Genomic DNA, 55,261 nt, shown 5'->3' on the forward strand with positions numbered 1-55,261 from the left:
AACGGGGAGATTGTAGGCACGGGTTTGGAGGGCGGGGATGAGAGGGGAGCTAAGTGTTTGATGCGGCTGACGGGGAGGTGTCGAATATGCCCGGATAGGCCGGCGCTTGGGGCATGGATCCTCGGGTCAAGCCCGAGGATGACGACCTTGGATGTCAGATGACGACCTTGGATGTTGTACCCTCTCCTCCGTCATCCGCCGCCTCTCCGTCATCCTCGGGCTTGACCCGAGGATCCAGTCGCCGTGCGTCTGCGCGGCGACACCCCTTTTATCAGGCGTCGTGTCCGGGAGAGTCTCCGCGCCGCCGACGCGGCGCCGCTGGATCCTCGGGTCACCCTCGGGTTTAACCCGAGGGCGAGGATGACGGAGGAGAGAGCGGGGCGCCCCCCGCGTAAAAACCCGCCCCTACTGCCCCAGCAGGTCCCGAAGGCTCCAGGGCTCGTCGCCGGACTGGTCGGCGATGTCGTCCACCTTCCAGCCGCCATTCTCGCGCACCAGCGTGTAGAAGAGCGTCGCCGAGCGCTTGCCGTTGCGGAAGGACACTTCCAGTTCCGCCGTGTCGCCGAAAACGATCGGCGGGGAAAGCTGGATATTGCTGGCGACGCCATCCTGTCCGGCAAGGATCGGATCGAAATCCACCGCCTCGCCATTCGCCGTCAGGCTCTCGTTGAGCGCGTCGGAAAAATAGGCGGAATAGGGCGAGGGCGCTTCGTCCTGGGCCGGGTCGATCGTGTCGGCATAGAGCGATTTGATCAGCGCCTGCGGCGACTTGTAGACCCGCGCCTCGGCGCCGGCCGCGGCCAGCAGGGAAAACAGCAGTCCGAAGACGATGGCCGGCATGCGCATGGGTGAGTCGTCTCCGTTTGGATGTGAGGAGATGTTTAGGCGAGGGAGGGGTGGAAGGATAGTGGGGTGGAGATTTGGGAGATAGCTAAAGCCAACCACAGCTCTCCCTGTCGCTAAATAAGGATCATCTGCCACTAACCCTGAATGAGGATTCGTTTTTCAGCCGGCGTGGGTCCGCCTTCCCAGTGTATTCTCGTCAGCAAGAGGGTTCTAATTTCTCCAACTTGCCGACAAAACGTTTCTGTCGGCTTGGATGAAACACATTTGGGTTTGGATAATGACCCTAGCGGCGTCCTTGATGCAGTTCAGGTTAAAGATTGCGTAAATATCATGTTCGCGTCAAACTAGTGAAAATCGATTCCAGGTAGGTTGAAACATGGCGATTGCAACTCGCAAAAGTAAATCCGTAGAAAATGTCGCTGATGTTCCAATTGATATCCCGAACGACGAATTCGTAAGCCTCGAAAAGCGCCGAACGCAAGAACTTGTATTCGCAATGGTCGCTCCCATCGGATCCGGGGCATCGACCGTAGCTGATATAATTAAATCCCGGATAGAAGAAAATTTTGGATATGAAACTAATGTCATCAAGATTAGCTCGTTAATAAACGATCGCGCCGAGAGCTTTGGTGAGGAAAAAGTCGAAGATAACGACCCTGAACGCGTCGAGCGCCTTCAAAGCCTTGGAAACAAGCTTAGGGGCCGCCATTCAAACGATGTGCTTGCGATTTTGAGTATCGACAAAATAAATAGTTCGAGGAAGGACACGGCGAACGGTGAAGATAGGCGATTTTGTACGATAATTGACTCGCTAAAAAATCCAGAGGAAGTGGCCGTTCTGCGTAAGGTTTATGGAGATTTGTTTTGGCTAGTTGGCGTATTTTCGCCCGAGGAGAAGCGAATTTCGCGCCTAGAGAGCAATATTTCAAACTCTACATATCTGACAAAAATAAAGGACGCCGACTACGACGAAGGGCTGGACTTCGGGCAGTCTGTTCGGAAGACGATGAACTACGCTGATGTATTTTTTCGAAATGATGGTGATAATACAGATGGAATAGGAAGATCGGTAGACCGTCTATTAAATCTAGTATTTGGAATTAGTGTTCAGACGCCTACTCGTGATGAGTATGCAATGCAGGCAGCTTCTGGGGTTTCTCTGAATTCAGCATGCCTTTCGAGACAAGTTGGTGCGGTTATTGTTTCGAAAGCGGGAGAGATAATTGGGCAAGGCGCAAACGATGTTCCGAAATACGGCGGGGGAACTTATAACGTAGACGATGGATCAGGAGATAACCGCTGCTATAAATGGAAAGCCTGCCAGTGTTGGAATGACCATCATAAGGAGCGATTGCTGGATCAGATTGGGGCAAAGGTCGGTAATGTAATTAGCCGCGAGGATTTGCGGACTGGACTTCGAAAGACCGATGTAAAGAACCTGATTGAATTTTCGCGTGCCGTACATGCGGAAATGGAGGCGATTATTTCAGTCGCTCGCCAAGGAAAAAACGGAATTGTCGGCGCGAAATTATTTACCACAACCTTTCCCTGTCACAGTTGCGCTCGCCATATTGTAGCGAGCGGAATCGAGACGGTTGTCTATATCGAACCGTATCCGAAAAGTTTGGCATTGACCCTTCACTCTGATGCTATAACTACCAACCCAAGCGAAGCTGGAAAGGTTGCCTTCCTTCAATATGAGGGTGTATCGCCTTCTAGTTTTTCTCGCGTATTTGGAGCCAAGCTTGAGCGTAAAGAATCGGGTAAGGTAAAAAATGGTACACCAAAACAAGCGAAACCTTTGGCATCACCGCCACTCGATTCGCTAGTAAGTCGTGAGCAGCTTGTGTTGGCTCCGGTCTTGGAGAAGGAGGGGATGTAGTGGCTAAAACCGAAAAACAGCTAAATTTCCTGTTGCCGATCAATAATGCTCGTATTCAAAGGGCAGAATTGAAAGTATCGAAAGGAGCGGCTGTACCTTACTCCGCGAATTCCGAAAAGCGCTACGTTCAGATTAAAGAGTCTCTTAAAAGTAAGGGATTGATAAAGTCGCGATAAGCGTCTTCAAATTTGCTTAAATCTTATCGGCGGTGGGACCGTCGCTACTGTTGCATGTAGTAGTCAATAACGTCGTTTCCGAACAGGTGCAGCATATCGACGAGCGGTTAGACCGAGGGCGCCTCTCCCGCGATATCCTGCACTCATAGAGGCAGGAGCGCCGCCACCTGCGCCTACCGCCCCGGCCGCCCGGTTTTCCCCTTCGTCCGGCTTTTCCGTTTCTGCTCCCCGCCATCCTCATAACTCCCCGCGCCAATCTTGCCGCGCACGAGAGGGCGGGGGTCGTCGGTGGATCCTCGGGTCGGGTCCGCGGATGACGACGGAGAGGTTGAGGATGATGGCGCCGGCTTCGGTGGAATCTTGCCGATGACCGGCTTTTCGGTGCGGCCGACGGTCATTTCGTCGAGGTCGTTCTTGCGGAACAGCGATGGCTTGACGGGGTCTATGTCGCGGCCCATGTCGGAAAGGTCCGGCTTACGGAAGAGCGGCGTCGCGGTGTCGGTGCCCGGGCCCATGTCGTCGAGGCCGGGTTTGGCGAAGAGGGAGGTCGAGGGTGTGGCTTCCCCCTCATCCGCCCTGCGGGCACCTTCTCCCCGCTGGGTAGAAGGAGACTCGCGGCGGGCTTTGGCTCCGCCTTTGCCGTTTCCACCCTTGCCGCCACCGCCTTCGATGGCGCGGGCCTCGTCGCGGGCGATCGGGTCGTCCATGACGGCGAGTTCGGCGGCCTTGAGGCGCTTGATTTCGTCGCGCAGGCGGGCGGCCTTTTCGAAGTCGAGGTCGGCGGCGGCGTCGCGCATCGATTTTTCGAGCGCGTTGAGATGGGCCTGCAGATTGTTGCCGACCAGGTGGCCGCCATCCGCAAAACCCTTGCCGGAGACGCCGGAAATGTCGGCGCGGACGTGGTCGCGCTCGTAGACCGAGTCGAGGATGTCGGAGATCCTGGCCTTCACCGATTCCGGCGTGATGCCGTTGGCGGTGTTGTATTCCATCTGCTTTTCGCGGCGGCGGGCGGTTTCGTCCATGGCGCGCTGCATCGAGCCGGTGATCTTGTCGGCATAGAGGATGACCTTGCCGTCGACGTTTCTCGCCGCACGCCCGATGGTCTGGATCAGCGACGTCTCCGAGCGCAAAAAGCCTTCCTTGTCGGCGTCGAGGATGGCGACGAAGGCGCATTCGGGAATGTCGAGGCCTTCGCGCAGAAGGTTGATGCCGACCAGCACGTCGAAGGCGCCCAGCCTGAGGTCGCGGATGATCTCGATGCGCTCCAGCGTGTCGATGTCCGAGTGCATGTAGCGCACGCGCACGCCCTGTTCGTGCAGGTATTCGGTGAGGTCCTCGGCCATGCGCTTGGTGAGCACGGTGCAGAGCGTGCGGTACCCCTTGGCGGCGGTCTCGCGGATTTCGCCGAGCACGTCGTCGACCTGGGAGCGGGCGGAACGGACTTCCACCGGCGGGTCGATCAGGCCGGTCGGGCGGATCACCTGTTCGGCGAAGACGCCGCCGGACTGTTCCATCTCCCAGTTGCCGGGGGTGGCCGAGACGGCGACGGTGAGGGGGCGCATCGCATCCCATTCCTCGAAGCGCAGCGGCCGGTTGTCCATGCAGGAGGGCAGGCGGAAACCGTATTCGGCGAGCGTCGCTTTTCGTCGGAAGTCGCCCCGGTACATGCCGCCGATCTGGCTGACCGAGACATGGCTTTCGTCGATGAAGAGGAGCGCGTTGTCGGGGATGTATTCGAACAGGGTCGGCGGCGGCTCGCCGGGATTGCGGCCGGTCAGGTAACGCGAATAGTTCTCGATGCCGGCGCAGGAGCCGGTCGCCTCCAGCATCTCGATATCGTAGCGGGTGCGCTGCTCCAGCCGCTGGGCTTCGAGCAGGCGGCCGCCCTTTTCGAGCTCGGCGAGCCGCAGCTTCAGCTCTTCCTTGATCGCCTTGATGGCGCCGTTCAGCGTCGGGCGCGGGGTGACGTAATGCGAGTTGGCGTAGATTTTTACCGATTTCAGGTCGCCGACCTTGTGGCCGGTCAGCGGATCGAATTCGGTGATCGCATCGATCTCGTCGCCGAACATCGAGATGCGCCAGGCGGCATCCTCAAGGTGGGCCGGGAAGATCTCGATCGTGTCGCCGCGGACGCGAAACGAGCCGCGCACGAAATTCAGGTCCTGGCGCTTGTATTGCTGGGCCACCAAGTCTGCCAACAATTGACGTTGATCCAATCGGTCGCCGACCGACATCTGGAAGGTCATCGCCGTATAGGTCTCGACCGAGCCGATACCGTAGATGCAGGAGACCGAGGCGACGATGATGCAGTCGTCGCGCTCCAAGAGCGAGCGGGTGGCGGAGTGGCGCATCCGGTCGATCTGCTCGTTGATCGAGGATTCCTTCTCGATGAACGTGTCGGAGCGCGGCACATAGGCTTCCGGCTGGTAATAGTCGTAATAGGAGACGAAATATTCGACCGCGTTGTCCGGGAAGAAGTTCTTGAACTCGGAATAGAGCTGCGCCGCCAGCGTCTTGTTGGGGGCGAGGATCACGGCCGGGCGCTGCGTCGCCTCGATCACCTTGGCCATGGTGAAGGTTTTGCCGGAGCCGGTAACGCCGAGCAGGACCTGGGAACGCTCGCCGGAATTGATGCCCTCGACGAGGTCGCGGATGGCGGTCGGCTGGTCGCCGGCGGGCTCGTAGTCGGACGCCATGCGGATGGTCACGCCGCCCTCGGACTTTTCCGGCCGGGCCGGGCGGTGCGGCGTCCACAGCTTGCCGTCCTTGAACAGCGGATTGCCGCTCTCGATCAGCGCCGACAGGGCTTCGACCGTTGCGGTGACCGCGCCGGCGGCGAGGTTCTCGGCATCCTCCAGCGACGTATCCATGCCGGCGACCGGGTTGAGGCCGGCGCGGGCGCGCGTCTTGGGATCCGACGAGGCGCCGATCGACACCCCGCGGGCGGTCTTCGAGGCAGTGGTGTTCTTGGCCGTGGTCGGGGCCGTCTTGGCGGCCTTGATGGCTTCCTCGCGCGCGGCGATCTCTATTCTCTTGCGGTGCTTGCCGGCCTTCGAAGCGATCTCGCGCTGCGTCTCGACGCCGGAGGCCTCCGCCTCGGCTTCCAGCTGCTTCACCCAGTCGGAGACGCTGCCTTGCAGAGGCGCGCCCTCGAACGACGATTGCGGGGCTTCCTCGAAACCGTTGTGATTGTCCGGGTTCGAGGCGGGCGATTTTTTCGGTGATCTGGCCATGCCGCGAATATGGAGAGACTCATCGCGAAAGTGAAGAGGGGCAGGTCACAAAACGAGTACAAAAGGGAAACGGATTTTGGGGGCACGGAGGAGGTGGAAGGTTTACGCCACCTGGCGCTGGGTGGCGGCGCGGCGGCATTCGATCCAGCCGGGGATGCGTTCGGCCGGCATCGGGCGGCCGAAGAAATAGCCCTGGGCGAATTCGCAGCCGAGCGCTTCGAGCGCCTTGGCCTCTTCCTCGCTCTCGACGCCTTCGACCACCACTTCCATCGACAGCGCCCGGCCGAGCCCGACGATGGCGCCGACGATTTCCTGGTTCTGGCGGCTGAGATGCACGCCCGTGATGAAGCGCCGGTCGAGCTTCAGCCGGTCGACCTTGAGCGCCACGAGATAGGCGAGCGAGGAATGTCCGGCGCCGAAATCGTCGACGGCGAGCTTGTAGCCGGACCGTTCGATGCGCTTCAGCTGCTCGCCGGCGACCAGCGTATCGAGGATCGCCTCCTCGGTGATCTCGATCTCGAACAGCGCCGGATCGATGCGATGGGCGGTGGTGATGCGGTCGAGCACGTCGGTGACCGAATAGAGGTCGAACTCGCGCGGCGAGACGTTGATCGCGACGGTCGCCCGCGGCAGGCCGAGCGCGGGCAGGCGGCTCAGCAGGCCGCACGCGGCCTCGGCAATGGTCGCGGTCAGCCGGTCGGCGAGATTGGCCGCCTGGGCGGCGGCGACGATTTCCGGCGGCGCGATCGGCCCGAGATAGGGATGGTGCCAGCGCACCAGCGCCTCGAAGCCGGTGATCTCCTGGGAGGCGAGGTCGACCTGCGGCTGGAACCAGGCTTCGACGTCACCGGCATCCAGCGCGTCGGCAAGTTCGTGCTCGATCTGGTTCTGGCGGTCGGCCTTTGAGCGGAAGGCGGGCTCGAATTCGCGCCACTGGCGCCGGCCGCCGTCCTTGGCCCGATAGAGCGCCATGTCGGCGCTGATGAACAGGTCTTCGGCCGTATCCGCATGCTGCGGAAAAAACGCAAGTCCGATCGAGGTGCCGACCACGGTCGGCTGGCCCTCGAGCATGACCGACTGCCGGCTGCGATCGAGGATGCGTGCCGCCAGCTCGCGAGCGAGGTGCCCCGCATCGGCGCCGCCGAGAATGATCGCGAACTCGTCGCCGCCGAGCCGGGCGATGGTGCCCCTGCCGTCGACCGCCAAGCGCAACCGGTCGCTGACCTCGACGAGAAGGGCGTCGCCGGCGCTGTGACCGAGCGTATCGTTGACCGTCTTGAAACGGTCGAGATCGAGGATGAGGAGGGCCAGTTGCTCCTCCGCGGCGCGGGCGGCGGAAATCCCCGCATCGAGGGCGGTATTGAAGGCGGCCCGGTTTGCGAGCCCGGTCAGCGGATCGCAATTGGCCAGCACTTCCAGCCGGTAGTTGGCGCGCAGGATATCCGAATTGGCGCAGGAGAGGGAATCGGCAAGCGCCGTCGCCTTCAGTTTGCCGAGCACGTTGCCGACGAAGGTCGCCTCGCTGGTGCGGCTGCTGCGGATCAGCACCAGCGTCAGCGCCACGACGTCGATGGTGAGCAGCCAGCCGCCGGCGCCGCCGCTGACGGCAAGCGACACCATCACCGAGATGTTGGGCGGTATCGCGAAGGCGAGGGAAACCGGGTTGTGTCCGACGCCCATGAGGACCGCGCCGGTCGCCATGCCGCACATGATCAGATAGAGGCCGCTATCTCCGCCCAGCGCATGGAAATCGGGCACGGTCAGCGGAAGAGCCGCCCAGGCGAGGCCGCTGACGAGCGCTCCGAAGGTCAGCACATTCAGTGCCTGTTGCGGAGCGTGTTCGACGGTTTCCCAACGCGTCAGGATCGAGGCCAGGACGACGCGCAGGACCAGGCTTGCGATCACCGCCGTGAACCAGAGGCCGGCCGAAACGGTCAGGCCACGGTCGATCGTGGTGACGAAAAGCGCCGAAGCGGATATCGCGGCATTGGTGGCGAGCGTCGAGGTCAGGCGTTCGAGCATGGTCGAAGCCTGTGCTCGCTTCACGTCCAGTGCGAGGGCCGGGTCGATTTGAGCTGTTCTGAGTTCGGCTTCCATCGATCTGCTTGGGCTGGAGTTCCTGATCAACGCCGACACTATCGAACGGCGGCGATAAGAAAGTCTTGCTTTCGGGAGATCTTCGTGAGGCCGACCGTTTTATCCTAAATGAATAGGTAATCGTCCGCTGTCTGCGCCTCGATATTGAGCGAATGCCTTCGAGTTGTTCCAAGGCCGGGGTCAGATCCTGCAGGAAATCCGATTTTTCGCGCGTCGCTGGAACTTCCCGGGCCGTCATGAATTACAAATTGTCCATGTCACGAAATGGCCGCAATTCCTGTTGGTTTCCACCACATTTTTCGGGACTCTAAGGGGGTCCAACGAGGAGTGATTCAATGGCTCTTCCCACCCCGACCCTGGCCGCCATCCGGTACGGTTATGGTCTTCGTCCCGGCGAAGAGCCGCCCCGTGATGTCGAGGCGCTGCTGGGACAGATCGAGGAAGGGGCTTCCGAAAAGCCCCGTTTTCCGCGCGAGGGTATAGCCGGCCGGCTAGACACGGCAACCCGCGTCGTTTCGCTCCTCGCCGCCGAGGCGAAAGCCCGCAAGGCCGGCAATCCGAACGAAGACGTCCGCAAGGCGACCCAGAGCGAGGCGCGGCGCATCTACCGGCAGGATGCAATGGCGCGGCTTGCCCAAGCGATCCATTCGCCGCTTGGCTTCTATGAGCGCCTTGCGAGTTTCTGGGTCGACCATTTCTCGACCAGCGTGATGAAGTCGCTGCCGATGCGGATGATCGTGCCGCTCTACGAAGCGCAGGCGATCCGCCCCAATCTCGGCGGTTCCTTCACCAAGCTGCTGTCCGCCGCCATCCTGCATCCCGCCATGCTGATCTATCTCGACCAGGACCAGAGCGTCGGGCCCGACTCCGTTGCCGCCCGCAAGAACGGCCGCGGGCTCAATGAAAACCTCGGTCGCGAGCTGCTCGAACTCCACACCCTGGGCGCCGGCAGCGGCTATACCCAGCAGGACGTGCGTGCCGCGGCGCTGATCCTGACGGGACTTTCCGTCGACAATCGCGCCATGCAGGTCGTCTATCAGCCGCGGTTCGCCGAGGCGGGACCTGTCAATCTGCTCGGGCGGACCTATCGGGACGACGAGGGCGACGGTCAGGATCATGTGCTGATGCTCGAAGATCTGGCCGCCAACCCGAAGACCGCGCAGCATATCTGCGGCAAGCTCGTCCGCCATTTCATCGCCGACGACGCGCCCGAGGAGATGGTCGCGGCGATGGTCGCCGCCTGGACGAAGAGCCGCGGCGATCTTACCGAGGTTTATCGTGCCATGCTCGCACATCCGCGTGCCTGGTCGGATCCCGGCCGGAAGATCAAGCAGCCGTTCGAATTCGTGGTCTCCGGTTTCCGCGCGCTCGATCTGCCGGAGAGGAATTTCGGCAATCTGCTGCGCGACATGGACGACGGCGACGAAGACGAGAGCCCGGTCCAGAAGGCCATGGACCTGACCGGCATGGCGGCGAGGGAAGACACCAAGAAGAAGGCGGGGCGGGCCAATGCTCTGACGCTCGGCGCCCTGCAGCGCATGGGCCAGCCGATCTGGCAGCCGCCGAGCCCCGCGGGTTTCGCGGACGAAACGAGCGTATGGCTGACCCCGAGCCAGCTGAGCGAGCGGATTTCGTGGTCGCGAATGGTCGCACGCATCTTCGGGCAGAAGATGGAGCCTTCCGTCTTCCTTCAGGCAGCACTTGCCGATGCTGCCCATCCGGAGACCAGCAGGATTATCGCCCAGGCGCCCAACAAGGTTCACGGCATCACGATGGTGCTGGCGTCCCCTGAATTCAACAGGAGATAGGAAATGAGCTTTCAACACGGCTTTCCTTTGTCTCGCCGCGGGTTTCTGGCCGGCGCCTGCTGCGCGGCGGGGGCCTCCATCCTGACGCCGGTCAGTTTTGCCGCGATGCCTGGCGACAACCGGTTCGTGACGATCATCCTGCGCGGCGCCATGGACGGGCTCGATTTCGTCCAGCCCTACGGCGATCCGGCCTATGCGGCGCTGAGGCCGAAGCTGGGCTTGAGGCCCGATACCGGCCTCATCGATCTCGACGGTTTCTTCGGGCTCAATCCGGCCGCCTCCGCGCTGATGCCGTTGTGGCAGGCGGGCGAGCTCTCGTTCGTGCACGCGGTCTCGACGCCCTATCGGGACCAGCGCAGCCATTTCGATGGCCAGGACATGCTGGAGACCGGCGGCAACGGCAAGGGCGAACGCACCGGCTGGCTCAACCGCACGCTCGCGGTCATCCCGCGCTCGAACGCCCGCAAGGCGATCGACATCAACACCTCGATGGAACTGATCCTCAGTGGTCCCAACGAGGCGGATTCCTGGTCGTCCCAGAGCAATTTCGCGCTGGCCGAAGACGAGATCGCCTTTCTCGACCGCCTCTATGCCGGCGACCCGGCTTTCGCGAAGGCCATGGAGGAGGCGAAGAAGACCGATATATCGGCGGACTCCCTTTACGCCGACGGCAAGCGTGGCGCGGGCATTGCCGACATGGCGCGGCTTGCCGGCGGCATGCTGCGCGAGGACTACCGGATCGCCAGCTTCTCGATCAACGGCTGGGACACCCATGTGGGCCAGCAGGGGCAGTTCAGGAAAGCCGTCGGCGATCTTTCGACCGCGATCCTCACGCTGAAGGCGGCACTCGGCGAAGACGCCTGGAAAAAGACCGCCGTTCTGGCGATGACCGAATTCGGCCGCACGGCGCGCGAGAACGGCACCAACGGCACCGACCACGGAACCGGCGGACTTGCGGTGCTCGCCGGCGGAGCGATCCCTGGCGGCAAGGTCCTGGGCAAATGGCCGGGCCTTTCCGAAGACAAGCTGCTCGACCGCCGCGACCTGATGCCGACAGGCGACGTGCGCGAAGTGGCCGCCGCCATGCTCTACCGTCAGTTCGGCATCGAGCCCGACACTCTTACCGCAAAGGTCTTTCCCGGCCTGAGTTTCGATACGTCCTCGGCCTATCTGAGGGGATGATCGGGCGGGGTTGCGCTATGTCAGGATGTCGTAGACGCGAAAGATCCAATAAAGCTGGTAGGCCAGCGCGAAGATGACGAAACCGGCGTGATAGCGCCGGTTGGTGGTCGTCGCGGCGATCAGGCTCAGGACGACATAGATCGCGGTGCGCACCGGATATTCCCAGCCGAGCGAGGCAAAGTATTCCTCGCCCTTCAGCGCCGTATCGACGATGTCGGTGACGAGCAGGCCGGCGAGGAAACCGAAGAACCATTTCCGGCGCGACAGGAAATAATGTTCGTAGCTGTCGTAATCCTGCATCGAGGTCGGAAAGAGCAGGGCGCAGAGGAAGAAGAACAGCGCGCAGAAGGCGATCAGGAAGAGATAGGCCGCAAAACCGATGACCGGCAGGGCGTGCAGCCGGTATTCCCACCACCAGAAATGCACCAGAAACAGGAACAGGAACGCCACCCAGCCGAGATGGACGGGGTAGATGCGGGCGGCGCGCGGATGCTGGACGATGCCGGCGAGGCCGTTCAGCAGCCGCGCCAGGCTGAGGCTCACCACCATGCCCATGACCACGCGGATATGCGTGAAGGTTTCGGCGGCGGTCGCGGCGTCCATCGCTGTTCCTCGCTTATGCCTCGGCCGGCACCGGCACCGGGCGGCCCTCCTCGTCGAGGGCCACCATGATGAAGGTGCCCGCGGTGACTTTCTCGATCATCCGGTGGCGCGCGCGTTGCGCCCAGGCTTCCACCATGAGCGTGATCGACGAGCGGCCGACGCGGGTGATTTCCGTGTAGATGTTCAGCGTGTCGCCGATCTTGACCGGCAGTTCGAACGCCATTTCCTTGACCGCTGCGGTGACCACGCGGCCACGGGCGCGCTCGGCGGCGCGGATGCCGCTCGCCAAGTCCATTTGCGCCATCACCCAGCCGCCGAAAATATCGCCGGCGGCGTTGGCATCTGCCGGCATTGCCAGGGTGCGGAGCGTCAGTTCACCGGTCGGTTTGGCATTTTCGGTCATCGTCATCTCTCTTTCGAAGCGGTTTCCAGGGCGACTCCTCCCGCCGCGAGACTAACCGGACGCGAGGAGGAAGGAAACTCCAAGAAAAAATGCTTCTACATCAATAATTTAGACCGCACTAACTCGCGTTCGCCGCGATTTGTGACAGCTTCACCACCTGGTAACCAACGCCCATTAGAATTTAAGGCGAATTGCACATAAGGGGGACCCCATGCAACGTCTCGCCATTTCCTGGCGCCTTTATAGTCTCGTGCTCCTGTCGCTCGTCATTCTTGGCGGCGCCATGACCTTCAGTCTGTTCCAGAGCTACGCCTCGTCGGAACGGGAACGAAAGGCGGGCCTTGCCCAGATGAACGATGTGGCGCTGACCGTGCTCAAGAAATACCAGGCTCTGGAGGCTTCGGGTGCCATGACCCGCGAGCAGGCCCAGAGCGGGGCCAAGGCCGTCATCTCGGTGATGCGCTACGGCGAGGGCAGCGGCTATTTCTGGATCAACGACATGCTGCCGCGGATGATCATGCATCCGATCAAGGCGGAGCTGAACGGCAAGGACCTGTCGAACGACAAGGACCCGAACGGCAAGTTCCTGTTCGTCGAGTTCGTCAACGCCGTCAAGGCAAGCCCGGCCGGCAAGGGCTTCGTCGATTACTACTGGCCGAAGCCGGGCGCCGAGCAGCCGGTCGAAAAATATTCGCATGTGGCCGGTTTCGCGCCCTGGGGCTGGATCGTCGGCACGGGCGTCTATGTGGACGACCTGCACGCCATGTTCCGCCGCGACGCGATCAACTTCGCCTCGATGTTCGGCATCGGCGCGCTGGTGCTGATCGCGGGCGCCACCTTCGTGGTCAAGACGGTTACCGGCCCGATCGGCAAGATCAAGCAGGCTCTGCAGTCGATCGCATCGGGCGAGGCTCGTGTCACCGTGCCCTGCACCGAACAGAAGAACGAGATCGGCGACATGGCCCGGGCGCTTTCCGTGCTGCGCGATTCGGTCGACGAACGCGCCCAATTGCAGGCACGCGAAGCGGAACAGGCCCGCATGATCGCCAGCGAGCGTTTCGAGAACGAGCGCACGATGACGGCCGCCGCCGACCGCCAGGGACGCGCGATCAGCGAGCTCGGCCGGGCGCTCGAGGCGCTGGCCGGGGGCGATCTTTCCGTGGCGCTTGCCGATATCGGCGAGGACTATGCGAAACTCCGCCACGACTTCAATGCCGCGGTCAGTTCGCTGCACCAGGCGATCGCGGCGATTTCCGAGACGAGCCTTGTCGTACGCGACAGCGCCTCGGACATTTCCGGAGCGACGGGCCATCTCTCCAAGCGCACCGAACAGCAGGCGGCGGCGCTCGAAGAGACCGCAGCCGCGCTCGACGAGATCACCGCAACCGTCCGCACCGCCTCGGAACGGGCGGTCGAGGCCCGTACCATGGTCAGCGAGACCAAGGACAGCGCCGGCCGCTCGGGCGAGATCGTCCGCAATGCGATCGACGCCATGGGTCGCATCGAGGAGAGCTCCAGCCGCATCAACCAGATCATCTCGGTGATCGACGAGATCGCCTTCCAGACCAACCTTCTGGCGCTCAATGCCGGCGTCGAGGCGGCGCGGGCCGGCGAGGCGGGCAGGGGCTTTGCGGTCGTGGCGCAGGAAGTTCGCGAACTGGCGCAGCGTTCCGCCAATGCCGCAAAGGAGATCAAGACGCTGATCAGCAATTCCGCCCGCGAGGTGGAAGGCGGCGTGGCGCTGGTGCGCTCCACCGGCGACGCGCTGGTCGAGATCGCCACGCTGGTCGAGCGGGTCAACGCCCATGTGGACACGATTGCGACGGCCGCCCGCGAACAGGCGACGGGCCTTCAGGAGATCAATTCCTCCGTCAATCATATGGACCAGATGACCCAGCAGAACGCGGCAATGGTCGAGGAAACCACCGCGGCCAGCCAGACGCTTGCCGAACAGAGCCTGCACCTGCAGGGCCTTCTTTCGGCCTTCAGGCTCGCTGACGGCGGCCGTGGGGCGGCCTCCGGTCATGTGTCGCGCGCCCGCGCCGCCTGATCCGCACTGATCATCGCCAAGAGACAAAGGCCGCCGGCGCGACAAGCCCGGCGGCCTTTTGATGTCGGCCGCGTTGACGAGGGTCAAATACGCGGACCTCCGTTGTCCCTAAACGCAGGGGCACCTTCAACGGAGAATATGATGACGAGGATCGTGATCATCCAGGGACATCCGGACGCCGCCGAGCCGCATCTCTGTCATGCGCTGGCCGACGCCTATGCCAGGGGAGCCGAGGCCGGCGGGCATTCGGTCGAGCGCATCGAACTCGCTCGCATCGGCGTGCCGTTCCTGACCTCGCAGAAGGAACAGCAACAGGGGAGGCTCAACCCGCCGATCCTCGACGCGCAGGTAAAGATAAGACGGGCGGATCACCTCGTCCTTGTCTATCCGCTCTGGCTCGGCTCCATGCCGGCGCTGGTCAAGGCGTTCCTGGAACAGGTGGCGCGGCCGGGCTTTGCCTATGACACCTCGCGCGGACCGTTCGGCAGCGGTCTTCTGAGCGGCAGGTCCGCGCGGGTGGTGATTACCATGGGCATGCCCGCTTGGTATTACCGGATCGTCTACGGCAGCCACAGCCTGAAGGCGCTGAAAGTGGGCATCCTGCATTTCGTCGGCATCCGGCCGGTCCGGGCGACTTTGGTGGGCACGGTCAATGCCGGGAATTTCGATAGCGCGAAATGGATCGCCAGGATGGAGGCGGCGGGGAGGCGAGCGTCCTGAAACGATCGCAAATTGCATCGAAAGGTCACGAAAGGGCCTTGATTTCTCAAAGGTTCATTTACCGACTTTGCCTAAACTCTCAGCGTGTGTCATTTCGGCACCGGAAGAGTGGCAACTGGTATGGCGTATGCTCCCCTTTCTCGGCGGGTGATCGGCTCGCTGATGATCCCGACAATGCTGGCTGCCTGTTCCGCCGGGGATCTCGTTCCGCCCGCGCCGATCGACAATGGCCGGGTCGGGGCGATCCAGCCGATGCGCGACATCCCGGGCGAGCGGGTTTCCCAGCAGGCCTATCAGATGAGCCCGGCGCCGGTTTCGCAGGCAAGCGGCGTCGACTACGCGAACACGCCGAACCTCGCCGGCACCGGTTATCCCAATTCGGCCTATCCGGGTTCCGGCGCCAGTGACGGCGGCCATTACCTGCGGGCGCCGGCCCAGGTGCAGGCCGCACCCCAGAATGCACCCTTGAATTCACCTATGTCGCAGCAGCCCTCCGGCGCCCGTCAGGGCCGCCTGCCGATGATCGACAGCGACGAGGCCATGCAGCAGCAGGCATCCGTCGGAGGCCGCAACACGACCCGCAATGCCGGACCGATGAGCATTCCGGAAGAGGGCGTCAACATCGACGCCGAACTCGGTTTCGGTCCCGACGAGAGCGACGTGACGGGACTTGCCGAAGAGCAGGATTCCGATATCGCCGAAGGTGTCGGCGACCAGCCCGTGGTCGACGGCATCGGCACCGACAATCCGCGCGCCCTGCAGCCGCGCCGCCAGCCGATCTCGCAGCAGATGCCCCAGTCCATGAACGACGACCGGGTGCTGGTGCCGCCGAAACGCCAGGGCGCCGGCCTGCAGGGCGACCTGGCGAACAACGATATGACGTGGAGCGACGGGTCGCGCGTCATCCCGCCAAGCCGGGCGCCTGCCGGCAGCCAGCAGGTGGCGATGCTGCGCCCCAACAACCCGATGAGCGACAGCGGCCCGATGAGCCAGCGCGACATGCCCTGGCAGCGCGATATCATGCCGCGGTCGGAAGTGAGCTGCCGCACGGAACTGAGGCGCCTCGGCGTCGAATTCGACGACCGGCCGCCCATCGACGCAGGCCCGAGCTGCAGGGTGCCTTATCCGGTGAAACTCTCCGGCCTGTCCGGCAATATCGACGTCAAGCCGGCCGTCACGCTGAACTGCCAGACGACGCTGGCCTTTGCCAAATGGGTCCGGAACGAGCTCGCCCCTTCCGCCCGTTACCGCTATCTCACCGGCATCCAGAAGATCGTGCCGATGGGCGGATATTCCTGCCGCCGGATGAACAACAGCAATCAGCGCAACAACCCGATGTCGGAACATGCCAAGGGCAACGCCATCGATATCGGCCAGATCGTGCTGAAGGACGGTCACGAGATCGACGTGCGCAAGAAGGGCCTGTTCTCGATGCGCGAAGGCGGTCTCCTGAAGGCGGTGCGCAACGACAGCTGCAAATATTTCAACACCGTGCTGGGTCCCGGCAGCAATGCGGAACACTGGAACCATTTTCACTTCGACCTGCGCTCCCGCAGGGGCGGCAAGCGCTACTGCAACTGAGGTCCGACGATGGCCGATGCCGACATGCTCCGCAATCTGGCCCTCTCCCTGGAAGGAACCTCCGAAGCGCCGCATTTCGACAGGGCGGCGTTCAAGGTCAGGCGCATCTACGTGACGCTGGCGGCCGACGGCCTGACCGCGAATTTCAAGTTCACGCCGGACGAGCAGCAGATCAAATGCGAGATGCTGCCGAACGTCTTCTCGCCGGTCGAGAACGCCTGGGGCCGCCAGGGCTGGACGACGGCCGTTCTTTCGGAATTCGAAGAGCCGGATCTCCGCAACGCGCTGGAAACGGCGTGGCGGCATGCGCTTCCCGGCAAGGGCCGGGCCTGAAGTGCCCAGACCCGATACCCCGAGACACGGGGTGACGGCCAACCTGTGGACATTAATCGTCCATAAACCATATCCGGCAACCAAACTGGAACCATAAGCGGCGGCAAAGCAAGAGTGGCGACGCCGCAGCCCGCCCCCCGGCTTACCCCTGCTGCGGCACGAGACCCGGCGTGCTGACCAAGCCCATGCGCGCCGGGTCTCACCCGAGCCCTGAACCGGGCTGGCCTGAACCACCCTTCAAAAAAGAAAACCGGCTCAGGGAGCCGGCGAGGGTGGAGGTGGGGCTCGCGGGGAGGAGCCGTGCTTCCGGTTACGCAAGAACTTATACTTGAAAACAGTACACATGCGGCAAGCGGAAATGAAAAGGACTGAAACACTCTGGTCATGACGGTCGCGCGTGAGGTTACGTGCGGCGTAAAGGGCGGGACCGTTGCTTGCCTGGTCGGGACAATGCTGTAAGAACGTCACGGAAAAATGACAGCGGCAGTGGATGTATCTCCTTCTTCCGACCCGATGTCGGACCTGGAGACGGAATTTGTCGATCGCAGCGCTTATGCCCTTCATCCTGGCTCTTCTGGCCGGCGGCGCGATCGCTGGAATTCTCGCAGGCATGTTCGGAATCGGCGGTGGTGCGATCCTGGTGCCGATCTTCTTTCATGTCTTCGGGCTGCTCGGCGTTCCCGAGGACGTGCGCATGCAGCTGGCGCTCGGCACCTCGCTGGCGATCATCGTGCCCACCTCGATCCGCTCCTACATGGCGCACCGGCAGCGCGGCGCGGTCGATACCGATCTGCTCAAGGGCTGGATCGTCGCGGTGCCGCTCGGCACGCTGATTGCAACCGTTATCGCTGCCAAGGCGACCAGTGCGGAACTCCAGTTGATCTTCGCGGTCATTGCGCTGGTGCTTGCCTTCCGAATGATCTTCAATCGTGCGAGCTGGAAGCTTGGCGACGACCTGCCCGGCAATCCCGTCAAGTTCCTGGTCGGTACCGGCATCGGCATCCTGTCCGGCCTGATGGGCATCGGCGGCGGCGTCCTCAACAACACTTTCATGACCCTCTACGGCCGTTCGATCCACCAGGGAGTGGCGACCTCCTCGGGCGTCGGTGTGCTGATTTCGCTGCCGGGCCTCGCCGGTTATGTCTGGGGCGGCTGGGGGAAGCCCGGCCTGCCGCCGTTCTCGACCGGTTATATCAACTGGCTGGCTGTGGCGCTGCTCATCCCGATAACGCTCTACATGGCGCCGATCGGTGCGCGGCTGGCGCATGTGATGTCGAAGCGGCAGCTCGAAATCGGCTTCGGCATCTTCCTGATCGCCATCTCCATCCAGTTCTTCCTGTCGATTATCCTCTGAAACGGTCAGCAATATTCTTCTACCAGGGATGGTTTCGGCGGTTTGCGTGCCTATATTCGCGGCGCATCCCGAAAATCGATTCCTTAAGAAGACCGTTCCCATGGCCTCAGTCGTTTCCATAGATAAGCTTACCAAGACCTACGAGAACGGGTTCCAGGCGCTGAAAGGCGTCGACCTGGAGATCGAGGAAGGCGAGATTCTCGCGCTGCTCGGCCCGAACGGCGCCGGCAAGACGACGCTGATCTCGATCATCTGCGGCCTCGTCAATCCCTCGACCGGCAAGGTGCTGGTGGGCGGCCGCGACGTCGTCAGGGACTTTCGCCAGACGCGGTCGCTGATCGGCCTGGTGCCGCAGGAACTGACGACCGACATGTTCGAGACGGTCTGGAACACCGTGACTTTTTCCCGCGGCATCTATGGCAAGAAGCCCAATCCGGCACTGGTCGAGAGCGTCCTCAAGGAGCTGTCGCTGTGGAGCAAGAAGGACAGCATGCTGCGCGAACTTTCGGGCGGCATGAAGCGGCGGGTGATGATCGCCAAGGCGCTCGCCCATGAGCCGAAAATCCTGTTCCTCGACGAGCCGACCGCCGGCGTTGACGTCAATCTGCGCCGCGAGATGTGGCAGGTCGTCGAGAAGCTGCGCGAGACCGGCGTCACCATCATCCTCACCACCCACTATATCGAGGAGGCGGAGGAAATCGCCGACCGGGTGGGGGTGATCAACGGCGGCAAGCTGCTGCTGATCGAGGAGAAGGCGGCGCTGATGAAGAAGCTCGGCCGCAAGCAGCTGAGGCTGGAATTGTCCGAGCCGCTGAAGGCGATGCCTGAAAGCCTCAAGACCTACAACCTGACGCTTTCCGACGACGGGACGGCGCTGGTCCACGACTACCAGGGCGAGGAAGGGCAGGGCACGATCGCATCGCTGCTGTCGACGCTCGCCTCAGAGAACATTCACTTCCGCGATCTTTCCACGCGACAGAGCTCGCTCGAGGATATTTTCGTGGCGCTCGTTGCGGAAAAAGCGGGAGAAGACGCATGAATTTCGAAGCGATCAAGTCGATCTATGTCTTCGAGATGGCCCGGCTGCGCCGGACGCTCCTGCAGAGCGTCATCTCGCCGGTCATCACCACCTCGCTCTATTTCATCGTCTTCGGCACGGCGATCGGCTCGCGCATCCAGACGGTCGAGGGCGTTTCCTACGGGTCGTTCATCACGCCCGGCCTGATCATGCTGACGCTGCTCACTCAGTGCATCAGCAACGGTTCGATCGGCATCTATTTCCCGAAATTCACCGGCACGATCTACGAGATCCTGTCGGCGCCCGTCGCCATGACGGAGATTATTATCGGTTATGTCGGTGCGGCGGCGACCAAGGGGCTGATCATCGGCCTGATCATCCTCGCAACCGCCTCCTTCTTCGTCGACATCCGCATCGCCCATCCGTTCATGATGGTGCTCTTCCTGGTGCTGACGGCGGTCACCTTCAGCATGTTCGGTTTCATCATCGGCATCTGGGCGAAGAATTTCGAGCAGCTCAACATCATCCCGATGCTGGTCGTGCCGCCTTTGACCTTCCTCGGCGGCAGTTTCTATTCGATCAACATGCTGCCGCCCTTCTGGCAGACGGTCAGCCATTTCAACCCTGTCCTCTATCTCGTCTCCGGCTTCCGCTGGAGCTTCTACGAGATTGCCGACGTCAACCCGATGGTCAGCCTCGGCATGATCTCCCTCTTCCTGGTGATCTGCCTGTCGATCCTCGGCTGGATCTTCAAGACGGGTTACCGGCTGCGCAACTGACCGCAGCCGATAACGGTTTCAAGGGCAGGTTCAGCCCTGGCTGAGCTGCACCTGGCGTCCGCCGCGCATGACCATGACAGACGCACCGAGGACGGATGCTATACCGAGGAAGGTCATGACGCCGAGCGGCCCCTGGGCGTCGATCAGCAGGCCACCGAGCACGGCGCCGCTGGATATGGCGATCTGGAAGGTCGTCAGCAGCAGCGCGCCGGCGCTTTCCGCCTCATCCTGGGCGGCACGGGTGATGTAGCTCTGGATGCTGACCGGCAGGGCGCCGAAGGCAAAGCCCCAGAGCGTGATGGCAACCGCTGCTGCCGCCGTCGAGGCCCCGAGGGTGACGAGGAGCACGGCGGACACGGCGATCAGGCCGGAGGCGAAGACGACCCCGAGCGTCGAACTGCGTTCGGTGATCATGCCCCCGGCGATATTGCCGAAGAAACCGCCGACGCCATAGGCGAGCAGGACGAGCGAGACCATCTCGACGTCAAGCCGCGGAACGTCTTCCAGGTAGGGGCGGATATAGGTGAAGCCCGCGAAGTGGCCGGCGACGATGAGCAGCGTCGCGATAAGGCCGATGCGGATCTTCGGTCGCTTCAGGACCTCCGCCAGCGTGCCGAGCCCGGCGTGGCCGGCCGGCGGCAGCGAAGGGACGGTAACGGCCTGCGCCAGCAGCGCCAGCACGCCGACCGCGCCGGCGAGCACGAAGGCCGCCCGCCAGCCGAGGGTGGAGCCGATATAGGCGCCGAGCGGTGCTGCCATCACGGTCGCCACCGAGACGCCGGTGAAGATCATCGCCATGGCGCGGGGCAGGTGGTTCATCGGCACGAGCCGCATGGCAAGCGCCCCGGCCATGGCCCAGAAGCCGCCGAGCCCGATGCCGAGCAGAACGCGCGACACGAGCAGCACGGTCAGGCCGTTGGCAAGGGCGGCCAGTGCGCAGGAGAGGATGAGAAGAGCGGTCAGCCCGAACAGCGTCCAGCGCCGGTTGAAGCCGCGGGTGCCGATCACGATGCCGGGACCGGCGAACGCTGCGACGACGGCGGTCACCGTCACCGTCTGGCCGGCGACGCCGGGACTGATGCCGAGATCGGCGGAAATGGGGGTGAGCAGGCTCGCCGGCAGGAACTCCGCCGTTACCAGGCCGAAGACGCCGAGGGTAAGCGCGATGACGGCGTCCCACCGGGACTTGGACGATGTGTTCGGGGACGACGTGCCGCGCACGGCATCGTCCTCTTCGAAAGTGCTGTCAGTCATGGTCATGTCCTGCCTTGGGGAGGCGGCACGGAGGTCCGTACCGGGAGGGTGGACCAGACTTAGGCGTGACAGCCTGTACTTTCCATGCTAGAAAATCCGATATGCTTGACCGTTCGTCCAAAGAAGCTCCGTTAGACACTGCCGATCCGCTCACCGAGATGCTGCGGGGGTTGCGGCTCGACGGCGTGGAATACGGTCGCTGCCGGTTGCCGGAACCCTGGGCGACGTCCTTTCCGGCCCAGGAGGCGGCGCGTTTCCACTTCATCTCGTCGGGCTCCGCATGGCTGCAGACGCCTTCGGGCGAATGGCTGGCATTGCGGGCGGGCGATGCGGCTCTTCTGCCGCGCGGCGACGCGCATGTGCTGGCAAGCGTCCCGGGCCTGACGCCGCTGCCGTTCGGCCGGTTCGGGCGCAAGGAAGTCTGCCAGGGTGTGTTCGACGTGCAATGCGCCGACGCCTGCGGCGGCACCGTGGCGCTGACCGCCTCGATGCGCTTCAACATCGACAAGCTGCATCCGCTGCTGCAGCTGATGCCCGAGGTGATGCTGACCAGCGATCTTGCCAGAAACGAGCCGTCTATCCCGCATCTTCTCGACGCCATGGCGCGCGAGGTCGACATGGACCGGGTCGGCGCCGGCGGCATTCTGGCCCGGCTCGCCGACGTCCTGACCGCCACTCTGATCCGCACCTGGGTCGAACATGGCTGCGGCGACACGACCGGCTGGATTGCCGCGGTGCGCAATCCCGAAGTCGGCCGGGTGCTGGCCGCCATTCATCTTCAGCCAGAACGCGACTGGACCATCGCCTCGCTTGCCCGGCTGATGGGCGCGTCCCGGTCGGGTTTCGCCGAACGGTTTCTGCGCGTGGTCGGCGAAACGCCGGCCCGCTACGTGGCGCGGGTGCGCATGCATCAGGCGCGGCAATGGCTGCGCGACGGCGAACGGGTCGCGACGGTTGCCGAACGGCTCGGCTACGATGCCGAAGCCTCCTTCAGCCGCGCCTTCAAACGCATCATCGGCGCGCCGCCAAGCCATTTCCGCAACAAGGGCGAAGGCGAGGCCATTCGGGATCTCGGCTGACGTCAGTCCCGCAATCGCAGCTCGTCCGTCTGCATCTGCAGCGAGCCGAGGGTGGATAGGAAGCTCATGCCGAGCAGGCTTTCCCCGAGCCGTCCGTCTTCCGCGACCATGGCCCGGATGTTCTTCCGCACGATCGGGCCGATGGCGATTTCGTCGAGGCGGACCGGCGCTGCCATCGCCCGGCCGTTGGCGGTCATCACGGTCACCGAAAAATCGAGGCTCTGCGGATTGAGGCCGATGGCGCGGGCATCGTCGTAGGAAAGCACGACGGTGCTGGCGCCGGTGTCGACCAGCATCGGCACGACCTTGCCCTCAACCCTCACATTGGTCTGGAAATGGTTGCCCCGGGTCTTATGAATGATGACTTCGTTGAGACCTTCGCTCGTCGTCGTGATCACGGCCGTCCCGGGCAGCAGGCCCGCGGTCACCCTCGCGGCGACATTGCGGGCGTCGTCGCGGTAGAGATAGGCGGTGACCAGCCCGAGGATGATCAGCAGCCAGAGGGCGATGTTGCGCAGCACCTCACCGGCATTGCCGCGCCGGCCGGCGAGAATCCCGACGGCAAGCAGGCCGGCGATCGGCAGGAGGTAGATGATCTGGCCGAAATCGTCGTTGTCGATGCCGAAGGTCTGCCCGGCATCGTGATTGAAGATCAAGAACGCCAGGCCAATGCCGAGGACGATGAGGATGCCGGTGAGCGCGTTCATGCCGTATCGCGTTCCTTGGTTTGCCGCTGGGCCAAACGCTTCCGGCGCGTCTCCCGCCTTGGCTTTCGCTCGACGGTTTCAAGTCGTGCGGGAAGCGTGCCCATCAGCGTGCGGCGCTCCGCATCCGTATAATCCATCCAGGCGGCGATCTCGTCGCGGGTCCGTCCGCAGCCGAAGCAATAGCCGGTCTTGAGGTCGATCGAGCAGACAAGGGTACAGGGCGAAATCATGCCTCGATATATCGGGGTTTCACGCGGCAAGGGCAAGAGTGGCGAGCATGGCGATCTCGCTCAATTGTTGAGTAGCGCCGATCGTATCGCCCGTATGGCCGCCGAGCTTTCGGCGCACGAAACGGGTGAAGCCGAACCCGGCGAGAGCCGCAACGATCAGTGACAGCAGAACCTTCGGCAGGCCGAGAACAGGGACGAGCAGAACGAGAGCGATGGCGGCGCCGGTAAACAGCGCGATATTGCGGGCGCTGTCCTCCGGAAAGCCGGCGCCGGCAGCGACGCCGCTTTCCCGCGCCGACGGCAGCGAGCGCCAATGGGCGACCAGGACCGCGCGGCTGACGGCGGCAACGGCAAGGACGGCGAGCGCCGCCGTGATGGCATCCTGGCGGAACAATGCGGCAAGCGCCGAGCCTCGCAGGCCAAAAGACAGCACCAGCGCGACGACGCCATAGGCGCCGATCCGGCTGTCCTTCATGATGAGAAGCGCGTGATCCTTGTCGCGCCCGCCGCCGAGACCATCCGCCGCATCCGCCAGGCCGTCCTCGTGGAGCGCGCCGGTCAGAACCGTCAGTGCGGCAAGCGAAAGCAGGCTGACGAGCAGCGCATCGCCGGACTGCAGGAACAGGAGAACGAGCGCGGGCAGGGCGGCGATGATCAGCCCCGCCACGGGAAAGGCTCGCACCGCCCGCGAGATCGTGCCGTCATGGCCGCGGAAGAATCGGTCCGGCACCGGCAGGCGGCTGAGGAACCCGACCGAGCGGGCGAGGTCCGCGATGAATTCCGTTGCGTTTGGCAGTTGTTCCTCCCTTCCGACCCGACTATGAGTTTGCGCACAGAAGCGCGATTTGCCGGGAAAGACAAGTTTTCCTGACCGCGATACGAGACCGAGCTACAAGAGAGACTTTCCATGAGCGTGAGTGGCCTGCCTTTCGACGATTTCCGTGTCCTGCTGCAGAACCTTCCCGGACCGGACCCTCGGGCCCTGGTTGCGGCGCGCGAGCGCGATGCGCAGCTTACCAAGCCGCCGGGTGCGCTCGGCCGGCTCGAGGAAATCGCTTTCTGGCTGGCTGCCTGGACGGGCCGCGCGCCGGCCGTCAACCGGCCGCTTGTGGCGATCTTTGCCGGCAATCACGGCGTCACCCGGCACGGCGTGACCCCGTTCCCGTCGTCGGTGACGCAGCAGATGGTGGAGAATTTCGCAGCCGGCGGCGCGGCGATCAACCAGATCTGCGTCACCCATGACCTCGGCCTCAAGATCTTCGACCTGGCGCTCGATTACCCGACCGGCGACATCACCAGCGAGGCAGCCCTCTCCGAGCGAGACTGCGCGGCGACCATGGCCTTTGGAATGGAGGCCATCGCCGGCGGCACCGATCTTCTCTGCATCGGCGAAATGGGCATCGGCAACACGACGATCGCCGCCGCCATCAACCTCGCGCTCTATGGCGGCGAGGCGGAGGACTGGGTCGGTCCAGGCACCGGTTCGCATGGCGAATTCATGGAGCGCAAGATCGCCGCGGTGAAGGCGGCGGTCGAATTCCACAAGGACCATCTGAGCGATCCCCTGGAAATCCTGCGCCGTCTCGGCGGCCGCGAGATCGCCGCGATTGCCGGCGCGATCCTGGCCGCGCGGGTCGAGAAGATCCCGGTCCTCCTCGACGGTTATGTAGTGACGGCCGCGGCCGCGATCCTCAAGGCTGCCAATCCGGCGGCACTCGACCACTGCCTGATCGGCCATGTCTCCGGCGAACCGGGGCACCTGCGGGCGATCGAACAGCTTGGCAAGACGCCGCTTCTGGCGCTCGGCATGCGGCTCGGCGAAGGGACGGGTGCCGCGCTTGCCGCCGGCATCGTCAAGGCCGCCGCCGCCTGCCATTCCGGCATGGCGACCTTCGAGCAGGCCGGCGTCAGCAACAAGAGCCACTGAGCCCTGAATGGAAAAGACGCCGATCGACAGCGGTATCGAAAGGGCGACCGGCATTCGCCGGGTGATAGCGGCATTTCGCTATTCCATGCAGGGGCTGACGCGCCTGTGGCAGGAGGAAGCGTTTCGCCACGAGGTGATCGCCTGCGCGGCGGGCGTTGTGCTCTTCGCTGTCGTCGGCGCCGGCGCGCTCGACTATTTCGTCTTCGCCATCCTGATGCTGGTGCTGTTTGCGGTGGAATCGCTGAATACCGCAATCGAGGAACTGGTCGACCGCATCTCCCCGGAAATCTCCACCGTCGGCCGCCACGCCAAGGATCTCGGCTCCTTCGCGGTCTTCTGCCTGCTGTGTGCGAACGGGTTTTTCGCGCTTTATGTGGTGGTCAGGAGCGTGTGGGGGTGACCGCCCAAGGATGGCCTCCAGCTCGACTGCAGCTTCCGGGATGAAGCGAATCGTCACTGTGCGTATTTTGACCAGATGGCCTGCCGTGCAGCCTGATCGAGCGACTTGGCGAGACTGGCTTCCTCTTCTGCGGTGAGCTGATGCAGAGAGTCGCTTTTGTCCACGAGTGTCAGCATGACACGGGCGATCTCATCCTGCATTTCGGCAGGAAGCTCCCTGGCTGCTTCGATGGCGCGGTCGAGAAGTTTGGTCATGACGGTATTATGCACGCAAACAAAACGGTGCAAAAGAGGTCGATCGCCTCAGGCAAAGCTCTTGCGGCGGCGGGCGACCGTCTGGGCGTCGGCGACGGCCGGCACGCTCTGCAGCACGCGGGTCGCGGGCAGGATGGCGATCGCTTCGGTGCCTTCGCGCAGCTTGGAACGCAGGATGAACTGGCCGTCGTGCTTGGCAAGGATCGCCTGGACGATCGGCAGGCCAAGCCCGGTGCCCTGTTCGGCGCTCTTGATGGCGATCGAGCCCTGGCCGAAGGCCGAGAGCACGACCGGGATCTCTTCCTCCGGAATACCGGGCCCGTTGTCCTTGATCGCCACATACTGGCCGCCGCCGGCGGTCCAGCCGACCTTGACGGTAACCTCGCCGCCCTGTGGCGTGAATTTGACGGCGTTCGAGAGCAGGTTCAGGAGAACCTGGCGCATCGATTTTTCATCCACCCAGACCTGCGGCAGCTGCGGTTCGAACTGCTGGCTGATCGCGATGTTCTTGGCGCTGGCGCGCAGTTGCACCATGCCGATGCAATCCTCGGCGATTTCGAGCAGCGACAGCGATTCCTCTGCAAGGTCGTAACGGCCGGCCTCGATGCGAGACAGGTCGAGGATCTCGTTGATGAGGTTGAGGAGATGCTGGCCGGACCGGTGGATGTCGCCGGCATATTCTCTGTAGGTCGGGTTGGCGAGCGGCCCGAGAACCTCCGAACTCATGACTTCGGAAAAGCCGAGAATGGCGTTGAGCGGCGTGCGCAGCTCGTGCGACATCGAGGCGAGGAAGCGGGATTTGGCGAGGTTTGCCTCCTCGGCACGGCGGCGGGCCTCGTCCGACATGGATTTTGCCACTTCCAGTTCGGCGATCAGGTCGTCCTTTTCCGACTGATAGGACATCAGCGTCAGGTTGGAACGATAGAGCCGGTCGGCGATGGAATGGAAGAAGACGACCGCGATGGCGCAGATCGCGATCATGCCGATATCGAGCACGTGGCGCGACAGGATGGCGGTGGCAAGCAGCGCCAGGATCATCGGCAGGAAACCGAACAGCACGCCGAGGCGCAGCATGAAACTGCTCATCGCGGTGATCGAGATCGCGAAGAGGAGAACGGCGCCCTTGTAGAAATAATAGCTGTCGCCGGAACAGGCGTTGCAGTTCTGCAGCGCAAACAGCGCCCAGCCGCTGCCGACGATCATCTGCGCGGCAAGCAGCCTGCGGCGCCATTTCTGGACGTCAGTCGCGGCAATGTCCTTGCGGCTCGCACGGCGGGCGATCAGCACGTTGATGGCATGAACGCTGAACATCAGCAGCGCCCATGCAAAGAGATTGGCATTCGGATTGAGATAGACGCCGATCGCCGTCACCACGACGATGAAGAGAGGCATGACCGATGCGCCCTGCAGCACGGTATTGACGTGCATGGCGATCATGTCGCGGTCGAAGATCTGGTTGCCCTGGGAGCTGGATTGCAGGCGCTCCCGGGTGGCGCGAACGGCTTTAGAGACGGCCTTGTTGCGGTGGCCGCGGGAGCGATCAACGATATTCTTGTCGGTCGATGTGCTGACGCCGCTACTCATGGCCACTGAAACTGATACCCCGGGTGTTGAGAGAGTATGGCCAAAACCTTAAGAGAGTCCTGCCGGGAAAGGTTTTGTTTGCCATTTTCCTGAAGCTTCCGTTTTCCAATAAGGCTGGATTGTGGCCAGAACGTTCAGGATTTTTCGCGACGGCGCGCTTCTTGCGGCCTTTTTCATCCTTCTGGTGCTGATTGCCGCCAAGCTGGACGAGGCGGCCGACAGCGTCGTGCTCGGCCCGTTCCATGTGATCGACGGTGATACGCTGGCGGTGGGCGGCGAGCGCCTGCGGCTGCAGGGCATGGATGCTCCGGAGCTCGACCAGACCTGCGAAGACGGTCGCGGCCGGCCATGGGCCTGTGGGGAAGAGGCGAGACGGCTGCTGATGCGCCTCGTCGCAGACGGTAAGATGGAATGCCTCGGTCGCGAGCGCGACAAATATCGCCGGCTTCTGGTGCGCTGCCGTTCAGGCACAACGAGCATCAACGGCGCGCTGGTGCGTCAGGGCCTCGCGGTCGCCTCTGGGCGTTATGCGGAGGAACAGGTGGCAGCGAGGCGCGAACGGCTGGGGCTGTGGGCCGGCCAGTTCGAAAGCCCGCGCGACTGGCGCGCCAGCCGCGGCATGATGGACGATTTCAGCCTGGTGGAGGCATTTTGGGATTGGGTGAAACGGGTAACGGCCTGGCAATGAGCATGGATGGCATCGTCAATGGCGAGGAAGACATCAGCGATTTGGCCCGCGCGATCGCTGCCTGTCGCATCTGTCGCGACGCGCCCGCGAAAGGCGAGGGCGACCGGTTGCCGCATCAACCCCGGCCGGTCGCCGTGCTGTCGAAGACCGCGAGGGTGCTGATCGCCGGTCAGGCGCCAGGGCTTCGGGTGCATGAAAGCGGGCTGCCGTTCGACGATGCTTCCGGCAACCGCCTGCGCGACTGGATGGCGGTGACCCGCGAGGAATTCTATGATCCCAAAAAGTTCGCGATCGTGCCGATGGGTTTCTGTTTTCCGGGCTATGATGCCAAGGGCAGCGACCTGCCGCCGCGGCTCGAATGCGCGCCGTTCTGGCGCGCCAGGGTAATTGCCGCCATGCCGCAGATCGAGCTGGTTCTCGCCGTCGGCGGTTATGCGCAGGCCTGGCATCTGGGAAGCCGGCAAGGCAAGAGCATGACGGAGACGGTCGCCAACTGGCGCGACTCCGTCTTCGCCAATCAGGGACCGAGGATCCTGCCGCTGCCCCATCCGAGCTGGCGCAATACCGGCTGGCTCAAAAAGAATCCGTGGTTCGAGGCGGATCTGCTGCCGGTGCTGCGACAGCATGTGGATAGCTTGATACGGGAAACAAATTTCGGTTAACTGCCACGAATTCGGTGTATAACGAAAAATCATTTCGAAAGGACTCTGATGGACCGCCTTGACCGTAAGATACTGCGCATTCTGCAGGAAGATTCCACTCTCGCCGTCGCGGACCTCGCGAAGAAGGTCGGCCTGTCGACCACGCCTTGCTGGCGCCGCATCCAGAAGATGGAAGAGGATGGCGTCATCCGTCGCCGCGTGGCGCTGCTCGATCCGGTCAAGGTCAATACCAAGGTCACGGTTTTCGTGTCGATCCGCACTGCCAGCCACTCGATCGAATGGCTGAAGCGGTTTTCGGAAGTGGTCGTCGATTTCCCGGAAGTGGTCGAATTCTACCGCATGAGCGGCGACGTGGACTACCTGCTGCGCGTCGTGGTGCCGGACATCGGCGCCTATGACGCCTTCTACAAGCGCCTGATCGCCAAGATCGAGATCCGCGACGTCTCCTCGGTCTTCGCGATGGAGCAGATCAAGTACACGACCGAATTGCCGCTCGACTACATGATGCTGGACAACCAGAAGTCCGGCGAAGAATAGTTCGCTGTTTGGCGGATCGGGATCATTTTCTGGCAGGACGGGCCGAGTTAAGGCGGCCCGTTTGGTTTTATCTGGGCTTCATCGAAACAGATGGAGCTCGACATGCAGGACCAGGCCAACAAAACGATCATCCGCGGATATATCGAAGAGATCTGGAACCGCGGTCTGACAGACCGTTTCGCGGATTTCTTCGCGCCGGACTACGATGAAGCCGTCTATTCGCCCGCCAATGCCGAGGGGCATTGCGCCATGGTGGCGGTGCAGAAGCGGATCATGCCGGATGCAGTCTGGTCGATCGAACGGATGATCGCCGAAGATGATGGCGTGATGTGCGAGCTGACATTGCGCGGCACGCATCAGGCGGCTTTCAAGGACGTCGACCCCTCTGGCAATCCGATCCGCGTGCGCGCCTACCGGACGTTCGTCTTGAAGGACGGAAAGATCGTCCATCATTCCGCATTGCTCGACACCGCCGAACTGCTAAAGCAGATGCGGGGACAGCAGGCGGCATAGGGCAAGTCCGGCAGCGATGGCGACGATTTCTCATGCCTATCATCGGGTGTTCGACGAGCCGTTCGAAATCGAACGGGCCTTCGACGCCGACTACCTGCTTTACGCCTCGACCGGCACCTTCGTTCTCGATATCGGCGAGCGTCGCTGGACGCTGCCGCCGCAAAGAGCGGCGCTGATCGCACGGGGAACGATGATCGCCGTGCGCAGCAAGGGGCCGGCCACGGCGTCCTCCGTGCTGTTCGGCGACGGCGAGTTCGATGCATCGCTGCCGGCCTGTCGGGTCTTCGGTCTTTCGGAACTGGCGCGGCAGATGATCCTGCATGTCATGCGTTGGGATGCAGGGCGCGATGCGGCTGACGAAGCCGCGAATGCCTTCTTCAGAGCACTCGCTTCCGTCGCGGGAGATCTGGCTGCGGAGGAGGACGAGACATGGTTGCCGAAACCGCAGTCGCCGGGGATGGCGGTCGCCGTCGAGCGGATGCTGGAATATCTCGACCGGGACATCGAGTTCGGTTCGCTGGCGCAGGCCGCCCATCTTTCGGAGCGGACATTGGCGCGGAAATTCGATGCGGAACTCGGCATGAGCTTTCGCGATTTCCGGCATCGGGCGCGGATGGTGAGGGCCAAGGAGATGTTGCTCGCCGGCCGGGAGCCGGTGACGGAGATCGGGCTCGCCTGCGGGTTCGAAAGCACGAGCTCCTTCATCAAGGCGTTCAGAACGTTTGCGGGCGCGACACCGCGGCAATATCGGGCGGGTAAAGCCGGCTAACCCCTCAACCGCGCCAAAAGCTTCTCGCTCGACAATTCCCTGACGGCGTCCTTGCCGATCCAGCGGGCGGTCCTGTCCGGCGATGCGGCGAGCTTTTCGGAGAGTGCGAGCGCGGGGACGTGGCAGGTGCGGTTGCGCTTGCCGATATTGCGGAGCGCCCAGTTGACCGCCTTTTTCACGAAATTGCGCGGGTCGGCGGCATGCGCCTCGATCAGCGGCAGATAGGCGATGAAGGTGCCGTCGGGCTCGTCCTTGCGATGGACGGCGGCGCCCGCGATCATCGCAAACGCGGTGCGGCGGACGAACTCGCGCTCATCCTCGGCGAAATCTGCGACAAGTTGCTGCCAGAACGGCGTTTCGGTGAAAAGGTCCGCGGCAGTATCGACGATCTCCCAGGAGGCGAAGTCTTCCGACCAGCCGCGGGCCTCGGCCGGCGTCAGGGCCGCGGGATCGGCGGTATAGATCGCCAGCATCCGGGCTTCGCGAATGCCGGTGCGCCATAGATCCAGCGCCCGCCCGTGATCGCGTTTGATCGCCCGCGCGATCTTCTGCAGGTCGGGATTGGAAATGCCGATCGCCTTGTCGGTGACAATGCCGAAACGGGCCATGCCGGAGATGTTCTCCTCCGATCGCTGCGTTTCGAGATGCGCGATGATCCCGGCGACGTCGGAGGAGGGGCCGATCATGGCCGGCCTATTTCTTTTCGAGCCGTGCGAGCAGCGAGGATGTATCCCAGCGCTTGCCGCCCATCGCCTGGACGTCACCATAGAACTGGTCGACCAGGGCCGTGACCGGCAGCTTGGCGCCGTTGCGGCGGGCTTCGGTCAGGACGATGTCGAGATCCTTGCGCATCCAGTCGACCGCAAAGCCGAAGTCGTACTTGCCGGCATTCATCGTCTTGTAGCGGTTCTCCATCTGCCAGGAGCCGGCCGCACCCTTGGAAATCACCTCGATGACCTTCTCGATGTCCAGGCCTGCCTGCTTGCCGAAATGGATCGATTCGGCGAGGCCCTGAACGAGCCCGGCGATGCAGATCTGGTTCATCATCTTGGTGAGCTGGCCGGCGCCGGCCGGACCCATGAGGCCGACCATGCGGGCATAGGCGCCGATCACCGGCCTGGCCTTCTCGAACGTCGCTTCGTCACCGCCGCACATCACGGTGAGCACGCCGTTTTCGGCACCCGCCTGGCCGCCGGAGACCGGTGCGTCGATAAAGCCGACGCCCTTTTCCCGTGCCGCGGCATCGAGCTCGCGAGCGACTTCGGCGCTGGCGGTGGTGTTGTCGATCAGGATCGCTCCCGGTTTCATCCCGGCGAGAACGCCCGTTTTGGTGATTGTCACCGAGCGGAGATCGTCGTCATTGCCGACGCAGACGAACACGAAATCGGCATCCCTGGCCGCTTCGGCCGGCGTCGCGGCGGCCCTGCCGCCAAATTTCGTCGCCCAGTCCTCGGCCTTGGCAGCCGTGCGGTTGTAGACGGTGACGTCATGGCCGCCCTTGACCTTGAGATGCCCGGCCATGGGATAACCCATCACCCCGAGACCGATGAATGCCACTTTCGCCATGCTGAACCTCCAGAATTTTGTTGCCAGAGGATTAGAGCAAAGCGGACCTTCGGAAAAGCACAGTTCGGTGAAAAGCGCAGATTTCGGTTTTGGGAGAGGCTTCGCGGAGGCGGGTTTTGACGGGCCATGGCTACCGGCAGGAAATATCCGTTCCGGTCTGGCTCATTCGCCCGCGGCTGAAAGCACGTAGCGGCATTGTCGGATGTTTTCTCCGCGCGGCCGCGAAAAACGCTCGACGATATCGAGATGACGAAAACCGAGCTTGACGAGGATGCGTCCGGAAGCGGGATTGTCCTCGGCATGTCCCGACTTCAGGACCGACAGCCCGATCTCCTCGAAGGCGAAGCGGATTGTCGCGCGCGCCGCTTCCGATGCATAGCCGGAACCCCAGGCGGCTTGCTCGAACCAGTAGCCGAGTTCGCCCGTGCCACCGGCAATCCCGTCGATATCGACGAGGCCGACCATCCGGCCCTCGATGTCCACGGCGAAACGGCAGGCTTCGCCGGCAAGCCATTCCCGCTCGTGATCGGAAAACCACGCTTCTGTCGCCAGCGGATCCGGCGGGAAGGCGGCCATGCGCAGCATGCGCGTGACCTGCCAGTCGGATTGGATTTCGAACGCCCGGCCGGCATCCCTGGCCGTCGTCGGCCTCAGCACGAGCCGTTCTGTTTTGAGCGGGCGGCGCGGGGGAACCAGCATCGCTTTGCCGCCGCGGTCAGAACGGTTTGATGACCGTAAGCGCGACGATGACGACGACCGAGCCGAGGATGATCGGCAGGCCGGCGCGCACGAAGGCCGGCGGGTCGAGATGCGGATCGGCTTCCATGCGGCGCATCCAGGCGCCCTGCATCCCGTGCAGCGCCGACAGCATCAGCACGATCAGGAACTTGAAGCCGAACCAGCCGGACGTATAGAAGCCGTAGCCGAAGGCGAGCCACAGGCCGAAAAGCCAGGCGCCGCCGAGTGCGGCCGTGGTGACGGTGCGGTCGTATTTCCTGAGCGCCGAGATGACGCCGGTGCGGATGGTCGGCGGCACCATGCCGATGACGAAGGCGTTGATCAGCATGCCGCCGATCAGCAGGAAGTCGGAAAGGATGTGCAGGGCCTTGATAACGAAATACAGCATGGTCAACTCCAGATCATGGCTTCGGTGAAGCCCAGTTCGGCAAAATCTTGTTGTCTCAATTGGTCTTCGCCCGTGCAGAAGAACTCGTCGAGCTGCGGCGGTTCGACCGAGGTTCCCGACAGCATGGCGTGAACCTGGCCGCGGTGATGGATCTGGTGCTGGAAGAGATGCATCAGCAGGCGATCGGCAGGTTCGACCTGCACGAAGGTTTCCCGGGGAATGCGGATTTCCTCGGTCACGGTTTTCTCATCCAAGCTTCGACAGTGATCGATCAGGCGGCGGTCGGCGGCGCGCTGTTCGCGGTCGAGATCGGCAAAGAGGGGACACGGGATTTCCGGCTCGAAGGCTGCGGGTCCGAGGCAATCGCCTTCGAGCGCGCTGATATAGAGCCAGTCGACGGTGAGGATATGGTTGAGCGTGTGGATGATGGACGGGAAGAAGCTGACCCGCGTCGCATCCAGCTCTTCGCGCGAAAGCTCTCCGCACGCTTTCAGCAGCCGGTGGTTGGCCCAGGCGTTGTTATAGGCCTGGGCGAGAAGATAGCGCTGCGGCGTCATCCGAATCCCTCCGTTGCGGAGGGAAACTATCGGTGATCAGGGGTAATGAGAAGATGGCTCGCCGTCGCTAAGATGATTTGGACGATTGATCGCCATCGGTTTCCGTCACTGGTTTGCCACCGTTGGCTCTGGGCGTCGCGCGATGGCTGCTTCTGGAATTCGCAATTGAGTGGGCATCTTTAGCCGCCAGGTTCTGGTTGACGCCCTTGAGCGGCGTATTCTGGGGATTGCGCTTCGAGTCATCAAAATAGTTCGACCCTGGTTCCAGGCTCGTGGCGATGTCGCTCCAAAGCCGACGCAGCCGACGGACGTGCAGATCATCGGTGATCCAGCACATCAGGTGTTCTGCGGAGGTGGATAGAAGGCCGGGGCTCGTGCTGATCCGCTCCCGTGCCCATTTGCAGAACTCATCGACAGTCACCTTCTTGGTGCTCCCTGCTTCGACGATGAGGAAGTTGCTCTTGGACACGTCCGCAGCCATGCGAAGACGTTCGGTCGGCGCCATGAGGACGCTTGCATAGATGTCATCGAACTGGGACGGCGCATGGATGCTGTCAATCGCCCGCTCCAGGTCGAAAATCGTGCGGACGTTCAGCTCGCGCAACAACAGGAAGCGTTCCAGGCCGACGATGTGGCAGAGCTGCGCCTGGGCAATCCAATCGATGCACTGATAGATGCCATAGGGCGTTTCGATGTGAAGGAGGATCGGGTTGTATGTCGCGAGGTTCTGAACGTCGTAGATTCCGCACTCCTCCAGCCGGAAGCGTGTCTCATAGTCGACGCCGTCGATCACTTCCGGCGAAGTGACTTTTTTGAGCTGGGAGAAACGGTCATCGCTGGTCTTGATCCACCTGATCTGTTCCTGCAGCTTCACGAGCAGGAATTTGGTGGAGCTCTGCGGGATGAGGCCAAGCAAGGGCGCAAGCACTAGCCACACGAGCGGAATGCTGTTCGAGCCGTTCCCGCCGGTCACGACGCCGCCAACCACGGAAAAGGGATCGGAAAGTGCCGCGAACAGAAGCGTGGTGACGACGATCGACGCGATGCTCTCACCCGTCAGCCGCAGGAAGGTGTTGGAGGAGAGGTCGAATACGGCGAGCCTGCTCAACATCGTGCGAACAGAGGCTATGTATGTGCCCGCGAAGGTGAGCGCTGCGATAACCAGGAGCTGATCAGCTTTGGTCGGTGCTGCGCCATCCGGAAGAGGGCAGGTACCGGATTGAAGTCCGCAGGCGAGCGCATTGCCAAGAAAATGGAATCCGAAATAGGCGAGAACCATAAAGCCGATCGTCGAGAGCGCCAGCCTATACCCGAAATAGACTCGCCTTTGTTCGGCCGCGCGGACGAACATTTCCAGTCTCTCGCGCTCATCAAGCGGTTTGGCATCCTTGGGAGGTTCGTCCAGTCTCAGGTCAGCTGTATATTTCGACCGGACAAACTCGAAGGAGGGATTGGTGGCTATCCCTTTTTGATCCGAGTCCTTCTTATCAAAATTTTCGTAAAAATCCTGAATCTGCCGTAGTCGCCGCAACCGCACCTCATGGCGTGCGAATAATACGAGCAGCGGCGTCATGATTGCGAGGAGTAACGCAATCCAGTTGACAGCGCCGAGAATTGCCAGGATTGGGCCCGGCGTCCCAACCAGGCTGTAGAGCAAGGCCGGCCAAGAAGACTGATCCATTCGCTTGTCCCCCATAGGTTGAGGGTCAAGTTACGCCGGTTGCATTTATACCGCTACTAATTTGATGCAATCTTTGGTTGCAGCATCAACCTGCGATCAGGACTTTACAATCAGCCGCGCAATCACCAGATGGCCCGGCGTCGGGTTGCCGTCCTGCATCCGCACGTTGATGTCGGAGATTTCGAGGAGTTCGAAGCCGGTGGCGGCGAGGCGTTCGCGGACATAGGTCTCCGAGTGGGCGAAACGCTGGTGCGGGCCGACGATGTAGGGCCGGCCGGCAAAGCTCTCGTCGGGCAGGGTCTCCGAGGAGAAGACGAACAGGCCGCCGGGAGCCATGTTTTCTGCCGCGCCAAAGAACAGCGGTTCCAGCGCGCCGAGATAGGGCAGCACGTCGGTGGCGGTCACCAGGTCGAAGGGCTCGTCGTCATTGTCTTCGAGGAAATCCTCGACTTCGGCCACGTAAAGCGTCTCGTAGAGATCCTTTTCGTGCGCGATTTCAACCATGTTCTCGGAAATGTCGATGCCGGTGATGTCGTCGACCATGTCGCGCAGCGTGCCGCCTGTCAGCCCCGTGCCGCAGCCGAGATCGAGCATCCGCTTGAACGGCCCGAGCTTCAGCTCCTGCAGGCGCTGGCGCACGATGACCGGCACGGCGTAGCCCAGCTGCTCGACGAGAATGTCCTCGAAGCTTTCGGCGTGCTGGTCGAACAGGGTTTCCACATAGGCGTCCGGCGCCTTGGGCGGCGTTTCGCCGCGGCCCATGGCTGCGATGCGCACGGCGGCACCGCCGTGGTCCTCGGGATCGAGCTCGAGCACCTGCTCGTAGGCCTTGACGGCTGCGTCGATATCGCCCGCCTTTTCCAGCGCCAGCGCGCGGTTATAGGCCTCTGCCAGGGCTTCCTCGTCGATCTTCTTCATGGCCAGCGTCCTTCTTGTCGCAAGCGGCTTTAAGCCCGCGGCCGGCATTTGTCCATCCGGGGGAACGGGGCGGGTGCTCATTCGTTGAAAGGCCAAAGCAGAACGGTTTTTGAGAACCATCTCGGGGAGAAGGTCATGCCTGCCGATGAGGGCAAGAGCGTGCTGGAGCAGAATGTCGAGCGGCGGGCGCCGTCGCTGCCGATGACCTCCGCCGAAAAGGCCAATATGATCATCCACTATTACCGCGGCGAACTCGGGCGGATGACCAGCTGGCGCGACCGCATCGACCGCACCTCGAACTGGGCGATCACGGTGGTGGCTGCGCTGCTCTCGGTCTCGCTGTCGACGCCGACGTCGCATCACGGCGTGGTTCTGTTTGCGATGCTGCTGATCTCGCTGCTTCTCCTGATCGAAGCACGGCGCTACCGCTTCTTCGACGTCTACCGGGCAAGGGTTCGCAAGCTGGAACGCCATTATTTCGCGCAGGCACTTTATCCGCAGGCGGACCTCAAGCCCGACTGGGCGCAGGCGATCGCCACGAGCCTGCGCAATCCCCGTTTCCTGATCAGCTATCGCGAAGCGCTGTTTCGCCGCGTGAGGCGCAATTACGTCTGGATGTACGCCATCCTGCTGATGGCGTGGCTTCTGAAGATCTCGACACCCAAACTCCTGCCCAACGATACCCAGGCGGATGTCGTCTTTTCTTGGTCGGAGGCGGTCAGCAACGCCGCGCTCGGTCCGCTGCCGGGATGGAGCGTGATCGCGCTCGTCGCGGTCCTTTATGCCGCCGTGATGTTCTCAGCCCTGCATCGTGAGCCGGACGACGGGGAATTCGCCCATGGCGAAGTGCATGTCTGAAACGCGCGGCTGCTGTTCCCTAGTGCAGGATGAACTCGCCCTTGACGGCCCGCCACTCGCTGGCCGAGATCAGCTTGCGATGGACATAGCGGACGGAATGCAGCGGCCCGTCGAGCTTCTCCTGCCAGAATTTCAGAAAACCGTTCATCTCGGGGAAATCCGGGGCCAGGTCGTAGTTCTGCCAGACATAGCTTTGCAGCAGAGCCGGATGGTCCGGCATGCGGTAGAAGATCTGGGCGGTCGTCAGCCCGTAGCCTTTCAGCATCAGTTCCATTTCAGACATGCAAGCAGTTCCCGTTTGTTGTTTCGAACCGACGTCGTTGCGTCGTCCGATAGGAGAACATGCCATGTTTAACCGAAGCTTTACAATTGCGCCTTAAGAACGCATTCGTGATATTTTTCAGTATGTTAGCAGCTATGCTTTGCGAGTGCTGCTAACGCTTCAGATGGCGCGTGAGGCGCGCCTCGATGAAGGCCCAGAGGTGCCGCAGCGCTTCGACGATGGCGAGATAGAAGATCGCCGCCCACAGATAGCTCTGGTAGTCGAACGTGCGGGAGAAGGCATAGCGCGTCTCGCCCATCAGGTCGTAGACGGTGACGATCGCGACGACGGCCGATCCCTTGATCAGCAGCACGATCTCGTTGCCGTAAGGGCGCAGCGCGACGATCAGCGCCTGCGGCAGGATGACCTTGCGGAAGGCGTTGCGTTTCGAAAGGCCGAGCGCGGCCGCACCCTCGTGCTGGCCGCGCGGCACGCTTTCGATCGCGCCGCGCAGGATCTCCGCCTGATAGGCGGCGGTGTTGAGCGTCAACGAAAAAAGGCCGCAATACCAGGCTTCGCGAAAGAACCACCAGAGGCCGACGGATTCGAGTTGCGGGCGGAAACTGCCGAGCCCGTAATAGATCAGGAAGAGCTGGGCGAGCAGCGGCGTGCTTCGAAACACGTAGACATAGGCATAGGCGATGGCGTTCAGCGCCTTGTTTCTCGACATCCGTGCGAAGGCGATCGGGGCCGAGAGGACGGCACCGAGGATGACGGAGAGGCCGACCAGCGAGATGGTGGTCCAGAGGCCGTGGAGGTAACGCGGGCCGTAGCGCTGGAATTTGTCCTCGTCCCAGCCATTGATCATCATGAAGGCGAGCGCGATCGCAAGGGCCGCCCACACCACCAGGACGACGATGCCGGCGATGCGCGCCGGCGCCAGCGGCTTTTCGAGCAGGGCCGGAGGCGCGCGGGGCGGGATCAGTTCCCTGACGTAGCTCATCGATGCCCCTCCGAACGTTTCGCCCAGCGCTCGACGAAGCCGAGGCCGACGGACGAGATCATCGCGAGGATCAGATAGAGCAGGCAGGCGATGCCGTAGAAGAAGAAGGCTTCCTTGCTGACCCGCGCCGCGATGCCGGTCTGGCGCAGGATGTCGGCAAGGCCGATGACCGAGACATAGGACGTGTCCTTCAAGAGGATCAGCCAGAGATTGGTGAGGCCGGGCAGCGCGATGCGGATGAGCTGCGGCAGGATGACGAGAAGCATGGTGCGCCAGCGGCGCAGACCGAGCGCATCGCCTGCCTCGTACTGGCCACGCGGGATCGCCCTGAATGCCGACAGCATGACCTCGGAGGAGTAGGACGAGAAGACGACGGCGAGCGCCGCCATGCCGGCGAAAAAGGCGTTGATCTCGACGCGTCCATCGTACCCGAAGGAAGCGAGCACCGCCTGGATGAGGATCTGCATGCCGTAATAGACGATGAACAGGGTGAGCAGTTCCGGCAGGCCGCGGAAGATCGTCGTGTAGATGCCGGCCGCAAGCCTCAGCAGCTTGTCCTCGGACTGCGCCGCCAGCGCGATCAGGAAGCCGATGACCAGCCCGACGGGCAGGGTGGCGAGGGCGAGCGTGATCGTCACCTTGACGCCGAAGGCGATCTCGTCGCCCCAGCCGGCCTCGCCGCAGGCGACAAGGCTACCGGAACCGAAGAGTGAAAAAAGCCCGACAGGCCCGCAAAGCGGATCAAGCGCCGAAAAGAGGGCGGAAAAGAATCCGCTCATAAGGTCGTTTTCCCCTGCGGCCTTTTTGTGTGCCGCTTTTGTCTTGTGTTGACGCCATTAAAAAGAAAAACGGCGGAAGGGCAAGCCTCCCGCCGCGCGGTAACCGGGTTCTCCGGTTGATTACTGGCCGTAGGCGTCGAAATCGAAATACTTGTCGTTGATGGCCTTGTACTTGCCGTTGGCGCGGATCGCGACGATCGCCGCCGAGAACTTGTCGGCAAGCGCCGTTTCGCCCTTGCGGACCGCGATGCCCGCACCTTCGCCGTTGATCTCGACGTCGATCGGCAGCGGCGACAGGATCTTGCAGCACTTGCCGGCATCCGACTTGATCCACTGCGACAGCACGACGATATCGTCGATGACGGCGTCGATACGGCCGTTGGTGATGTCGAGCTTGTATTCGTCAGCTGTGGGATAGAGCTTCAGCTCCGAGTCGGGCATATGCTTTTCGGCATAGTTCGAATGGGTCGTGGAGCCCTGCGCGCCGATCGTCTTGCCCTTGAGGCCGGCGGCGGTCGCTTCCTTGATCGGCGAATCCTTCGGAACGGCGATGGCCGGCGGCGTGTTGTAATACTTCTTCGAGAACGAGACCTGCTCCTTCCGCTCGGGCGTGATCGACATGGAAGCGACGATCGCATCGAATTTCTTCGACTGCAGCGCCGGAATGATGCCGTCCCAGTCGTTGGTGACGAAGGTGCAGGTGACCTTCATCTCGTCGCAAAGCGCCTTGGCGATATCGACGTCGAAGCCGGTGAGCTGACCGTTGGCTTCCAGGTTGTTGAAGGGCGGGTAGGCGCCTTCGGTGCCGATCACGAGTTTCTCCTGCGCCATCGCCGAACCGGCGAAAAGCGACAGGGCGGCGATCGAGGCGGCAGCAAGGAATCGGGTGGAAATGTTCATGTTGATCCTCTCTGTTGGCAACCTGCGGTGTTGGTCTTGTTCGGCCGCAGGGAGACGGGGCACGCGTACGGGCGGGCTCCGAGTGGGTTTTTAGATACCTGCTCGGGAAAAATTGCAACGGCATTTTACGTGCACGTCTGGTTGTCTTGAGTGGATGAACAACACATTCATGCGAGGTTCAGGCCATTCGCAACAGTCTGCGACGGAACCATTTTGTTGCAATTCAGTTGAGCCGCCGCGTAAGTCCGCCGAAAAAGGCAATCAATAAAGGACGCGCATGAAAGGGATGACACCCTAGAAGAGGAAATGTCCATGTCGAAAAAATTCAGACTGTTCGCCAGTGTCGCAGCACCTTTCGTGTCGCTGCCGCTGATGCTTCAGCCGGCCGGTGCTGTCCCCCTGACGCCCGCTATGGAGATGAGACCCGCCGTTGAGGCGGCCCGGATGCAGGGCGTCGTCGAGGTCCAGCAGCAGATCATCGTGCCTCCGGAAGGGCAGGAAGGCGAGGGGCGTCCGCGCCGCAAGCCGCAGCAGGAGCAGCAGCAGGCCCCGGCCGAACAGCCAAAGGCTCCGCCTCAGGCTCAGAAGCAGGAACAGCCGCAGCGCAAGGCCGAGCCGGAAGCTGCCCCGCGTGAGGCCGCACCTCGCCAGGCGCCGCAGGCCGAGCGTCCGGCAGCCGAAGCGCCCGCGCCGGAGCGTCCGCGCCGTCAGCAGCAGGAGACCGGTCAGGGCCAGGGCGGAAACGACGCCCAGCCGCGCCGCCAGCGCGAGCAGGCTGCCCCCCAGACCGAGCAGCCGGCAGCGAGGGAAGCCCAGCAGCCCCAGCAGCCCAAGGCCGCACCCGTAGAAAAGCAGGCCGAAACGCCGAAGCCGGAACGGCCGGCAACCAATCGCGCCGCAACGCCGGAAGCAGCACCTGAGGCTCCCGTGCGCCGCGACGCCCAGCAGCCGAAAGCAGCGCCGGCCGAGAAGCAGGCCGAAACCCCCAAGCTGCCGCCCGCCACCAATCGTGCCGCGACGCCGGAAGCGACACCTGAAAAGCCGGCCAGCGGCACTGCCCAGGATCGCAACGCCGCTCCGACCCGCAATCAGGCCGAAACACCAAAGCCTCCGCAGGCTCCTGCGACCGATCGCGCTGCGACGCCGGGACAGGTTCCCGGACAGGCTCCGGGCACCGGAACCGCGCAGGACAGGCGCAACCAGCCGCCGGCTGACGGTCAAGCCGCTCCGGGCCAGCAGCCTGCCGGGGAAGCGCCTCGCCGGCAGACGACGGAAGGACAGCCGCCAGCGGCGCCTTCGGGCCAGCCGGTGCCGGGCCAGCTGCAAGGCCAGCAGGCGACTGGAGCACCGGCCACCCAGCCGACCGCGCCCCAGACTGCGACCACGCCTCAGCAGGTTGAGCGCGCCAAGGAGCTTGCGAAGGATCCGGCCGCGGCCAAGAGCGGCGAGCAGGTCGTACTGCCCGTTCAGAACGGTGCAGCCGTGCTCGACAGCGCCAAGGAGGCGCCCTCCACACGTCCGCCGCGGGATGGAGAGCGTCCGCGCCGTCAGGCTCCGCAGCAGGCCGAGCAGCAGCAGCTTGCACCGCCGAAATCCGATGCAGAGGCTCAGGGCAGCACACGCGCCACCCGCGAGCAGCAGCAGGACTTTCGTCAGCTATCCGAAGAGCGTGGCCAGCGCCTCGACCAGCGCCCGCAGTTCGAACGGCCCCGTGGCTGGGATTTCCGCGATGCAGCCGGCCTGGGCGGCAGCCGTGACCGTAACGGAGGGCGCGACCGCGATGGCGGCCGTGTGATCATCTCGATCGACAACCAATCCGTCGTACGTCATGACGACAGCCGTCGTTTCTACAATGATCGCGATCGGGCGCCGCAATACGAACAGCTCCGCGACGGCCGGGTGCGCGAAGTCATCGTGCGCGACGACGGTACGCGGATCGTCACCGTCCGCAACAGCTACGGCGAGATCGTCCAGCGCTCGCGTATCGTCAGGGGCGGCGAGGAATACGTCCTCTATTATTCGCCGGAGTTGATGGATAACCGCCGCGGCCGCGACTACGTCTGGCGCGATCCGGGCGACGATCTGCCGCCGATGCGCCTCAGCGTGCCGCTCGACGACTACATCATCGACACTTCGACCGAGCCGGACCGGGATTATTACGAATTCCTGGAACAGCCGCCGGTCGAGCGGGTCGAGCGGGTCTATTCGCTGGACGAAGTGCGCTACTCCGCCCGTATCCGGGACAAGGTGCCGCGTATCGACCTGGATACGGTCACGTTTGCCACCGGCAGTGCCGAAATCCCGATGAACCAGGCGAGTTCGCTTCGCAAGGTTGCCGATGCGATCAGCAAGGTTCTGAAGCGGGATCCTTCCGAAACCTTCCTGATCGAAGGTCATACGGATGCCGTCGGTGCCGAGGACAGCAATCTCGTCCTCTCCGACGAACGCGCCGAAAGCGTTGCCCGGGTGCTGACCGACGCATTCGGCATCCCGCCGGAAAACCTGGCGACTCAGGGTTACGGCGAACGTTACCTCAAGGTCCGCACCGACGGCCCGCAGCAGGAAAACCGCCGCGTCACCGTGCGCCGCATCACCCCGCTGGTCAAACCGGTCGCGGCGAACCAGTAAAAGGTTTCGGGTACCTCAAGCCAAGCCGCCGGAGCGATCCGGCGGCTTTTTATTTGTCGGGAAGCCCCGTCAGCTCGGCGATGAAATCGGCAATTGCGTTCGTATCGTCGAGGTCGAAGACCGGTATGGTGGCATCCGGGACCGGGTGGTCTGCGGCGATGGCGACGATGTGGGGATCGCTGGGCGCAAGCGGTTCGCGGTTGTTCGCGTCGAGGCGGCGGGCCTCGATCTTCGGGACAGGTTCGCGCTTGTAACCTTCGATCAGCACCAGATCGCAGGGGGCGAGGCGGGAGAGGATTTCCTCGAAGCTCGGTTCCGGCGCGCCGCGCAACTCGTGCATGATGGCAAAGCGGGTGCCGGAAACGATCGCCACTTCGTGGGCGCCGGCCTGCCGGTGGCGGAAGGAATCTGCCCCCACCTTGTCGATGTCGAAATCGTGGTGGGCGTGCTTGATCGTGGAGATCGCGTAGCCGCGGCGGGTGAATTCCGCCACCAGCCGCACCGCCAGGCCCGTCTTGCCGGAATTTTTCCAGCCAGAAATGCCGAAGACACGGGGAGGGATCATGAAAGCACCTCAGCGAAACGACGCGCCTCTTGAAGATCCTCGGGCGTGTTGATGTTGAAGAAGGGATCGAGCAGCCCCTGCGCCGTCTCGACCATCGGCAACGCGACAGTCACCGTAGGATGACGCTCCAGGAACGCCTTGATCCGTCGGTTGTCAGGATCGGAGAGCCATGTTTGCAGATCGCGGGCGATGGAAACTGGCCAGAGCCCGAAGACCGGATGATCCCGACCGTCGGATGCGGCGATGACGATCGCGTTTGGATCGCCCGCCTCAGCCTCGAGCCGGCGCGCGAGATCGGCGGGTATAAAGGGGCTGTCGGAGGGGACGGTGAGGAGATGGGTTGCCTGAAGGCCGCGGGCCTGGATGTCGCGCAGGCCGGCGAGCACCCCGGCAAGCGGGCCTATCTGGCCCGGAAGCAAGTCCGGCAGCAGGCGCAAGCCGAGCGGATTGGGGAAGCCCATCGGCGCGTTGAGGGTGATTTCCGAGATTTGGGGCAGGAGCCGCCGCACCACATGGCCGAGGATCGTGTCGCCGCCGATGGTGAGAAAAGCCTTGTCGGTGCCCATGCGGCTCGATTTGCCGCCGGCAAGGACCAGGCCGGGAGGCCGGATGGGAGAAGCGGCGGGCGTGGTCATCAGTCCTCCTCCTTCGTCGGGATCGCGCCTTCGCGGCGGTCGATCTGCCGGACATATGCGCTGGCGACGAGCGCCAGGATGGTCGTGACGCCCATGACGACGAGAAGCGGCATGGCGCCGCTCTCTTCCTTGAGCAATGCTGCGGCAAGTGTCGACAGCGCGGCTCCGCCGCCCACGGTGATCGCGCCGCCAAGGCCGGAAGCGGAGCCGGCGAGGTGCGGCCGCACACTGACGATGCCGGCATTGGAACTCGGCAGGGTGAGGCCGTTGCCGACGCCGGTCAGCGCCAGGGGTGCGAAAAAGGCGAGCGGCCAGGGCGCTTCCGCGATGAGGAATCCGGCGGTGATGAGAACGCCGACCAGGCTCACCAGGCTGCCGGAGATCATCATGGTCATCGTGCCGAAGTGACGGGTATAGCGGCCTGAAATGAAGTTGCCGATCATGTAGCCGGCCGCGATCAGAAAGAACTGCACGCCGAGCATGGTGGGCGACAGATGATAGATCGCCGTGCCGACGAAGGGCGCGCCGCCGAGGAACGAGAAGAACACGCCGGAGGAAAAGGTCGACGTGAACGTATAACCCCAGAAACGGCGCGAGCGAAAAAGGTCCGGCCAGCTGCGGAATTGGGCGGTGAAGCTGGCGGCCGGCGCGTGGTTCGTTTCGCCCAGATCGGTGAAGACCAGCGTCAGGGTCAACAGGCCGAGGCCGAGCATCAACGCGAAATTCGCCTCCCAGCCGAACATGTCGTTGAGCGCGCCGCCGATCGTCGGGCTGATCATCGGCACCAGCGACATGCCCATGGTGACATAGGCGATCATCGAGGCGGCACTCTCCATGGGCACGGTATCGCGAATGATCGCGCGTGGCAGGACGAAGCCTGCGACCACGGCCGTCTGCAGCAGCCTTCCGATCATGAAGACGGTGACGTTTGCGGCCATCAGGCAGATCACCGTGCCGACCAGCATGATCAGGATGCTGCCGATCATCACGCGGCGGCGGCCGAAGAGGTCGGAAAGCGGACCGAGCACCAGCTGCAGCACGGCGGTGCCGGCGATATAACCGGAGACGGCGAGCTGCATGACGGCGTAGTCGGTGCCGAAATGGGCCGCCATGGCGGAAAGCGACGGCAGGAAGACATTCAGCGAGAGGGCGGCAAGTCCGGCGCAGACGACGAGCGTCAGGATATGGGGCGGGGTTCGTCTATCCAGAAATCGGCTTTGCTGCACGTCGTTTTGTCCTTTCATGCCTATCTTTCGGCCCTTCCACTCCGGCCGGTCGTCAGGCAGGCGGGGCGGCTGCTGCCTTGTCAGGGGCGATGCCCTGCCGCTTGCGCTCGCGATAGAAAGTATAAAGGCCGGAACCGATAACGACTGCTGCGCCCACGAGCATATAGGCGTCCGGACGTTCGCCGAAGGCGAAAATGCCAATGACCAGAGCCCAGAGCAGGCCGGTATAGCGGAAGGGCGCGATGAAGGAGATCTCGCCCGTCCGCATCGACTGGATGATCGCCTGGTAGCCTGCGAAGACCAGCACGGACGCAATTGCCAGGTGTCCCAGCGCATAGGTGCTGACCGGCTGCCATCCGCCCGTCGGGACGATCAGGAGTGCCCCGAGAACCGTGTTGGCGAGGGACGTGAAGAGCGTCACCGTCAACGAAGGGATGTCCGCCCGGATGCGCTTGGTGGTGAGGTCGCGGCATGCCGTAAAACCGCAGGCGATGACGGCGAGCAGAGCTGCCGGCGTGAATCCTTCCGGACCGGGGCGGATGATGATGAGCACGCCGAGGAAGCCGATGCCGATCGCCGTCCAGCGCCGCCAGCCGACCGGCTCGCCCAGGAAGAGGGCCGCCCCCAGCGTCACCGCAAGCGGCAATGCCTGCATGATCGACGAAATGGCCGCAAATTCGATATGGGCAAGTGCCGAGAGGAAGGTCAGGGTGGCGCCGAGCTCGAAGAAAGTGCGCAGCAGCACCAGGGGATGCATGACGGCCCTGACCGACAGGGTTACGCCCATGTAGCGCGCCACGCAGTAGATCAGCAGTGTCGCCATGACGCCGCGCACAGCCATGATCTGGGGGATGCCGAGCTCCGGGGTGACCGACTTGACCAGTGCGTCGTTGCAGGTGAAAGCGGCCATGGCGAGCGACATGAACAATGCGCCCCGCGAATTTTCAGACCATGCCATCTGCGATATTCCTCCGGTACCGGGTCTCTTAAAGCAACGGCTTACCCATCGCCAGCCCGATTGCCTCCCGGGCGGTACTCTTTTGGGTAGGGGCGGAAATTTCCGATATCCGATACGGTGTAATATAATGAAATGTAAGGGTCCCGAATTAACCGTTGTTCAACCGTATTTGACGATTGTGAAAGCCATTCATTCCCGCATGAAGCTGGGATCGTGCCGTTGCCGTTTCGCGATGCCGCAGACGCGAAAGCCGCATCTGGTCTGCAGTTGGGGGAAAAATGTCTTTCATCGATCGTCTTCTTCAGAGCCGCAGGATCGTCACCAAGGTCCTTCTTTTCGTCATCCCGCTGGTGCTCTTGATCGCCGGTGTCGGTCTTGCCGGTTATTATACGGCCAGCATGCTGAACGGCCATATGACGGTGACGCGGGCGACGATCGAAAACATCGGCGATTTCGAAAATCTCCAGGCGGTCCTCCAGGAATTCAACGGCAAGCCCGACAACGCATCGTTTGCGGCCTTGAAGGCTGCGATCGACAGGCAGGAGAGCGGCGTCAAAGCGCTTGAGGACCTGCTGGTCACCGATGGCGACCGCGAACGTATCGCCGTCGTCATCGGCCTCGCGCCGAAGATGCGCACCGAGACCGACGTGCTCTGGAAGGTCAAGCAGAGGCGCGACGAGAACGCCGCCGCGCTCGACAAAAACATCGACGACGTGCGCTCGGTGGCGACGGGGGTTTCCGATCAGGTCGCCAACGTTCGCAAGCAGTTCGAAGGCAAGGAAAAATTCGCCAAGGGCATGGTGCTGGAAGCCTATGCCTACAAGGCGATCGCCGAACAGATCGGCGAGCTTCGCAATTCCGTCAAGGAAACCGGCACGGACGACGGCGCGATCAGCACCGCAGACATGTATCTCGGCATTCTGGACAAGACCTTCCAGGAGGTTCAGTCCTTCCTCACCCCGAACGGCATCAAGCAGCTGAAGCCGATCAACGACGCGATCGGTGCGCTTGCCGCCACCATCAAGGGCAATCAGGAGGTTCCGGAAAAGGCGAGAGCGGTACGTGACACCGTTGCCGGCATGGAGAAATTGCAGGCGAAAATGGAGGCGGAAGTCACCAGCAAGGCCGGCAACGCGGCCAGCCGTTTCGCCAGCATCGAGGGCGAGGTCGCGAGCCTGCGCACGCTTCTAGACCGCAGCGCCGAGTCGCTGCGCCTGATCGACGCCATGCAGCTCTACGTCGAGCGGTTGCGCGCAAACCAGATGGAGGACGCGCGCAAGGTCGTTCTCGACGTCATGGCAAAGCTGAAGGCTGCCAGTGCGGAAGTTTCCGAACTTGCCAGAAACCCGGCCATGCGCGAGTTCTCGACGACGCTTCAGCCCCGCCTGAAATCGATCGAGGAGGATACCGCCAAGCTTCTGTCCATCGCCGCCGACTGGAAAAAGGCGCGCGCCGCCGCCGGCGAAACTCTGACGGGCGGCATGGCCGGCCTCAAGAATTTCGTGGCCCAGGCCCAGGAAGTCGGCAAGGAAGACAGCGAACGTTCCGCCCAGTTTTCGCTCATCGCCATGGTGGTCGGCACGCTGCTTGCCATTGCCGGCGGCCTGATGCTGGTGGAAACGCTGCGCGGCCCGCTGCGCCGCGTCACCGAAGTGATGAAGCGACTCGCCGACGGCGATCTCGAGGTCAAGATCGAAGGCCGCGAACGGGGCGACGAAATCGGCGACATGGTTCGCTCGGTCACCGTCTTCCGCGATGCCGCGGTCGAAAATGTCCGTCTCGAGCAGGACGCCGCCGCGGCCCGCGAGCTCTCGACCGCCGAGTCCGAGCGCCGGGCCTCCGAGCGTGCCCGCATTGCCGGGGAACAGCGCCAGGCACTGACCGCGCTCAACGTGATGCTCGGCAAACTTGCCGAGGGAGACCTCGAGCGCAGCATGGACGAAAACCTGCCGGAAGACTTCATCGAGATGGCGCGCACCTACAACCAGGCTGTCGAGGCGCTCCGTGCCACGCTCGCCGACGTGCGCTCGACCGCCGAAGAAATCGATGGCGGCACCGGCAATCTCGCCGCTTCGGCGGACGATCTTGCCCGACGCACCGAACAGCAGGCGGCAGCACTCGAACAGAGTTCGCGCGCGTTGCGCCATCTGAGCGAAATCGTCCGCTCGACGGCCGAAAGCGCCAAGCAGACATCCGTCTCGGTCAACGAGACGGAAGATTTCGCGGTCCGCTCCGGCGAAGTCGTGTCCCGCGCCGTCGACGCCATGGGCGAGATCAGCCGCTCTTCCGAAAAGATCGCGACGATCATCGGGGTTATCGACGAGATCGCCTTCCAGACCAACCTGCTGGCGCTGAATGCCGGCGTCGAGGCAGCTCGTGCCGGCGAGGCAGGCCGCGGCTTTGCGGTCGTCGCCCAGGAAGTCCGCGAACTGGCGCAGCGTTGCGCGGGTGCTGCCCGCGAAATCAAGGGCCTCATTTCGGCCAGCTCGACACAGGTCAGCAACGGCGTGCATCTCGTCGAGGAGACCGGTACAGCCCTTACCGAGATCATCACGCACATCACCGATGTCCGCAAACTGGTATCGCAGATTTCGGCGGCCACCGGCGAGCAGTCGACCGGCATCAACGAAGTCACCAGGGCGGTCCAGGAGGTCGAGCTGATCACCCAGCGCAACGCGGCGATGGTCGAGGAAAACAACGCCGAGATCCACGGCCTGCGCAGGCGGGTGGAAATGCTGTCGGAAAAGATCGAGCGCTTCAAGACGCGCGATCCGAACGTCAACTTCCATGCCGGCGCCAACGAACGCCGTTCAGGCTTCCGCCGCAGCGACGCTGCCTGAGGCTACGCCTCACATGCTTTAAAAGCCGGGACGTGAGTTCCGGCTTTTTTGTTGGGCGTCGAAAACGACAGGGGCGAGGTCTCGAAGGCTGGGTCGGCGCGGATATCACCCGCCGGTGACGCTCATGTGGCGGGCGACGGCAGGGCGTTTGTGAGTCCGGTCGATGATGAAGTCGTGGCCCTTGGGCTTGCGGGTGATCGCCTCGTCGATCGCGGCCGACAGATAGGCGTCGTTCTCGGAGGCGCGCAGCGCCGTGCGAAGGTCCGCCGCGTCGTTCTGGCCGAGGCACATGTAGAGCGTGCCGGTGCAGGTGAGCCGCACCCGGTTGCAGCTCTCGCAGAAATTATGGGTCATCGGCGTGATGAAGCCGAGACGTCCGCCGGTTTCCTGAACTTCGACGTAGCGGGCAGGGCCGCCGGTCTTGTAGGGGATTTCGGTCAGCGTGAACTGCTCTTCGAGATCGGCGCGCAGCTTGGAGAGCGGTAGATACTGGTCGGTGCGGTCCTCGTCGATCTCGCCCATCGGCATGGTCTCGATGACCGTCATGTCCATGCCGCGGCCATGCGCGAAACGCAGCATGTCGGCGATCTCGAACTCGTTGAAGTCCTTCAGCGCCACCGCATTCAGCTTGATCTTCAGCCCGGCCTTCTGGGCGGCGTCGATGCCTTCCATGACCTTGTGGAAATCCCCCCAGCGGGTGATCGCCTTGAATTTTTCGGGGTTCAGCGTGTCGAGCGAGACGTTGATGCGGCGCACGCCGCTGTCATAGAGTTCATCGGCATATTTTGCGAGCTGCGATCCGTTGGTCGTCAGCGTCAGTTCGTCGAGTGCGCCGGCCTTGACGTGCTGGCCCAGTTCGCGGACCAGGAACATGATGTTCTTGCGCACCAGCGGCTCGCCACCCGTAAGGCGAATCTTACGAACGCCCTTGGAAATGAAGGCGGAACAGAGCCGGTTGAGCTCCTCCAGTGTCAGCAGGTCCTTCTTCGGCAGGAAGGTCATGTTTTCCGCCATGCAATAGGTGCAGCGGAAATCGCAGCGGTCGGTGACCGAGACGCGCAGATAGGTGACCGCGCGGCCGAACGGATCGATCATCGGCGCCTTGTCGGCGATGATGGGCGCTGCGCCTCCGACCGGTCCTGCGAAACTGTTCACGTGGCATTCTCCCTTACCCCGAAAGTGGGGGTTTCGAGCCGTCGCGTCAAGTGCATGACAATCGGTCCGGATAGAACAGCACCGGACGCAAAACAGCTTGCGGCGAGACGCCGTAGCTCATAATCCTCCGCGAGACACATGACAATCGGGAGCCTTGAAAGCATGAGCGACATCTGGCCGACGGAACTGCGGGTCTCCAAGGACCGCCACACGCTGAACGTCACCTTCAGCGACGGCGCGGCTTTCCCCCTCCCGGCCGAAACGATGCGCGTGCTCTCGCCTTCCGCGGAAGTGCAGGGCCACGGTCCGGGTCAGAAGGTGACCGTGCCGGGCAAGCGCAATGTCGGAATTGCGGCCATCACGCCGGCCGGCAATTACGCGGTGCGGATCCGTTTCGACGACGGCCATGACAGCGGCATCTTCACCTGGCCTTACCTTCGCGAACTCGGCGAGCGCGGCGTCGAGCTGTTTGCCGATTACGAGCGCGATCTTGCCGACAAGGGTCTGTCTCGCGATCCGCCGCAAAGGACACGGTAGGTCAGACCGGTTCGCGGGTATCCTCACGGACCTCCGACTGCAGGGTGACGATCAGCCGCTCCATGGATTCCGCCATTGCCATACATTGATCCAGCGGCTCGGAGGAGAGCGTCCGCTCGATCAGGGCCGTCTGGATCGCCATCGCCCGTTCCGTCACCGAGCGGCCTTCCCGGGTGAGGTAAAGGCGCAGGACGCGCTTGTCCTTCTTGTCGCCGCGCCGCTCGATCAGCCCGCGCTTTTCCATCTGCGGCAGGGCCATGCTCATGTTGGAGCGCCCGACCAGAAGCTTGTGGGCAAGCTCCTGCTGCGAAATCCCTTCGAACCGGTAGAGATTGATCAGGATATCGAGATGCGGCGGCTTGATGTCGAGTTCGGTAAGCTCGCGGGTCAGCACGGTTTGCATCAACTGGCAGGCGCGGGCAACGGCAATCCAACTGCGAAAACGCGGATGATCCCAGGGCAGGGATTGATTTTTGTTCATCATTGTACTTTATTGTTCAGCATTGAACATTATTGGGTTTTCTCACTATGCCATCCTTTGCACTCAAGGTCATCCGTTTCGGATTTGCCGCCATGGGGCGGCCATTCCCCAATGCCGCAGCCGGGCTCGCCTTTCGCCTTTTCTGCCTGACACCCTCGCGCCGTCCCAAGGGCGACAAGGCGAGGGCGATGGAGAACGAGGGACGGGAGCGGCTCTCCGCCGCCCAGAAGATCCCGCTCGCCGTTGGAGCCTCGAGGGTCATGGCCTATCGCTTCAACGGCGACGGCAAGCCCGGCCGGCCCCGTTACCTGGTCGTGCACGGCTGGGGCTCCAGCGCCGCCTATATCGCCGCGCTGCCGGCGGGGCTCGCCGAAAACGGTGCCGAGGTCGTGGTGCTCGACTTCCCCGGCCACGGACTTTCGAGCGGCCGCAGCCTCAACATGCGCCAGGCCGTGGAAGCGATCGTTGCGGCGGAGAACCGTTTCGGTCATTTCGACGCGGCCATCGGCCATTCCTTCGGCGGTGCGAGCATGATGCTTGCCGCCGGCGGGGTGATGAAGGAAGTCGGCGCGATCTCTCCCTCGAAACTGGTGGTCATCGGAGCGCCGAGCCATATCCATTGGCTGTTCGATGACTTCTCGCGGATGGTCGGCCTGCCGCCGCGCGTCAAGGCGCAGCTGATCCGGCGGGCGGAGAAGGTAGCCCGCGCCTCGCTCGACGACTTCGACACGGTGGCAAGCGCCGCTCGGTTGGGGACGCCCCTGCTGGTCGTGCATGCGCAGGAGGACAAGGAGGTCGCCGCCGACCACGCTCGCCGTTTCGAGGGACTGGCCACGGCACGGCTCGAATGGGCGAACGGGCTTGGGCATCGCCGCATCGTCAGCGACCGCGGCGTGATCGAGACCATTGCCGCCTTCCTGACGAACGACTGCCGGGCGCTGCGCGAAACCCCCATCGTCGCGAAGCCCGGCAACGACGCCGCTGCTTGATCCACAGGGAACGTCATCATAGTGTCGCCCGCGCGGGCTAGGGCCCGCCGATATGAAGGGGGCGAGCCATGACCATCATCACATCCGTCGAGGAACTGAAGGCGATCTATGACGGCGTCTCGGAAGCGTCGCTCGCCAAGGTGACGAAGACGCTGACCCCGGAATACAGGCAGATGATCGAGGCCGCGCCTTTCCTCGCATTCGCGACCGTTGGGCCGGAGGGGCTGGACTGCTCGCCGCGCGGCGATCTCGGCGGGGCGGTGCGTATTCAGGACGATTCGACGCTGCTTCTGCCCGACTGGCGCGGCAACAACCGCATCGATTCGCTGATCAATATCGTGCGCGATCCGCGCGTCGCCTTGATGTTCCTGGTGCCCGGCTCGAACACGACGATGCGGGTCAACGGCCGCGCCGTGATCTCCGTGGAGCCCGCGCTGCTCGACAGCTTCGAGATGGACGGCCGGCATCCGCGCAGCGTCACGGTCATCACCGTAAACGAGGTCTATTTCCAGTGCGCCCGCGCACTGATGCGCGCCGAACTCTGGAACCCGGAGCATTTCGTCGATCCGAAGAGCCTGCCGACGCCCGGAACGCTGCTGAAGGCGGCCAAGGCCGACTTCGACAAGGAGACCTACGACCGGGAATGGCCGGAGCGCGCCGCCAAGACCATGTGGTAGACACCGCGCCGGCGTTTTCTTCGTGAAGAAGAGGTCGATCGCGGCGTCCTCATGGACATTTCCAACGCTCAGGGCGACAATCGAATCGACCCGCCATAGGGGACGGGCACGGGGGATTTTATGAAATTTGGAACCGGCTTTGCGGCGGTGATCCTGGCTGCGACGATGTTCGGCGCCCATGCGGTGCGGGCCGACCAGCTGATCGAGGAATACAGCGCCTTCATCGGCGAGGACGACCTGTACAATTCGAACAATGTGCGCCTGCAGGAGCCATGGCAGATCGTCCGCCAGGATCGCGCAAACTTTCATCGCTTCGGCGTCTCGCAACGCGGCGACCAGAGCGACAGCTTCTTCGACGATGCCGGCAATCGGGAACTCGTCGAGCGCATGCTCAGCCGCGGCACCATCGACCGGGCTGCCCGCAACGCGGTCGTCCGCGGGAATGTCATGATCAACGTGCAGATCTTTCGAGGGCCCCGCGGCGATTACGTCAATGTCCTGGTCTACTGACCGGCCGTTTCTCCGGGCGGCAGCCGTGATGCTGTCGGGCCTTGTCTGCGGCCCGGGCGAGGCGCGCGAATTGCGCCTGGAGGAGAAGATCGCGGCCCTCGTGAAGACCTATCCCGACATGATCGAAGCCAGCCGCGACGGCAGGCTGATCATGAAGGAGGGCGCCCCGATTGCGATCGACGACGGGATCAGGCGCAGCCATGCGCAAATGCTGGCCGAGGGCGATGTCGAGGACAGCCTGTCTCAGGCATATCGACCCGGCGCGTGCGAATACCGCCCGCCGGTCGATTCCGATCCGGGTCGCATCCGCAGCGACGAATTGATGAAGCGCCTTTATGGCGCGAGTTCCCATGCCGTGCAGTCGAGCCTCGTGCCGGTCGCATGGTTTGGAGAGACATTGCGCGTCACCAGCCGTAACGGGGTCGACAAGGCGCTCGCCGCCGTCCGCGACGAGCTTGCCGCAGACCCGGGCCTGAAAACCTACCTGACGCCGTCAGCCGGCGTCTTCAACTGGCGCAAGGTGGCGGGACAGATCAATCTCTCCGTCCACAGTTTTGGCGCGGCGATCGATCTCAACACGAAACACGCAGATTACTGGCTGTGGTCGGGAGGCAAACCCGGCAACGTCCCGAACTACAAAAACCGCTTTCCGATGAAGATCGTCGCGGCGTTCGAGCGCCATGGCTTTATCTGGGGCGGGCGCTGGTATCACTACGACACCATGCATTTCGAATACCGCCCGGAACTGCTGGCCATCGCCGGCGCCGCGGGCGTCTCTGCCTGCGACTGACGGAACTCTACTTCCTGTAGATCAGCCAGCTCTTGCCGACATAGTCCTTCTTCATGCTGTCATCAAAGAAGACCGAGCGGTTCCGGCCGGAGTTCTTGGCGTGGTAGAGGGCCGTATCGGCATTGGCGTAGAGTTCTCCGGGATCGCCCGCCTGCGAAGCCATCGCAAAGCCGAGAGAAATGGTGACCGGGCCGTAGTCGATGCCGGAGCGCGAATTGCGGAAGATGCGGGTTTCCAGCGCGCGGCGGACCCGCTCGCAGATGATCATGACCTCTTCCGGCGTGTTGCCTTCGACGATGATCGCGAATTCCTCGCCGCCGGAGCGGGCGACGAAGACATCCTTGCGGACGTTCGAGCGGATCACGGAAGCAACCGTCGCGAGAATCTTGTCGCCGACCGGATGGCCATAGCTGTCGTTGATCTTCTTGAAGTTGTCGATATCGGCCAGCACCAGTGCGGTGACCGGCAGCAGGGCCGTATTGTCGTAAGTCGCCGCAAGGCGCTCATCGAAGGCCCGGCGGTTGGCGATCCGGGTCAGCGAATCGGTGTTGGCGATACGCTTGTATTCATCGAGTTCGCGGCGGACCTGGTCCATTTCCTGCGAGCGCTGGACGACGCCGCCGACGGTCTTTTCGCCATGCGCCATGGTGCTGCCCGTCGCCTCGCTCAGCAGCGCCAGCGCGCTGGTCAGCAGGTCGTTGGAAAAATTGCTCTTGGAGTTGATCCGCTGAGCGGTTTCTCCAAGCAGTTTGCCATAGCTCTCGAGCGAGCTCTGTTCCTGGCGCAGCAGTTTCAGGAGTGCGTCGAGTTCGCCAAGAAGCCTGGTATGGGCGTCTTCGATGACCGCCACCTGGCCGGTTCCAAGATAGCGATGCGAAAGCGCGTCCAGCTCCTCCTGCGTGGCACGGCTTCCGAGCGCGGCCAGATCACGGGTCAGATCGGGATTGGAAC

Annotated in this window: 55 protein-coding genes (1 of these 55 cut by a window edge); 26 read left to right on the forward strand and 29 right to left on the reverse strand. The window is 63.0% G+C overall.

All coding sequences use genetic code 11. The features are described from left to right. Positions 1-405: 405 nt before the first annotated feature. A complete protein-coding gene (locus tag GQ59_RS13065) occupies positions 406-846 on the reverse strand; it encodes a DUF3828 domain-containing protein (protein ID WP_037081868.1) in 441 nt (146 codons plus the stop codon). A gap of 376 nt (positions 847-1,222) precedes the next feature. Here GQ59_RS13065 and GQ59_RS31075 point away from each other — a divergent pair, with 376 nt between their 5' ends. Continuing rightward, on the forward strand, positions 1,223-2,728 hold the full coding sequence (locus GQ59_RS31075) for an anti-phage dCTP deaminase (RefSeq protein ID WP_037082396.1): 1,506 nt from the start codon (positions 1,223-1,225) through the stop codon (positions 2,726-2,728). Positions 2,729-3,077: 349 nt separating this feature from the next. Here GQ59_RS31075 and uvrB read toward each other — a convergent pair whose 3' ends face one another. Together uvrB and GQ59_RS13080 are read right to left on the reverse strand one after the other, a co-directional pair. Further along, positions 3,078-6,137 carry an excinuclease ABC subunit UvrB gene (gene uvrB, locus GQ59_RS13075; RefSeq protein WP_037081869.1) on the reverse strand — a complete coding sequence of 1,020 codons (3,060 nt, stop codon included), beginning with the start codon at positions 6,135-6,137 and terminating at the stop codon, positions 3,078-3,080. A gap of 102 nt (positions 6,138-6,239) precedes the next feature. After that, the gene (locus GQ59_RS13080) at positions 6,240-8,234 is read right to left on the reverse strand and encodes a putative bifunctional diguanylate cyclase/phosphodiesterase (protein WP_051903932.1); all 1,995 of its coding nucleotides are present in this window, start codon (positions 8,232-8,234) and stop codon (positions 6,240-6,242) included. Positions 8,235-8,569: 335 nt separating this feature from the next. On the opposite strand from GQ59_RS13080, the gene GQ59_RS13085 reads away from it, so the two are divergent. Then, complete coding sequence (locus GQ59_RS13085) at positions 8,570-10,042, forward strand: DUF1800 domain-containing protein (RefSeq protein WP_037081870.1); 1,473 nt, start codon at positions 8,570-8,572, stop codon at positions 10,040-10,042. Between the two features lie 3 nt (positions 10,043-10,045). Further along, entirely contained in the window at positions 10,046-11,224 is a 1,179-nt protein-coding gene (locus GQ59_RS13090) for a DUF1501 domain-containing protein (RefSeq protein WP_037081871.1), read from the forward strand. 15 nt (positions 11,225-11,239) lie between these two features. On the opposite strand, the gene GQ59_RS13095 is transcribed toward GQ59_RS13090, so the two are convergent. Continuing rightward, positions 11,240-11,827 carry a membrane protein gene (locus tag GQ59_RS13095; RefSeq protein WP_037081873.1) on the reverse strand — a complete coding sequence of 196 codons (588 nt, stop codon included), beginning with the start codon at positions 11,825-11,827 and terminating at the stop codon, positions 11,240-11,242. A 13-nt stretch (positions 11,828-11,840) separates the two neighbouring features. After that, positions 11,841-12,230 (reverse strand): acyl-CoA thioesterase, encoded by a 390-nt coding sequence (locus GQ59_RS13100; RefSeq protein WP_037082398.1) that lies wholly within the window; start codon positions 12,228-12,230, stop codon positions 11,841-11,843. A gap of 211 nt (positions 12,231-12,441) precedes the next feature. Between GQ59_RS13100 and GQ59_RS13105 the strand changes: the two genes are divergently transcribed. The 7 genes from GQ59_RS13105 to GQ59_RS13135 all read left to right on the forward strand — a co-directional run bounded on the left by GQ59_RS13105 (position 12,442) and on the right by GQ59_RS13135 (position 20,065). Then, entirely contained in the window at positions 12,442-14,280 is a 1,839-nt protein-coding gene (locus GQ59_RS13105) for a methyl-accepting chemotaxis protein (protein ID WP_037081874.1), read from the forward strand. 141 nt (positions 14,281-14,421) lie between these two features. Then, complete coding sequence (locus GQ59_RS13110; protein WP_051903933.1) at positions 14,422-15,000, forward strand: NAD(P)H-dependent oxidoreductase; 579 nt, start codon at positions 14,422-14,424, stop codon at positions 14,998-15,000. Between the two features lie 120 nt (positions 15,001-15,120). Continuing rightward, positions 15,121-16,581, forward strand: a complete 1,461-nt coding sequence (locus GQ59_RS13115; RefSeq protein WP_037081878.1) for an extensin-like domain-containing protein — start codon at positions 15,121-15,123, stop codon at positions 16,579-16,581. 9 nt (positions 16,582-16,590) lie between these two features. Continuing rightward, the gene (locus tag GQ59_RS13120) at positions 16,591-16,914 is read left to right on the forward strand and encodes an MmcQ/YjbR family DNA-binding protein (protein ID WP_037081880.1); all 324 of its coding nucleotides are present in this window, start codon (positions 16,591-16,593) and stop codon (positions 16,912-16,914) included. 553 nt (positions 16,915-17,467) lie between these two features. Then, positions 17,468-18,268, forward strand: a complete 801-nt coding sequence (locus tag GQ59_RS13125; RefSeq protein ID WP_037082399.1) for a sulfite exporter TauE/SafE family protein — start codon at positions 17,468-17,470, stop codon at positions 18,266-18,268. A 100-nt stretch (positions 18,269-18,368) separates the two neighbouring features. Beyond that, the gene (locus tag GQ59_RS13130; protein ID WP_037081882.1) at positions 18,369-19,307 is read left to right on the forward strand and encodes an ABC transporter ATP-binding protein; all 939 of its coding nucleotides are present in this window, start codon (positions 18,369-18,371) and stop codon (positions 19,305-19,307) included. Beyond that, on the forward strand, positions 19,304-20,065 hold the full coding sequence (locus GQ59_RS13135; protein ID WP_037081883.1) for an ABC transporter permease: 762 nt from the start codon (positions 19,304-19,306) through the stop codon (positions 20,063-20,065). Before GQ59_RS13130 ends, GQ59_RS13135 begins: the two co-directional genes overlap by 4 nt. 30 nt (positions 20,066-20,095) lie before the next feature. Here the strand turns inward: GQ59_RS13135 and GQ59_RS13140 are convergent, their stop codons facing one another. After that, on the reverse strand, positions 20,096-21,319 hold the full coding sequence (locus GQ59_RS13140) for an MFS transporter (protein ID WP_037081884.1): 1,224 nt from the start codon (positions 21,317-21,319) through the stop codon (positions 20,096-20,098). 101 nt (positions 21,320-21,420) lie between these two features. Between GQ59_RS13140 and GQ59_RS13145 the strand changes: the two genes are divergently transcribed. Beyond that, positions 21,421-22,398: an AraC family transcriptional regulator gene (locus tag GQ59_RS13145; protein ID WP_051903934.1), complete on the forward strand. Its 978-nt coding sequence runs from the start codon at positions 21,421-21,423 to the stop codon at positions 22,396-22,398. Between the two features lie 2 nt (positions 22,399-22,400). Here the strand turns inward: GQ59_RS13145 and GQ59_RS13150 are convergent, their stop codons facing one another. The 3 genes from GQ59_RS13150 to GQ59_RS13160 are packed head-to-tail and all read right to left on the reverse strand — an operon-like array spanning position 22,401 to position 24,131. Then, on the reverse strand, positions 22,401-23,105 hold the full coding sequence (locus tag GQ59_RS13150) for a TIGR02281 family clan AA aspartic protease (protein ID WP_037081885.1): 705 nt from the start codon (positions 23,103-23,105) through the stop codon (positions 22,401-22,403). Next, complete coding sequence (locus GQ59_RS13155) at positions 23,102-23,335, reverse strand: DUF1289 domain-containing protein (RefSeq protein WP_037081886.1); 234 nt, start codon at positions 23,333-23,335, stop codon at positions 23,102-23,104. The genes GQ59_RS13150 and GQ59_RS13155 overlap by 4 nt, the downstream gene beginning before the upstream one ends. Before the next feature lie 19 nt (positions 23,336-23,354). Continuing rightward, positions 23,355-24,131: an adenosylcobinamide-GDP ribazoletransferase gene (locus tag GQ59_RS13160; RefSeq protein ID WP_037081887.1), complete on the reverse strand. Its 777-nt coding sequence runs from the start codon at positions 24,129-24,131 to the stop codon at positions 23,355-23,357. A gap of 111 nt (positions 24,132-24,242) precedes the next feature. Here GQ59_RS13160 and cobT point away from each other — a divergent pair, with 111 nt between their 5' ends. Continuing rightward, positions 24,243-25,262 carry a nicotinate-nucleotide--dimethylbenzimidazole phosphoribosyltransferase gene (gene cobT / locus GQ59_RS13165; RefSeq protein ID WP_007761163.1) on the forward strand — a complete coding sequence of 340 codons (1,020 nt, stop codon included), beginning with the start codon at positions 24,243-24,245 and terminating at the stop codon, positions 25,260-25,262. A gap of 7 nt (positions 25,263-25,269) precedes the next feature. After that, positions 25,270-25,662 (forward strand): diacylglycerol kinase, encoded by a 393-nt coding sequence (locus tag GQ59_RS13170; RefSeq protein WP_037081889.1) that lies wholly within the window; start codon positions 25,270-25,272, stop codon positions 25,660-25,662. Positions 25,663-25,715: 53 nt separating this feature from the next. On the opposite strand, the gene GQ59_RS13175 is transcribed toward GQ59_RS13170, so the two are convergent. Together GQ59_RS13175 and GQ59_RS13180 are read right to left on the reverse strand one after the other, a co-directional pair. Next, a complete protein-coding gene (locus tag GQ59_RS13175) occupies positions 25,716-25,916 on the reverse strand; it encodes a hypothetical protein (RefSeq protein WP_037081890.1) in 201 nt (66 codons plus the stop codon). Between the two features lie 48 nt (positions 25,917-25,964). Then, the gene (locus GQ59_RS13180) at positions 25,965-27,500 is read right to left on the reverse strand and encodes a sensor histidine kinase (RefSeq protein WP_037081891.1); all 1,536 of its coding nucleotides are present in this window, start codon (positions 27,498-27,500) and stop codon (positions 25,965-25,967) included. Between the two features lie 121 nt (positions 27,501-27,621). Between GQ59_RS13180 and GQ59_RS13185 the strand changes: the two genes are divergently transcribed. The 5 genes from GQ59_RS13185 to GQ59_RS13205 all read left to right on the forward strand — a co-directional run bounded on the left by GQ59_RS13185 (position 27,622) and on the right by GQ59_RS13205 (position 30,669). After that, positions 27,622-28,188: a thermonuclease family protein gene (locus GQ59_RS13185; RefSeq protein WP_037081893.1), complete on the forward strand. Its 567-nt coding sequence runs from the start codon at positions 27,622-27,624 to the stop codon at positions 28,186-28,188. Positions 28,189-28,190: 2 nt separating this feature from the next. Beyond that, complete coding sequence (locus tag GQ59_RS13190; protein WP_084683141.1) at positions 28,191-28,850, forward strand: uracil-DNA glycosylase family protein; 660 nt, start codon at positions 28,191-28,193, stop codon at positions 28,848-28,850. A 48-nt stretch (positions 28,851-28,898) separates the two neighbouring features. After that, the gene (locus tag GQ59_RS13195; RefSeq protein WP_007771498.1) at positions 28,899-29,387 is read left to right on the forward strand and encodes an Lrp/AsnC family transcriptional regulator; all 489 of its coding nucleotides are present in this window, start codon (positions 28,899-28,901) and stop codon (positions 29,385-29,387) included. A 102-nt stretch (positions 29,388-29,489) separates the two neighbouring features. Then, on the forward strand, positions 29,490-29,900 hold the full coding sequence (locus tag GQ59_RS13200; protein ID WP_162183299.1) for an ester cyclase: 411 nt from the start codon (positions 29,490-29,492) through the stop codon (positions 29,898-29,900). Between the two features lie 16 nt (positions 29,901-29,916). Continuing rightward, positions 29,917-30,669 carry a helix-turn-helix domain-containing protein gene (locus GQ59_RS13205; protein WP_051903935.1) on the forward strand — a complete coding sequence of 251 codons (753 nt, stop codon included), beginning with the start codon at positions 29,917-29,919 and terminating at the stop codon, positions 30,667-30,669. Here GQ59_RS13205 and GQ59_RS13210 read toward each other — a convergent pair. The 7 genes from GQ59_RS13210 to GQ59_RS13240 all read right to left on the reverse strand — a co-directional run bounded on the left by GQ59_RS13210 (position 30,666) and on the right by GQ59_RS13240 (position 36,517). Next, positions 30,666-31,355 (reverse strand): DNA alkylation repair protein, encoded by a 690-nt coding sequence (locus GQ59_RS13210; protein WP_037081900.1) that lies wholly within the window; start codon positions 31,353-31,355, stop codon positions 30,666-30,668. The genes GQ59_RS13205 and GQ59_RS13210 overlap by 4 nt on opposite strands. A 7-nt stretch (positions 31,356-31,362) precedes the next feature. Then, positions 31,363-32,262: an NAD(P)-dependent oxidoreductase gene (locus GQ59_RS13215; RefSeq protein WP_280114045.1), complete on the reverse strand. Its 900-nt coding sequence runs from the start codon at positions 32,260-32,262 to the stop codon at positions 31,363-31,365. 135 nt (positions 32,263-32,397) lie between these two features. Then, positions 32,398-32,934, reverse strand: a complete 537-nt coding sequence (locus tag GQ59_RS13220) for a GNAT family N-acetyltransferase (protein WP_037081903.1) — start codon at positions 32,932-32,934, stop codon at positions 32,398-32,400. Between the two features lie 16 nt (positions 32,935-32,950). Continuing rightward, positions 32,951-33,361, reverse strand: a complete 411-nt coding sequence (locus tag GQ59_RS13225) for a CopD family protein (protein WP_051903936.1) — start codon at positions 33,359-33,361, stop codon at positions 32,951-32,953. Positions 33,362-33,363: 2 nt separating this feature from the next. Then, a complete protein-coding gene (locus GQ59_RS13230; RefSeq protein ID WP_037081905.1) occupies positions 33,364-33,918 on the reverse strand; it encodes a DinB family protein in 555 nt (184 codons plus the stop codon). A 67-nt stretch (positions 33,919-33,985) separates the two neighbouring features. Beyond that, positions 33,986-35,599, reverse strand: coding sequence for a hypothetical protein (locus GQ59_RS13235; protein WP_037081906.1), 1,614 nt, complete (start codon positions 35,597-35,599; stop codon positions 33,986-33,988). Positions 35,600-35,695: 96 nt separating this feature from the next. After that, positions 35,696-36,517, reverse strand: coding sequence for a class I SAM-dependent methyltransferase (locus tag GQ59_RS13240; protein ID WP_037082404.1), 822 nt, complete (start codon positions 36,515-36,517; stop codon positions 35,696-35,698). Positions 36,518-36,652: 135 nt separating this feature from the next. On the opposite strand from GQ59_RS13240, the gene GQ59_RS13245 reads away from it, so the two are divergent. After that, complete coding sequence (locus GQ59_RS13245; protein WP_037081907.1) at positions 36,653-37,375, forward strand: DUF2270 domain-containing protein; 723 nt, start codon at positions 36,653-36,655, stop codon at positions 37,373-37,375. Between the two features lie 19 nt (positions 37,376-37,394). Here GQ59_RS13245 and GQ59_RS13250 read toward each other — a convergent pair whose 3' ends face one another. The 4 genes from GQ59_RS13250 to GQ59_RS13265 all read right to left on the reverse strand — a co-directional run bounded on the left by GQ59_RS13250 (position 37,395) and on the right by GQ59_RS13265 (position 40,319). Next, positions 37,395-37,658 carry an usg protein gene (locus GQ59_RS13250; RefSeq protein ID WP_037081908.1) on the reverse strand — a complete coding sequence of 88 codons (264 nt, stop codon included), beginning with the start codon at positions 37,656-37,658 and terminating at the stop codon, positions 37,395-37,397. A 151-nt stretch (positions 37,659-37,809) separates the two neighbouring features. Further along, on the reverse strand, positions 37,810-38,640 hold the full coding sequence (locus GQ59_RS13255) for an ABC transporter permease (RefSeq protein WP_037081909.1): 831 nt from the start codon (positions 38,638-38,640) through the stop codon (positions 37,810-37,812). Further along, complete coding sequence (locus GQ59_RS13260) at positions 38,637-39,419, reverse strand: ABC transporter permease (RefSeq protein WP_037081910.1); 783 nt, start codon at positions 39,417-39,419, stop codon at positions 38,637-38,639. Before GQ59_RS13260 ends, GQ59_RS13255 begins: the two co-directional genes overlap by 4 nt. A gap of 120 nt (positions 39,420-39,539) precedes the next feature. Next, complete coding sequence (locus GQ59_RS13265; protein ID WP_037081911.1) at positions 39,540-40,319, reverse strand: ABC transporter substrate-binding protein; 780 nt, start codon at positions 40,317-40,319, stop codon at positions 39,540-39,542. 312 nt (positions 40,320-40,631) lie between these two features. On the opposite strand from GQ59_RS13265, the gene GQ59_RS13270 reads away from it, so the two are divergent. Continuing rightward, a complete protein-coding gene (locus tag GQ59_RS13270; RefSeq protein WP_037081912.1) occupies positions 40,632-42,947 on the forward strand; it encodes an OmpA family protein in 2,316 nt (771 codons plus the stop codon). Positions 42,948-42,996: 49 nt separating this feature from the next. Here GQ59_RS13270 and mobB read toward each other — a convergent pair whose 3' ends face one another. Genes mobB through GQ59_RS13290 form a run of 4 tightly spaced genes read right to left on the reverse strand, consistent with a single transcriptional unit; the run spans position 42,997 to position 46,331 of the window. Beyond that, positions 42,997-43,512: a molybdopterin-guanine dinucleotide biosynthesis protein B gene (gene mobB / locus GQ59_RS13275; protein WP_037081913.1), complete on the reverse strand. Its 516-nt coding sequence runs from the start codon at positions 43,510-43,512 to the stop codon at positions 42,997-42,999. Next, a complete protein-coding gene (gene mobA / locus GQ59_RS13280) occupies positions 43,509-44,147 on the reverse strand; it encodes a molybdenum cofactor guanylyltransferase MobA (RefSeq protein WP_037081914.1) in 639 nt (212 codons plus the stop codon). Before mobA ends, mobB begins: the two co-directional genes overlap by 4 nt. Next, entirely contained in the window at positions 44,147-45,373 is a 1,227-nt protein-coding gene (locus GQ59_RS13285; RefSeq protein WP_152564331.1) for a multidrug effflux MFS transporter, read from the reverse strand. The genes mobA and GQ59_RS13285 overlap by 1 nt, the downstream gene beginning before the upstream one ends. 52 nt (positions 45,374-45,425) lie before the next feature. Further along, a complete protein-coding gene (locus tag GQ59_RS13290) occupies positions 45,426-46,331 on the reverse strand; it encodes a DMT family transporter (RefSeq protein WP_037081918.1) in 906 nt (301 codons plus the stop codon). A 278-nt stretch (positions 46,332-46,609) separates the two neighbouring features. Between GQ59_RS13290 and GQ59_RS13295 the strand changes: the two genes are divergently transcribed. Beyond that, positions 46,610-49,171 carry a methyl-accepting chemotaxis protein gene (locus GQ59_RS13295; protein ID WP_037081920.1) on the forward strand — a complete coding sequence of 854 codons (2,562 nt, stop codon included), beginning with the start codon at positions 46,610-46,612 and terminating at the stop codon, positions 49,169-49,171. Between the two features lie 105 nt (positions 49,172-49,276). Here the strand turns inward: GQ59_RS13295 and moaA are convergent, their stop codons facing one another. After that, positions 49,277-50,266 (reverse strand): GTP 3',8-cyclase MoaA, encoded by a 990-nt coding sequence (gene moaA / locus GQ59_RS13300; RefSeq protein WP_432762586.1) that lies wholly within the window; start codon positions 50,264-50,266, stop codon positions 49,277-49,279. Between the two features lie 222 nt (positions 50,267-50,488). Between moaA and GQ59_RS13305 the strand changes: the two genes are divergently transcribed. Then, a complete protein-coding gene (locus GQ59_RS13305) occupies positions 50,489-50,863 on the forward strand; it encodes a gamma-butyrobetaine hydroxylase family protein (RefSeq protein WP_037082407.1) in 375 nt (124 codons plus the stop codon). Position 50,864: 1 nt separating this feature from the next. Here the strand turns inward: GQ59_RS13305 and GQ59_RS13310 are convergent, their stop codons facing one another. Then, on the reverse strand, positions 50,865-51,344 hold the full coding sequence (locus GQ59_RS13310; protein ID WP_037082409.1) for a MarR family winged helix-turn-helix transcriptional regulator: 480 nt from the start codon (positions 51,342-51,344) through the stop codon (positions 50,865-50,867). Between the two features lie 47 nt (positions 51,345-51,391). Between GQ59_RS13310 and GQ59_RS13315 the strand changes: the two genes are divergently transcribed. The 4 genes from GQ59_RS13315 (at position 51,392) to GQ59_RS13330 (ending at position 54,310) form a co-directional block, all read left to right on the forward strand. Continuing rightward, entirely contained in the window at positions 51,392-52,333 is a 942-nt protein-coding gene (locus GQ59_RS13315; RefSeq protein ID WP_037081925.1) for an alpha/beta hydrolase, read from the forward strand. 68 nt (positions 52,334-52,401) lie between these two features. Further along, entirely contained in the window at positions 52,402-53,010 is a 609-nt protein-coding gene (locus GQ59_RS13320; protein ID WP_037081928.1) for a pyridoxamine 5'-phosphate oxidase family protein, read from the forward strand. Positions 53,011-53,130: 120 nt separating this feature from the next. Then, positions 53,131-53,520: a hypothetical protein gene (locus tag GQ59_RS13325; RefSeq protein WP_037081930.1), complete on the forward strand. Its 390-nt coding sequence runs from the start codon at positions 53,131-53,133 to the stop codon at positions 53,518-53,520. Continuing rightward, positions 53,504-54,310 (forward strand): M15 family metallopeptidase, encoded by an 807-nt coding sequence (locus GQ59_RS13330; RefSeq protein ID WP_051903937.1) that lies wholly within the window; start codon positions 53,504-53,506, stop codon positions 54,308-54,310. Before GQ59_RS13325 ends, GQ59_RS13330 begins: the two co-directional genes overlap by 17 nt. Positions 54,311-54,317: 7 nt before the next feature. Here the strand turns inward: GQ59_RS13330 and GQ59_RS13335 are convergent, their stop codons facing one another. After that, positions 54,318-55,261, reverse strand: the 3' portion of a protein-coding gene (locus GQ59_RS13335) for a GGDEF domain-containing protein (RefSeq protein ID WP_037081932.1). The gene runs 127 nt beyond the window's last position; the window shows 944 of its 1,071 coding nt (coding positions 128-1,071); its start codon lies off the right edge, out of view; it ends in the stop codon at positions 54,318-54,320.

The sequence above is a fragment of the Neorhizobium vignae genome (assembly GCF_000732195.1).
In the GTDB taxonomy this organism is placed as follows: Bacteria; Pseudomonadota; Alphaproteobacteria; order Rhizobiales; family Rhizobiaceae; genus Neorhizobium; species Neorhizobium vignae.

Excerpts from the sequence above, each read along its gene's own strand:
- GQ59_RS13065 (WP_037081868.1), bottom strand. The coding sequence starts at position 846 with ATGCGCATGCCGGCCATCGTCTTCGGACTGCTGTTTTCCCTGCTGGCC.
- GQ59_RS31075 (WP_037082396.1), top strand. The coding sequence starts at position 1,223 with ATGGCGATTGCAACTCGCAAAAGTAAATCCGTAGAAAATGTCGCTGAT.
- uvrB (WP_037081869.1), bottom strand. The coding sequence starts at position 6,137 with ATGGCCAGATCACCGAAAAAATCGCCCGCCTCGAACCCGGACAATCAC.
- GQ59_RS13080 (WP_051903932.1), bottom strand. The coding sequence starts at position 8,234 with ATGGAAGCCGAACTCAGAACAGCTCAAATCGACCCGGCCCTCGCACTG.
- GQ59_RS13085 (WP_037081870.1), top strand. The coding sequence starts at position 8,570 with ATGGCTCTTCCCACCCCGACCCTGGCCGCCATCCGGTACGGTTATGGT.
- GQ59_RS13090 (WP_037081871.1), top strand. The coding sequence starts at position 10,046 with ATGAGCTTTCAACACGGCTTTCCTTTGTCTCGCCGCGGGTTTCTGGCC.
- GQ59_RS13095 (WP_037081873.1), bottom strand. The coding sequence starts at position 11,827 with ATGGACGCCGCGACCGCCGCCGAAACCTTCACGCATATCCGCGTGGTC.
- GQ59_RS13100 (WP_037082398.1), bottom strand. The coding sequence starts at position 12,230 with ATGACCGAAAATGCCAAACCGACCGGTGAACTGACGCTCCGCACCCTG.
- GQ59_RS13105 (WP_037081874.1), top strand. The coding sequence starts at position 12,442 with ATGCAACGTCTCGCCATTTCCTGGCGCCTTTATAGTCTCGTGCTCCTG.
- GQ59_RS13110 (WP_051903933.1), top strand. The coding sequence starts at position 14,422 with ATGACGAGGATCGTGATCATCCAGGGACATCCGGACGCCGCCGAGCCG.
- GQ59_RS13115 (WP_037081878.1), top strand. The coding sequence starts at position 15,121 with ATGGCGTATGCTCCCCTTTCTCGGCGGGTGATCGGCTCGCTGATGATC.
- GQ59_RS13120 (WP_037081880.1), top strand. The coding sequence starts at position 16,591 with ATGGCCGATGCCGACATGCTCCGCAATCTGGCCCTCTCCCTGGAAGGA.
- GQ59_RS13125 (WP_037082399.1), top strand. The coding sequence starts at position 17,468 with ATGCCCTTCATCCTGGCTCTTCTGGCCGGCGGCGCGATCGCTGGAATT.
- GQ59_RS13130 (WP_037081882.1), top strand. The coding sequence starts at position 18,369 with ATGGCCTCAGTCGTTTCCATAGATAAGCTTACCAAGACCTACGAGAAC.
- GQ59_RS13135 (WP_037081883.1), top strand. The coding sequence starts at position 19,304 with ATGAATTTCGAAGCGATCAAGTCGATCTATGTCTTCGAGATGGCCCGG.
- GQ59_RS13140 (WP_037081884.1), bottom strand. The coding sequence starts at position 21,319 with ATGACTGACAGCACTTTCGAAGAGGACGATGCCGTGCGCGGCACGTCG.
- GQ59_RS13145 (WP_051903934.1), top strand. The coding sequence starts at position 21,421 with ATGCTTGACCGTTCGTCCAAAGAAGCTCCGTTAGACACTGCCGATCCG.
- GQ59_RS13150 (WP_037081885.1), bottom strand. The coding sequence starts at position 23,105 with ATGAACGCGCTCACCGGCATCCTCATCGTCCTCGGCATTGGCCTGGCG.
- GQ59_RS13155 (WP_037081886.1), bottom strand. The coding sequence starts at position 23,335 with ATGATTTCGCCCTGTACCCTTGTCTGCTCGATCGACCTCAAGACCGGC.
- cobT (WP_007761163.1), top strand. The coding sequence starts at position 24,243 with ATGAGCGTGAGTGGCCTGCCTTTCGACGATTTCCGTGTCCTGCTGCAG.
- GQ59_RS13170 (WP_037081889.1), top strand. The coding sequence starts at position 25,270 with ATGGAAAAGACGCCGATCGACAGCGGTATCGAAAGGGCGACCGGCATT.
- GQ59_RS13175 (WP_037081890.1), bottom strand. The coding sequence starts at position 25,916 with ATGACCAAACTTCTCGACCGCGCCATCGAAGCAGCCAGGGAGCTTCCT.
- GQ59_RS13180 (WP_037081891.1), bottom strand. The coding sequence starts at position 27,500 with ATGAGTAGCGGCGTCAGCACATCGACCGACAAGAATATCGTTGATCGC.
- GQ59_RS13190 (WP_084683141.1), top strand. The coding sequence starts at position 28,191 with ATGGATGGCATCGTCAATGGCGAGGAAGACATCAGCGATTTGGCCCGC.
- GQ59_RS13195 (WP_007771498.1), top strand. The coding sequence starts at position 28,899 with ATGGACCGCCTTGACCGTAAGATACTGCGCATTCTGCAGGAAGATTCC.
- GQ59_RS13200 (WP_162183299.1), top strand. The coding sequence starts at position 29,490 with ATGCAGGACCAGGCCAACAAAACGATCATCCGCGGATATATCGAAGAG.
- GQ59_RS13205 (WP_051903935.1), top strand. The coding sequence starts at position 29,917 with ATGGCGACGATTTCTCATGCCTATCATCGGGTGTTCGACGAGCCGTTC.
- GQ59_RS13210 (WP_037081900.1), bottom strand. The coding sequence starts at position 31,355 with ATGATCGGCCCCTCCTCCGACGTCGCCGGGATCATCGCGCATCTCGAA.
- GQ59_RS13220 (WP_037081903.1), bottom strand. The coding sequence starts at position 32,934 with ATGCTGGTTCCCCCGCGCCGCCCGCTCAAAACAGAACGGCTCGTGCTG.
- GQ59_RS13225 (WP_051903936.1), bottom strand. The coding sequence starts at position 33,361 with ATGCTGTATTTCGTTATCAAGGCCCTGCACATCCTTTCCGACTTCCTG.
- GQ59_RS13230 (WP_037081905.1), bottom strand. The coding sequence starts at position 33,918 with ATGACGCCGCAGCGCTATCTTCTCGCCCAGGCCTATAACAACGCCTGG.
- GQ59_RS13235 (WP_037081906.1), bottom strand. The coding sequence starts at position 35,599 with ATGGATCAGTCTTCTTGGCCGGCCTTGCTCTACAGCCTGGTTGGGACG.
- GQ59_RS13240 (WP_037082404.1), bottom strand. The coding sequence starts at position 36,517 with ATGAAGAAGATCGACGAGGAAGCCCTGGCAGAGGCCTATAACCGCGCG.
- GQ59_RS13245 (WP_037081907.1), top strand. The coding sequence starts at position 36,653 with ATGCCTGCCGATGAGGGCAAGAGCGTGCTGGAGCAGAATGTCGAGCGG.
- GQ59_RS13250 (WP_037081908.1), bottom strand. The coding sequence starts at position 37,658 with ATGTCTGAAATGGAACTGATGCTGAAAGGCTACGGGCTGACGACCGCC.
- GQ59_RS13255 (WP_037081909.1), bottom strand. The coding sequence starts at position 38,640 with ATGAGCTACGTCAGGGAACTGATCCCGCCCCGCGCGCCTCCGGCCCTG.
- GQ59_RS13260 (WP_037081910.1), bottom strand. The coding sequence starts at position 39,419 with ATGAGCGGATTCTTTTCCGCCCTCTTTTCGGCGCTTGATCCGCTTTGC.
- GQ59_RS13265 (WP_037081911.1), bottom strand. The coding sequence starts at position 40,319 with ATGAACATTTCCACCCGATTCCTTGCTGCCGCCTCGATCGCCGCCCTG.
- GQ59_RS13270 (WP_037081912.1), top strand. The coding sequence starts at position 40,632 with ATGTCGAAAAAATTCAGACTGTTCGCCAGTGTCGCAGCACCTTTCGTG.
- mobB (WP_037081913.1), bottom strand. The coding sequence starts at position 43,512 with ATGATCCCTCCCCGTGTCTTCGGCATTTCTGGCTGGAAAAATTCCGGC.
- mobA (WP_037081914.1), bottom strand. The coding sequence starts at position 44,147 with ATGACCACGCCCGCCGCTTCTCCCATCCGGCCTCCCGGCCTGGTCCTT.
- GQ59_RS13290 (WP_037081918.1), bottom strand. The coding sequence starts at position 46,331 with ATGGCATGGTCTGAAAATTCGCGGGGCGCATTGTTCATGTCGCTCGCC.
- GQ59_RS13295 (WP_037081920.1), top strand. The coding sequence starts at position 46,610 with ATGTCTTTCATCGATCGTCTTCTTCAGAGCCGCAGGATCGTCACCAAG.
- moaA (WP_432762586.1), bottom strand. The coding sequence starts at position 50,266 with ATGATCGATCCGTTCGGCCGCGCGGTCACCTATCTGCGCGTCTCGGTC.
- GQ59_RS13305 (WP_037082407.1), top strand. The coding sequence starts at position 50,489 with ATGAGCGACATCTGGCCGACGGAACTGCGGGTCTCCAAGGACCGCCAC.
- GQ59_RS13310 (WP_037082409.1), bottom strand. The coding sequence starts at position 51,344 with ATGAACAAAAATCAATCCCTGCCCTGGGATCATCCGCGTTTTCGCAGT.
- GQ59_RS13315 (WP_037081925.1), top strand. The coding sequence starts at position 51,392 with ATGCCATCCTTTGCACTCAAGGTCATCCGTTTCGGATTTGCCGCCATG.
- GQ59_RS13320 (WP_037081928.1), top strand. The coding sequence starts at position 52,402 with ATGACCATCATCACATCCGTCGAGGAACTGAAGGCGATCTATGACGGC.
- GQ59_RS13325 (WP_037081930.1), top strand. The coding sequence starts at position 53,131 with ATGAAATTTGGAACCGGCTTTGCGGCGGTGATCCTGGCTGCGACGATG.
- GQ59_RS13330 (WP_051903937.1), top strand. The coding sequence starts at position 53,504 with ATGTCCTGGTCTACTGACCGGCCGTTTCTCCGGGCGGCAGCCGTGATG.